The following is a 57671-nucleotide window of genomic DNA, read 5'->3' on the forward strand; positions in this document are numbered from 1 at the left end:
CTGGAGTGTTCGAAAAACCCCCTGGTTTTGAAACCGGCTCTGTGATTCCCTTCCTGCGGTTCTGACTGAGGGAATGGCGCTATGAAGCAGGCTGGTTTCTTTGATGTTGAAGAGCGGCTTGCCCGGTTGAGCGGGCTTGGCGATCAGCTCGAAGCATTTTCCCGGACTGTGGATTTTGAAGCGTTCCGTCCTGATCTGGACAAAACCTTGGCGTATTCTGATGGAAGCAAGGGCGGACGACCGCCATTTGATCCCGTGTTAATGTTCAAGATCCTGGTGATCCAGACGCTGAACAACCTGTCTGATGAGCGGACGGAATACCTGATCAACGACCGTCTCTCCTTCATGCGCTTCCTTGGCCTGGGACTGCCGGACCGTGTGCCGGACGCCAAAACAATCTGGCTGTTCCGCGAGCGCCTGACGCAGGCTGGTGCGATTGAAAGGCTGTTTGATCGTTTTGATACCACCCTGCGCAACGCCGGATATCTGCCCATGTCAGGCCAGATCCTGGACGCGACATTGGTGGCAGCTCCAAAGCAGCGCAATACAAACGCTGAGAAGGCAGATCTCCGGGCAGGACGGATCCCCGAAAACTGGCAGGACAAGCCGACAAAGCTGTCGCACAAGGATCGTCAGGCGCGATGGACGCTGAAGTTCACGAAAGCAAAGCGGCAGGATGACGGGACGATCCCCGCAACGGATCTCGCCATCCCGTTCTTTGGCTACAAATCCCACGTCTCCATTGACCGGAAATACCGGTTCATCCGGAAATGGAAGACGACGGATGCCGCCGCCAGTGATGGTGCGCGCTTGAGAGAGGGCCTGCTTGATAAAAGCAATACAGCCTCAACGGTCTGGGCAGACACAGCCTACCGCTCAAAAGCCAATGAGGACTTCATGGAAAAGGAGGGCTTTGTCTCGAAGGTTCACAGGAAAAAGCCGCATCTCAAGCCCATGCCCCGCCACATCCAGCGGTCCAACGTAGGGAAGTCGGTGATCCGGTCGCGTGTCGAGCATGTCTTTGCTGATCAGAAGTCTCAGACCGGGCTGTTCATCCGAACTGTCGGTATCACCCGGGCCACCATGCGGATCGGACTGGCTAATATCGTCTATAATATGCGCCGCTTCCTCTTCCTGGAACGGATCAACGTGAGCGCGTAGTAATCCAGCGGGTAACAGCCCCCGATCTGCTCAAAACGCAGATCAAAAGTGACTCAAAGAACCGTCAATCAAATCGACAAAACCCAGAAATCATGGGCCAAGCTTATCAATTGACGGTTCTTCGATCCCTCCAAATGTAATTTAAATCGTATTTTCGGGTGAATATTTTTTGCCTCATCACGCTGCGTATGTAACCATGCGTAAGTTGAATAACCGCCGTGGTGTATTTAGCTATGCTTCGAGACGTTTTGGTTACAATTGGGTTGCGCCTTTTTCCCATCGTGCGCCAGTTGCACGCACAACGAAATACGCTGGTTGAAGAGCGGGACAATTTATCAGATCAGCTAAAAATCTATGTTGATGAGAAAGAAACCGCGCCGAGGGAAGTAGCGCCGGTTGAAAGGACTGAAAGCAGAAGTCCGTTCTGGTTTTATAACTCTTCATTTGATCCGATAGAGCTTATGAAGAAGTATCAGTGTGATAATGCGGTTTCTCTTCCTGGGCACATAACGAATTATCTAGGCGTGCACACCAGCACCGATTTTTTTCCTGGCATTCTATCTTCAAGAGGCGGGGAGATCGAGCCGATTCCTTTTCCGGCCAATTGGCATACTGATATAGCGGAGTGGGGCGCTGCACTGCGCGCTGTCGACCTTTCGGGGGCGAGTTTTTCAGTGTTAGAGCTCGGTTGCGGATGGGGGTGTTGGATGAACAATACCGGAGCTGCGGCCCGAACTGTGGGCAAAGACGTGCATCTGATGGGGGTTGAAGGGGATCCCGATTATATAAAATTCGCGACGAGTGCGTGTATGACGAACGGGTTTTCTGTCGAAGAGTTCGAGGTGCTCCACGGCGTTGCGGCGACGGAGAGTGGCGTCGCCTTGTTCCCCAAGCAGGAAATCGCGGGAGGGTCATGGGGGTTGGAACCGATATTCGGCGCGACTTCGGATGTAAGGGAAGCGGCCGCTGTAAACGGATCGCATATCGAAATTCCGATGGTATCGTTGCGGGATATCGTTGCATCGGAACGTCGCTTTGATCTTTTGCATATGGATATCCAAGGGGGAGAGGTCGCCTTGGTTTCCGAAAATCTCGATCTTATGAGCCAATCCATCGCGTATGTTGTCATTGGGACGCATTCACGTGAGATCGAGGGGCGACTGATCGCAGAGATGTCCGCCGCAGGCTGGGTGCTGGAAATGGAACGGCCTTGTATTTTTTCTATTACTGCCGGCAGGACGTCTACGACTGTTGATGGCGTTCAGGGATGGCGCAACACGGTTTTGCTTCCCTAGTGCGGTGGCAACGATCGTTTTTCGGTTGATCTGCGTATAATTTTCTCCGGAGGCAGCCTGGCTACTTCATCGGCGCAGTCACCGTGCTCGGCGGACAATGCGACGGATTGCCGCCCGCGCGTGGTGAAGAAATCACGGCGCAGTCGGCGGCGCTTATCTCGGTCTTGGCGTTTGATTGCCTGACTGCGGAGACAAAAGACTGTCCGATATAGACCAGTACGCCGATAGTCGCGGCGATAATCACGGCGATTACGATGAGTTTCCCGATTTCTTGCTGTGTAAAGCGCGCGCTCATTGCGGGTGTTCCTAGACTATGGCTCAGGCGGCGCGCCCGAAACCGGTTACGTCACGCCTCGGGACGTTGCTTAAGATCTTTTGGCGGCCGGGCAGACTATCGTCTGATAGCCATTCGGTCCTCCACGTTAGGGCACTGTGATGGCATGTTCACTGCTCTATGCCTACTTGGGCCACGATTTCTGCGTGGCACGATAGTCAAAGATCGAGCGCCGTCTGGGCGGGATTAGCGCGCCTGTCGACTGTGGCTCCTATCTCACCGTCCGCGAAGACAAGCGTGACATGCGCGCCTGGTCTGGTTGCGTCTGCACGAGTGACCGGCGCGCCCTTGGCGTCGCGGACCAGCACGTAGCCGCGTTCGAGCACTGCCATTGGCGAAACGGCGTTCAGTTGCCCCGCCACTCCAGACAGATGGGCCTGACGCTCCCGGCACAGCGCGTTGAGCGGCGCGGCGGTGAGGCGCGTTCTGGCAAGGCGCATCTCCATGGCGTGCGTCATGGCGGTGGCCGCAGCGGTCAGGCTCGCGGCGCGCAGTTTCAGTCGCGCGCCGCGATCGGAAAGCAGCGCGGCGGGAGCGGGCATATGGCGTTCGGCGGAGATCAGGGCCGCCCGACGACGCTCCAGCAACGCGGGCAGGGCGATATCCAGTCGGTGCGAGCGGTCGTCGAGCCGCATCCGTCCGGCGTCAAGCAGGGACGGCAGATCCGGCACGCCGCGCGCGGCGCGGTCGAGCCGCAGGCGCGCGGTCTGCCCGATGCGGTTCAGCGCACTGCTCATACGGGCCGCGCGGTGGGCGAGGTCCGCCATAAGTTCGTCACGGACCGGCACGGCGAGTTCGGCGGCGGCGGTCGGCGTCGGCGCGCGGATGTCCGAGACGAAATCGACCAGCGTCGTGTCGGTTTCGTGGCCGACGGCGGAGATCACAGGGATGTCCGACGCCGCCACGGCGCGCAGCACCGATTCGTCGTTGAACGCCATCAGATCCTCCAGCGATCCGCCGCCGCGTGCGACGATCAGCACGTCCGGGCGGACGAGGTCGGACTTGACGCCGGGTTGACGGGGAGGGAGGCGGTTGAAACCGTCGACGGCGGCGGCGATCTGCGCGGCCGCGCCTTCGCCCTGAACGGCGACGGGCCAGAGCAGCACGTCGCGGGGAAAGCGGCGCGCGATGGTGGTGCGGATGTCATGCAGCACTGCGCCATGCGCGGACGTCACCACGCCGATGAGTTGGGGGAGGCGCGGGAGGGGGCGCTTTCTGGCGGCGTCGAAGAGCCCTTCCTCGGCCAGACGCTGGCGCAGACGCTCGATGCGGGCCAGCAACGCGCCTTCACCCGCATACTCCATTTTCTCGACGATAAGCTGATAGCTCGAGCGCTCGCCGTATGAAGAGATGCGGCCGCTGGCGATGATCTCCAGTCCGTTTTCGGGAACCAGCCCGAGGCGGGAGACGGAGCCGCGCCAGACGACGCCCGATATTTTCCCCCCTTCGTCCTTGAGGGAAAAATAAAGATGGCCGGATGCGTAGCGTTTGAACTCTGTGATCTCGCCACGCACGCGAACGCGCCCGAAGGCTCCTTCCAGCGTGCGTTTGATGGCCCCGGAAATCTCTGAAACCGAGTATTCGGGAACATTGCCGAATGGCGCGGGCTGGGAGGGAGGGGCATCGTCCATCCCCTGACCCTATGCTACAGACGCGACGTCGCGAACAGGGGCGGCGTGTCGCCCTGTATGTTGCCGGACGACGTCGTGGGGTCAGGGGCCCTGCGGTGGGGTGGTCGGTCATGTGAGCGGCGTAGGGAACAATCGGGATGGCGCAAGTCGTCTCGCGGCGGTGTGTCGTCGTGAAGGGTTACGAAGGGAACGGATGATGCGGGTTCTACTGATCGGTTCGGGTGGTCGAGAGCACGCATTGGCGGCTGCGCTGGCCGCATCTCCGGTCCTGACGCAGCTCTATATCGCTCCTGGCAATCCCGGCACCGCAGCGCTGGGCGAAAAAGTGGCGATTTCAGCCTCCGACGTGGCGGCTCTTGTGACGTTCGCGCAGGCGCATGCCATCGATCTTGTTGTGCCGGGGCCGGAAGCGCCGTTGGTCGTGGGGCTCGCCGACGCCTGCGCCGAAGCTGGAATCGCCTGCGCCGGGCCGACGCAGGCTGCGGCGGCGCTGGAGGGCAGCAAGACCTTCACGAAGGAGGTTTGCGACGCGGCGCGAATTCCCACGGCCCGATGGGAGCGCTTTGAGGACGCGGGGAGTGCGCTTGAGTTCGTGCGTCGCCGCGGCGCTCCGATCGTGATCAAGGCTGACGGGCTCGCCGCCGGGAAGGGCGTGGTCGTTGCGCAGACGCTGGAAGAGGCGGAGTCCGCCATTACGGACATGATGACGTCCGACAAGCTGGGGGAGGCTGGTCGCTCGGTCGTTATTGAAGAGTGCATGGTCGGAGAGGAGGTCTCCCTGTTCGCCTTTTGCGCCGGACGCGATGCGGTTTTGATCGGCGCCGCGCAAGACCACAAGCGTATCGGCGATGGCGACACCGGCCCTAATACAGGAGGCATGGGCGCAGTGTCGCCGCCGTCCGGCTTCGATCGAGACGCACAGGAGCGCGCGCTCGATTTGTTGGTTCGTCCGATGCTGGTCGAGATGGATCGGCGCGGCACGCCGTTTTGCGGCGTGATCTTCGCGGGCTTGATGCTGACGAACGAGGGACCGAAGCTGATCGAATACAATGTTCGGTTCGGCGATCCAGAAGCTCAAGCGTTGTTGATCAGACTTGAAACCGATCTGCTTCCTGCTCTCGCGGCGTTGGCGCAGGGTTCGCTCGCAGGAGTTTCTATCTCTTTTTCCAACGACGCTTCTGCCGCGATCGTGCTCGCCGCGCGCGGTTATCCGGGCGAACCCGCTCATGGCGGGGTGATCGGCGGGATCGAGCGAGCGGAGGCGGTACCGGGCGTTCGGGTGTTTCAGGCAGGCACGGCGCTCGATGCTGAAGGACGGCTGATCGCCGTCGGCGGTCGTGTTCTGACGGTATGCGCCACTGCTCCCGGCTTGCGGGAGGCGATCGACCGGGCCTATCAAGGTGTTGCGGCTATTCGCTGGGATGACGCTGTATGGCGCGGCGACATTGGCGCACGTGCGCTGTCGATGGCCGGATGAAATCGCGTCACATGGATGTGACGTTTGCAACCGGTGGATAACCGGGGGGTTTAGGGTCTGAATTGCGCGCGTCGTCGCCGGGGGCTTCTTCTCCGCCTTGCGAACGGGTCGACGGCGTGGGATCGTCAGCAGGACTTATCCGCCTGAGACGATCTTAAGGTGCCCTTGGGCAACGCCCGATAATTAGGCCAGTCATTAATAAGGAACGGTTTCTCATGCGCTCTATTCACGTCCAGCAGAACCGCGCCCCGGAAGCCGGTGGCGCCCCTGCCCGAGACATCGACCGGACCTGCATCGACACCATCCGTACGCTTTCGATGGACGCGGTCCAGAAAGCGAACTCGGGCCACCCCGGCACGGCCATGGCGCTGGCTCCGGTAGCCTATACGCTCTGGCAGAACGCCCTGAGCTATGATCCGGCCGATCCGCTGTGGCCTGCGCGCGATCGCTTCGTGCTTTCGGTCGGCCATGCGTCGATGTTGCTGTATTCGTTGATTCACCTTTCCGGAATTCGTGACGTCGTCGACGGGAAAGTCGTTGGCGCGCCGTCCCTGACGATCGACGATCTGAAGCAGTTCCGCCAGATCGGTTCCAAGACGCCCGGCCATCCGGAGTATCATCACACGGCGGGCGTTGAGACGACGACTGGCCCGCTGGGTCAGGGCTGCGCCAATTCGGTCGGTATGGCCATCGCGCAGAAGTGGCTTGCCGCCCGTTTCGATAAACCGGGTTTTCCGCTCTTCGATTATCACGTCTATACGCTGTGCGGCGATGGCGACATGATGGAAGGCGTGGCCAGCGAGGCTGCGTCCACCGCCGGTCACCTGAAGCTTGGCAACCTCACGTGGATTTACGACAGCAACCGCATTTCCATCGAAGGTTCGACCGACATCGCGTTCACTGAAGACGTGGCGAAGCGGTTCGACGCCTACGGTTGGCAGGTGCTTGTTCTCAAAGACGCCAACGACACCGCCGGTTTTTTGAAACTTCTTGAGCAGACGAAGGCGGAGACGACGCGTCCCACGTTCATTCTGGTCCACTCCGTGATTGCGTGGGGGGCCCCGAAGAAGGCGGGCACCGCAGCCGCGCATGGTGAACCTCTGGGCGCCGACGAAATCAAGGCGACCAAGGCATTTTACGGTGCCTCTGAGCAAGACTTCTTCGTTCCCGAGGGCGTGGAGAAGCACTTTCAGGACGGACTTGGCGCACGTGGGGCCGCGGCCAGCAAGAAGTGGAAAGAGCTTTTCTCTGAATACAAGAAAGCATATCCGGACGAAGCGGCCGAAATTGAGCTGATTCTCGCGCGAAAGCTGCCCGAGGGCTGGGATTCGGATATTCCGACCTACAAGACCGACGCGAAGGGTGTGGCGTCCCGGCAGAGTTCCGGCGAAGTGCTGAACGCTGTTGCAGCGAAGCTGCCGTGGCTGATCGGTGGCGCGGCGGATCTGGCTCCGTCCACCAAGACGCTGATCAAGGACGGCGGCGCTTTCCAGCCTGCGGAATGGAATGGTTCCTACGCCGGGCGTAATCTGCATTTCGGCGTGCGCGAACACGCGATGGGCGCCATCGTCAACGGCATCGCGCTTTCTGGCGTCCGGCCCTATGGCGCCGGGTTCCTGATCTTCTCGGATTACATGAAGCCGCCGATACGTTTGGCTTCGTTGATGGGGCTCCCGTCGATTTTCGTGTTTACTCACGATTCTATCGGCGTCGGCGAAGACGGCCCGACGCACCAGCCGATCGAGCAACTGGTGCAACTCCGCGCTACGCCTGGGGTGATCGTCCTTCGCCCCGGTGACGCCAACGAGGTCGCCGAAGCCTGGCGCACGTTGATCCCGCTGACCAACCGTCCTGCGGTTCTGGCTCTAAGCCGCCAGAACCTTCCGACGCTGGATCGCGAGAAATACGCGCCGGCAAGTGGCGTGCAGAAGGGCGCTTACGTGCTGGCGGATAGCGGCAAGACGCCCGCCGTCATCCTGATCGCGACCGGCAGCGAACTGCAGCTTGCTGTCGAGGCTTATGAAAAGCTGATCGCGGACGGCGTGGCTGCGCGTGTCGTGTCGATGCCGTCCTGGGAGCTGTTCGAGGAGCAACCCCAGTCCTATCGTGACGAGGTTCTTCCGCCTGCGGTGAAGGGGCGTGTCGCGATCGAGGCGGCTTCGCCGATCGGCTGGCACCGCTATGTGGGCGACGCCGGGACGTTCATCGGCATGAACGGCTTCGGCGCTTCCGCGCCTCTTCCGGAACTGTTGAAGAAGTTCGGCTTCACTGTGGATGCGGTGATCGCCGCGGCGCGCAAGCAGGCCGGTCTTTGATTGAAACATCCGGCGTCGTTGTTCGACGCCGGATGTCATTGGGTTTCAGCCTCCGGCGCCGAAGGCGGCGTCAATGAAAAGGAGCGCCTTCTTATGAACGCTGCAGCAAACGCAAACCAAAGCCCTTTGAAAGAACTCGCGAAATTTGAGCAATCGCCCTGGCTCGATTTTGTGCGGCGGGGTTTTACCAAAGACGGCTCGATGGCCGCGTTGATCGCCGACGACGGGGTTAAGGGCGTTACGTCCAATCCGGCGATTTTCCAAAAAGCGATGGGCGAAGGGACGGACTACGACGCCCAGATTCATGAAATTCTCGGAAAGGAGATTGTTTCAACCTCCGAGCTGTACGAGCGCCTCGCTATTGACGACATTCGTGAAGTAGCGAAACTTCTTTATCCTGTCTTCGAGACGTCGAAAGGCGTCGACGGCTATGTGAGTCTCGAGGTTTCGCCCTATCTGGCGCGAGACACGGCTGGCACGATTTTCGAGGCTGGACGGTTGTGGGATGCGGTCAAGGAACCGAATCTCATGATCAAGATTCCGGGCACCGACGAGGGCGCTCCGGCGATCGAGCAGAAGATCGCAGACGGAATTAACATCAACGTCACGCTCCTGTTTTCCCTCGATGCATACAAGAAAGTCGTCGAGGCGTGGTTGAGCGGACTGGAAACGCGCGTCAAGGCTGGTCAGCCCGTTGCGTCCATAGCGTCGGTTGCTTCTTTCTTCGTCAGCCGTATCGACGGGAAGATCGACGCGGAGATTGATCGCCGCGTAAAGGCTGGAGACAAGGATAGCGAGGCGCTGAAGGCGGTGCGCGGCAAGGTCGCGATAGCCAATGCGAAGCTGGCTTACCAGTATTGGCTGGAAGTCATGAAGAGCGATCGCTGGGCGAAGCTGAAGGCGGCGGGTGCGCAGACGCAGCGACTGCTGTGGGCTTCAACCGGGACGAAGGACAAGGCTTACAGCGACGTCCTGTATGTCGAGCAACTGATCGGCCCTGAGACGGTCAATACCATTCCGCCCGCGACGCTCGACGCGTTTCGCGACCACGGCACACTCCCCGGCGCCACGCTGACCGAGGATGTCGAGGGGGCGAAGCATGTTCTGGCGGAAGCGGAGCGCCTTGGGCTCGACCTCGCCGGGGTGACGAAGGTCCTTGTGGACGAGGGCGTGTCATCCTTCGAAGATGCGTTCGACAGCCTGCTTGGCTCGGTGGCGAAGAAACAGAATGACATTCTCGGGAAAAAGCTGACCGAGACGAAGTTCTCCTTGCCCGCAGATCTCGACGCCGCTGTGAAGGCTGGCCTGGACGAGTGGCGCCGGAAAGGCTCCATCCGTAAGCTGTGGGCGCGCGACGCGTCGCTCTGGACTGGCGCGGACGAAGCGAAATGGCTGAAGTGGCTCGATATTGTTGGTGAGCGGCTGGACCATGTCGCTGAGCTTGAGACGTTCCAGAAGGAAGTCAAGGAGCGTGGTTTCAAGCAGGTTCTTCTGCTCGGCATGGGCGGATCGAGCCTCGGTCCGGAAGTGTTGGCCGAGACGTTCGGCAAGCACGAAGGGTTCGGCCACCTGTACGTGTTGGACAGTACCGACCCGCAGCAGATCAAGACGTTTGAAGGCAAGATCGACCCGGCGCATACGCTGTTCATCGTTTCCTCGAAGTCAGGAGGGACGCTGGAGCCGAATATTCTTCTCGCTTACTTCTACGACGTTGCAAAAAAGGCGATCGGCGACAAAGCTGCGTCGCATTTCGTGGCGGTGACGGACCCAGGATCGCATCTTGAAGCCGTCGCGAAGCGTGAAGGCTTCTGGAAAATATTTGGCGGAGAGAAGGAAATCGGCGGCCGTTATTCGGTTTTGTCGAATTTTGGTCTCGTCCCGGCCACGGCTGCGGGCGTACCGATCAAGCTCTTCCTTGAAGACGCATTACACGGTGTGAAGGCGAGCGACGCGGGCGCGCCTCCGGCGGTCAATCCGGGCGTCCAGCTCGGCACGGTGTTCGGCATTGCTGCGACGAAGTTCGGCCGCGACAAGATCACGATCATAGCTACGAAGCAGATCGCGGATTTCGGAGCGTGGGCGGAGCAGTTGATCGCGGAGTCAACAGGAAAGATCGGTAAAGGTCTGATCCCGATCGATGACGAAACACTCGCTGGACCGACGCATTACGGCTCCGATCGTGTGTTCGTCTATCTGCGTCTGGCGAATGAGCATTCGCATGAGCAGGATGAGGCGGTCCGCACGTTGATTGAAGCGGGTCAGCCAGTCGTAACCATTGTGCTGCACGAACGCCGTCAGATTGCGCAGGAATTCTTCCGTTGGGAAATCGCGACGGCGGTTGCTGGAGCGTGGCTGGAGATCAATCCGTTCGATCAGCCGGACGTCGAGGCCAGCAAGATCGAAACGAAGAAGCTGACATCGGCGTATAACGATACAGGAGCGCTTCCGTCCGAGGAACCGTTCGCGACGGATGGAGATCTTTCGTTCTTCGCCGATGCGAAAAACACGGCGGCGTTGAAGGGCGGCTCCGCGATCGAAATTCTGAAGGCGCATTTCGATCGCGTGAAGCCCGGCGATTATGTCGGCGTTCTCGCCTACATTGAGCGTGATCGGGCGACACGTGAGTGGATTCAGCACACACGGTTGGCGATCCGCGACGCGAAGAAAGTGGCGACAGCCGCTGAGTTCGGGCCTCGCTTCCTGCACTCGACGGGACAGGCCTACAAAGGCGGCCCCAACAGCGGAGTGTTCCTGCAGATTACTGCGGATGACGCGAACGATCTTCCGGTTCCCGGCGAGCGCTTCACATTCAGCGTGGTCAAGGCGGCGCAGGCGCGCGGCGATTTCGACGTCCTCGCCGAGCGTGGCCGTCGTGCGTTGCGCGTGCACATCAAGGGCGATCTCGCCAAGGGTCTCGCGTCCATAGCGTCGGCGATCAAAGCCGCGATCTGAAGAAAAGGATCAGACAAATGCAGATCGGAGTTGTTGGTCTGGGGCGCATGGGCGGGAATATCGCAGTGCGTCTCACGCGGCATGGCCACGATGTTGTCGTGTTCGATAATTCTGCGGATACCGTAGAGAAAATCGTTTCGCGCGTGGAGAATGGGCGTGCGGTTGGCGCGTCGAGCCTTGCCGAGTTGGCGTCCAAGCTGAACGGGCCTAAGAAAGTCGTGTGGCTGATGCTGCCGGCCGGGCAGATCACGGAAGACGCCGTAAAGGCGTGCGGCGAACTGCTCGGTAATGGCGACATCGTGATTGATGGTGGCAACAGCTACTACAAGGACGATATCCGTCGCGCTGCGGAACTGAGCAAGAACGGCATTGACTACGTCGACGTCGGTACGTCGGGCGGCGTCTGGGGTCTCGATCGCGGGTATTGCATGATGTATGGCGGCACGCAGGAAGCTGCCGACCATATAGATCCGATCCTGAAGGCGTTGGCGCCGGGCAAGGGCGACATCCCGCCCACGCCGGGGCGGGACCGTGATGGTCTGGACGAGCGTGCGGAGCAGGGGTACCTGCACTGCGGTCCGGCCGGCTCGGGCCATTTTGTGAAAATGGTTCATAACGGCATCGAATATGGGATGATGCAGGCGTTCGCCGAGGGCTTCGACGTCATGAAGTCCAAGGATTCGCCGTTGTTGCCGGACGATCAACGCTTCTCGCTCAACATGGCTGACATCGCTGAAGTCTGGCGTCGGGGCAGTGTCGTTTCGTCATGGCTGCTCGATCTCACCGCGCAGGCGATGGCGAAAAACGGAGAGTTGTCTGAATTCTCCGGGCAAGTTCAGGATTCTGGTGAGGGCCGCTGGACTATTGAAGCCGCCATTGAGGAATCTGTGCCGGTTCCAGTCATGACGGCCGCCTTGTTCACACGCTTCCGTTCGCGTACGGGCAACAACTACGCCGAAAAGGTGTTGTCGGCTATGCGCTTTGGTTTCGGCGGTCACGTCGAAACCAAAAACTGACGAAGGCGGGTAAGGGCATGCGCGCGGAGCGAGAGAGTCTGTCATGAAAAGCGACGATCAAGCCCGGCGCGAGGCCAAGCCCGCGCCGACAGAGAACGTTCGACTTGTCGTCAGCGATATGGACGGCACGCTGCTGACGCCAAAAAAGCAGGTCACTCCCGCCACGCTGGCGGCGATCGGGCAGCTGCGGGAGGCTGGCGTTCCTGTCTGCCTCGTCAGTAGCCGCCCGCCTCCGGGGATCTCGATGTATTTCGAGGCGTTGGGGCTGAAAACACCTTATGCAGGGCTTAACGGCGCCATCGTCTTTGACGCTGAAGGGCGAACGGTGTCGAGTCTGGCTTTGCCGCAGGACGCCCTGCGTGACGCGCTCGATATGCTCAACGTTCATGGGGTGGACGCCTGGTTATTTTGTGGCTCTGACTGGATCGTGGGCGACGTCACCGGAGCGTATGTGCAGCACGAACAGGCTGCGATCCGGGTCGAGCCGATCGTCGCGAGCGAGGGCTTCGATCCCTGGTTGGACAAAGTAGGCAAACTGGCAGGATCGAGCAGCGATTACGACCTTCTCGCTCGGCTGGAAGGCGAGATCGGCGCGTTGCTTGAGGGGCGCGCCCATGTTGCGCGATCATCGCCGTATTATCTCGATATTACCCCGGAGCAGGCGACAAAAGGTTATGCGCTGAAGCAGCTCGCAGCCATGTTCGGCATTGAGCCGCATGAGGTCGCCTGCCTCGGCGACATGCGCAACGACATTGCGATGTTCGAGGTTGCGGGGCTGTCCATCGCGATGGGTAACGCCACGGACGAGGTCGCATCCTACGCTCACGTTCGTACTGCGAGTAACGAAGACGAAGGCTGGGCTCGCGCCATTGAAACCTACGTGTTGCCAAGAGTGGCGGGAGCGAAGGGCTCGTCGTCATGACACCCGCCGGCGGTCGTCCTGCGTCAGACATCAGGCTGGTCCTGAGCGACGTGGACGGCACGCTGGTGACGCATGAAAAGATACTGACGGACCGGGCCGTCGCCGCTGTGCAAAAACTCCACGACAGGGGAATATTTTTCGCCATTACTTCGGGCCGTCCGCCGAAGGGTATGGAGATGTTGTTTGATCCATTAAGCCTTGGGACCCCAGTTGCGGGTTTTAATGGCGGCCTGATGGTCAATCGTGATTTCTCGGTCGTTCAATCGCTGACTTTGTCACCGGATATCGTCCGGAAGACAGTTGCGCTGATGCGCGAAGGTGGGGCGGATGTCTGGATCTATCAAGGCAACGACTGGATCGTGCCTGATGCGGGTCACCCGCATGTTGCGCGAGAGCAGTGGACAGTAAAATTCGCCCCCATCGTGCGTGACGATATTCCCGACATCACAGACGGCGTCGTCAAAATTACAGGGGTCAGTGACGATCCCGATCTGATGAAGCGGCTGGAGGCGACCGTGCAGGGAGCACTCGGAGCCAACGCATCAGCGGCGTTGTCTCAACCATATTATCTGGATGTCACACATTCCGACGCGAACAAGGGCGGCGTAGTTCGCGCTCTTTCAAGGCTTCTTGATATCCCGGCGGGGATGATCGCGACGCTGGGTGATCAACCGAACGATATACCGATGTTTCAGGTCTCCGGCCTGTCCATAGCAATGGGGCAGGCGGTCAACGCCGTAAGGGGGGCCGCGACATATGTGTCGGAGTCCAGCGAGGCGGAGGGCTTCGCTGTAGGAATTGAGCGTTATATTTTAGGAGAGTCGTAATGAGCGGGCACGACGTTATGTCGGCGGATCAGATTGTCCTCGACGATGCGGAGGCGATTGCGCGCCGGGCGGCTGACTTTTTGCTCGAACAGGCATTGGCGGCCAAGGATGTTTTTCGCGTTGCGCTATCGGGCGGATCGACGCCGAAGCGGCTCTACGCCCTGATGGCGGACCCGGATTACGCGGCGCGGTTTCCCTGGGGCCGCGTACAGTTTTTCTTCGGCGACGACCGGTTTGTTCCAGCTGATTCCCCTGACAGTAATCGGGGCATGGTGCAGTCCATTCTTTTCTCTCACGTTCCCGCGCCAGTCGACGCCATCTTCCCGATGCCAGACCAGGGCGATCCGGATGCGGCGGCGTGGGCATACGAAGCAAGCCTGAAAACGGCTTACGGCGCCGAGGCGCTGGAGCCCGACCGCCCGCTTTTTGATGTCGTGTTTCTGGGCCTCGGGGAGAACGGCCACACGGCTTCCCTCTTTCCACGTCAGCCGGTGCTGGAGGAACGCACGCGGTGGGTCGCTCCCTGCGTTCCGGACGACGCCCCGCACACTCGCCTGACATTGACGTATCCTGCTATCGCCTCCAGTCGCTTTGTGCTTTTCCTCGTCACGGGCGCTTCCAAAGCGGAGGTTTACGCCCGGGTGCGGGCTGGTGATCCGGCGGAGCCTGCAAGCCATATAACGTCGGAAGGGCGGATCGAGTGGTTTGTTGACGCCGCCGCCGCCGGGGAGGTCGTATCGTGAGCATGTCTTCTGAGCAGGCTGCGGAATACAAAAGGCATGCGGCCGAACTGGCTGCGGAAATGGTCGAAGACGGAATGGTCGTCGGGCTTGGCACGGGCAGCACGGCGGCGTTCGCCGTCGCCGCGTTGGGACGGCGATATCGCGAGGGACTGCGCTTCGTCGGTGTGCCGACGTCGCTCGCCACGGAACATCAGGCGCGGGAACTTGGAATTCCGCTGTCCGGCTTTGGCGAGCATGAGCGGGTTGATCTGACGATAGACGGCGCCGACGAGGTGCAACGCGGTACTTTGAATCTGATCAAGGGACTTGGCGGCGCCCTCTTGCGCGAAAAGATCGTGGCCTCAGCATCTGATCGTCTCGTGATCGTCGCCGATGAGAGCAAACTGGTCGACGGCCTTGGCGAGCACAGTCTGTTGCCGGTGGAGGTGACGCCCTTCGGCTGGGAGGCGACGGCACGTCGGCTGGCGGAGGTCGGGGCGCATGTTTCTCCGCGACGCTCGCGCGCAGGGGACCTCTTTATAAGCGACGGCGGTAATCTGATTCTTGATTGCCACTTTGAAGGGATCGACGATCCGGCGGCGACTGAACAGGCGATCGGCTCCATCGTCGGCGTCGTCGAAAGCGGCCTGTTCATCGGTATGGCGAGCGAGGCGGTTATCGCCGGGCCGACCGGCGTCGCACGCCTTCACGTGGCAGCGCAATGACGGCGGCATCAATGAAGGCGGGCTCGTTTCCGTTCGCGGAGGGGCTGGCGCCGCGTATTGTCGTTGTGATGGGCGTTTCCGGAACCGGAAAGAGCACAGTTGCGGACGGGTTGCACAACCTTCTTGGCTGGCCGTTTCAGGAAGGCGACGCCCTGCACCCCAAGAGCAACGTCGAAAAGATGGCGGCTGGCGTTCCATTGACGGACGAAGATCGCTGGCCGTGGCTGGATATGTGTCGTGACTGGATATCCGAAAGGGCGAAGGAAGGGGGAGGCGGCGTCCTGACCTGCTCGGCCCTCAAGCGAATCTACCGCGACAGGCTGCGGTCGAGCGGTGTGGATATCACGTTTCTTTTTCTCGCTATTCCGGAAGATGTTATTTCTGCGCGTTTGCAGAAGCGTGAAGGTCACTTCATGCCGGCCAGTCTGCTGCCCAGCCAGTTCGCGACGCTGGAGGAACCTGACGCGGACGAACATGTGTTGGTCCTTCCTCTCACCCCGACACCCGCGGAGCAGATAGCAGTTGCTGTAGAGGCGCTTCGACAGGACCAGATCGTTCGGTCTCGCTAAAGCATGCGGTCGAGGGCTCGCCCCCCGACCGAATTGATCATTGGGCGGCGTAGAGCTTGACCACCTCGTAGAGAAAACGGCGCCCATCCAGCAGTGACTGCTTGCGGATATGTTCGTTCAACCCGTGGGCGTTATTTCCCTCCGGTCCGGCAAGCATCCCGGAGAGCCCGTAGGTCGGCGTGCTGGCGCTGTTGAGATACGATCCATCCGTTGCGCCGGTCGAGAGCGTCGGCAACACCACGATTCCGGGCCAAATCTCTTCTGCGATTTGATTCGCCGGGTTCAGGATACGATCAGTGATAGGCGGCAGTTTGGGGCGTGATGGAGATCCGTCCACGATCTTTATCGAAATTCCCGGATCGTCCATTACTTGCGTGAGCGTTTTTTGAATTTCGTCGTTTCCTGTTCCCGGCAGGATCCGGCAGTTAACATTCACCGTGACGCGTTGAGGCAACGCATTATCGGCGTGACCACCGGAAATCATGGTCGGCACGCAGGTCGTGCGGATCATTCCGTTCCACGAAGGGTTCGCGCGCCATAAACGTGCAGCGGCCTCATTGTCCGGCGGTGCGGCAAGGATCGCGCGCATATCTCGGGCGACGTCGGGGGCGGCGTGGAGCGCTTCTGTCTGAAAATAACGGCGGGTCGTGTCGTTTATAGAAATAGGAAATTCGTAAGCGCCAAGTTTCGCAAGAGCCTGGGACATGCGGACGATCGCTGTGCCTTCGTAGCGAGGGCGAGAGCTGTGGCCGCCGGGATCGTTTAAGGTCAGTTCGAAATCGGTGTAGACTTTCTCTCCTGCCTGAACCTCAAGGGTTTTGGGTTTCCCATTTTCGTCATACTGCCCGTGCGCGCCTTCATTCAGCGCAAATTCGGCGTCAAGCAAATCGGGGTGCGCCGAAAGAAGCCAGGCGACGCCATCAGTCTCGCGCGATGTCTCTTCGCCGCAAGTTAAAGACAGCCGGATCGTCCGTTTCGGTCTGAAACCTTCTTCCCGATATCGGATCATTGCGTCGGTGAACGACGACGCCATCGCCTTGTCGTCCGATGAACCGCGCGCATAGTACACGCCTCTATCTTCTACAAGCTTGAGCGGATCGCGTTTCCAGTCTGCCGCCTTGGCCTCTACCACGTCGATATGGGCGAGCAGGAGGATCGGCTTCAGCTTCAGGTCGGAGCCGGGAAGCGTTGCGATCAGATCTCCAGAACGCGGCAGGTTCGGCGGGACGAGTATCTGGACGTCGCCATTCGTGTATCCGGCTTGAAGCAGGCGCGCCCGCATCCTTTCAGCTGCGAGGGTGCAACTGCCAGATGAAAGTGTAGTGTTGGTTTCGACAAGTTCCTTGTAAAGCGAGAGAAATCTTGACTCGCTGGCGTCCGCGCCGCGCGCTGTCCCGAGCGGGACGGATGCAAGAACAGAGAGCGAGGTCAGTGCTGCCAAGCGACCGATCATTGTTTTCAAAAGCGGGTTCCCCTACCTGCCGTCGCCGTTCGAGAGTGCCCTGCAAAACTTTGGGAGAGAAAGATGACGAGTGCTACTGGCTCAAAAATGCGACTCGAGCCGATGACCGATGAGCAATTCTGGATAATTTGGAACCAAATAAAAGATGAGTATTCCGAAGATATTTTACATTTATACGATTTGACAAAAAATTCCTATAATCCTGATGACGATTCTGAGGAGCAAAAGAAGATACAGCGTTTTATGTTGGATAAAAAGATACAAATAGCCCGGAGGATGATTGGATTTTTTGGCGTAAGCCAAAACAGTAGCGTTCAATTTAGCAACGATCTTATATCAGATTTGTTTCGAAAGCTCAATAAATTTAATATTATTTAAGAAGGAGATACTACGGCGCGCCGTCAGTTAAGCCTTGGTGTAGCGCATGAGGGTTTTACTGTTTAGTCTCGGGATTTGATGGGTTGGATTGATGATGAATTTTTCTGGCTCTGAAGCCCAGATTTTGCAGCGATATTCGTAAGGCGTGAGCCCATTGAGGGTTTTGAACCCTCGCCCGCTGCAGGCCCTTCCTTGTAGGGAACGGTTTCGAGAGCGTTCACCATACCCTCTGCGTCCGGGTGGGCAGCGACCGCGACAGTTCTGAAGCCGCCAGCTCTCATGATCGCCGCCGTGTTCTCGGAGATCGCGACGCCAGTCAGATCGGACACCCGTATCTCCGCCAGTTCCAGAGCCCGCATGGTCGCGGCGGCGCTGCGAGCAGAATACGCCATCACGACGTCGATTTTTCCGCGGTGCAGTGCGTCCGCCACGGGGGCAGGCAGGCCTTCGACGGCAACGGCTGCATACGCCACACGCCTGCGCACCGTGTATCCAGCCGCTCTGAGAGCTCGCGCCAAAGGCAGACCCTGTGCCTGCCCTGAAAGCAGCAGGAGGGGACCCGCCTCGGGAGTTAGAGTTGCGGCGACAAGCCGGAAAAGATCGCTGGCGTTTCCGTTCGCGCTGATCGTGGTCTTGAAACCGGCTCGTTCGGCCGTTTGTGCGGTGGCGTCGCCAACGGTGAAGACCTGTGTGGAGGCTGGCAGCGCGGCAGAGAGAGCGTCCACCGCCTGTCCGCTGGTGAGAATTGCAGCGGCGACGCCCTGTTGCGGTTTCACGCAGCGGGGAGCGATGGCGAGCGCGGGCGCTGCGTATGGGCGCCAACCGCGTTCGCGGAGGAGCTCCATGGTTTCGGAGAGGCCCGGCTCCGGCCGTGTGACAAGGACGCCGCGATGATCAGCCCGCCGCGCCGTCGCCTGTTTCGGCGCGCGGTCGCGATCACGGCCATCATTCATTCGGTAAAGATGTGAGCGGGGCTGTCCGCGCGAAGGCTGCGGGCGAGTTCACGCCCGAGACGTTCCGCGTCGGCGGGAGCGCCGGAAGTCTCGCGGCGCAGCAGAAACGTGCCGTCCTCCGAGGCGACGAGTCCGGTCAGATGCAGCGTCGCCTTTCCGCCCGCAGGGGCGGGGAGCAGGCGTGCGAATCCGCCGATCGGCGTGCGGCAGGATCCGTCCAGTTCCGCAAGCAGGGCGCGCTCCGCCGTGGAGACGGCGCGCGCCTCGTAATCCTCGATGGCGGCGAGAAGCTCGCGAAGCTCGATGTCGCTCTCGCGCACCGTGACGCCAACTATGCCTTGCCCGGCGGAAGGCACCATCACGTCGGGCTCCAGCACGACCGACGCACGATCCTCCATCCCCAGCCGGCGTAGGCCGGCAAGAGCCAGAAGCGTTGCGTCGCATTGCCGCGCGGCGAGTTTGTCGAGGCGCGTCTGAACGTTGCCGCGCAGCAGTCCGAACCGCAGGTCGGGGCGGACATGAAGCATCTGCGCCTGCCTGCGGACCGAGGCGCAACCGATCAGGGCGCCGTGCGGAAGCGCGGAATACGGGTCGTTCGGATCCGCAGGCGTAAGGCCAGGACCGAGGATCAGGGCGTCGCGCGCGTCTTCGCGCCGCATGGTGCAGGCCAGAACCAGCCCACCCGGCAGGGTCGTTTCGAGGTCCTTCAGGCTGTGTACCGCGAAGTCGATGCGGCCGTCCTGCAACGCCTCATGAATCTCTTTGGCGAACAGACCCTTGCCGCCGATTTCCGCCAGCGCTCGGTTCTGAACCTGATCGCCGGTCGTGTTGATCTGGTGTTCCTGAAACGCGTTCATGTCGCGCAGGACCGGGCAGAAGCGCGTCAGGCGCGTAAGGAAGGCGCGGGTCTGCCACAGCGCGAGCGGCGATCCCCTCGTGCCGACGCGGAGCGGCAGCAACCGTCGGTGATGCGTCACCACGGTCTTCTGGCGTGCGGCGGCCTCGGCGGCTACTTTTTGCAGCGCCGGGCTAAGGGCGGTATCGGACGGCTGTGCGGGAACCATAGTGGGGTGTTTATTACCGCCGTCGCGCTAAGGAAAGGTGACGTGAGCCTGAAAAGCCTCGATTTTAACGTTCATCCTCATGATAAGCGTTCTGCGCAGACTGTGCAGCTCGTCGGGCCGCTGCTCGCTATCGAGTCGTCCTGCGACGAAACTGCCTGCGCGATCCTCGCGCCGGATGGCTCGGTGCTGGCTCAACGGCTGGTGTCGCAGGACGCCCACGCCGAATTCGGCGGGGTGGTTCCAGAGATCGCCGCCCGCGCGCATCTGGCGCTTCTGCCTGATCTGGCCAGACGGACCTTGCAGGATGCGACTCTTTCGCCTGCCGATGTGGCGGCCGTCGCGGCAAGCGTTGGGCCGGGGTTGATCGGCGGGCTGGTCGTGGGGACGAACTTCGCCAAGGGGCTCGCCATCGCATTGGACAGGCCGTTCATCGCCGTGAACCATATCGAAGCCCATGCGCTCTCGGCGCGGCTGCCCGGCGTCGTGCAGGGGGGCGCGGCGTTTCCCTTCCTGCTGCTGCTGGCGTCTGGCGGGCATTGCCAGTGCCTCGCCGTCGAAGGCGTCGGACGATACCGCAGGCTGGGCGGGACGATCGACGACGCGGCGGGGGAGGCGTTCGACAAGGTTGCGAAGATGCTTGGTCTCGGCTGGCCCGGTGGTCCGGCATTGGAGAAACTCGCCAGCGAGGGTGACCCGAAAGCGTTCGCATTGCCCCGCCCGTTAAAGGGACGGGAAGGGTGCGACTTCTCGTTTTCGGGCCTGAAAACCGCGATCGCGCGCCAGATTGCGCCTTATGGCTCGGAGCCCCTGCCGCGAACTGTCGCCGCCGATTTGGCCGCAAGCTTTCAGCAAGCGGTGTCGGATGTCGTCGCCGATCGCGTGTCCAACGCCCTAGCGATGATGGACGGGCCGACATTGCTCGTCGCGGCGGGAGGGGTGGCGGCGAACAAAACCCTGCGGGCGCGGCTGACGGATGTGGCGGAGCGGCATGGACTACGCTTCGCAGCGCCGCCGTTGTCCCTGTGCACCGACAACGCCGTGATGGTCGGTTGGGCCGCCCTGGAGACATGCGCTGAGGCCGCGCGTCTGGGTTTGCCGACGCTCGACGATATGGGGTTCAGGCCAAGGCCGCGTTGGCCTCTCACGGAGATGGCGGCGCGTTTCGAGGTCTGACAGGTCGGCGAGCCAGAAGCGTTTGTCGCCGTCCGGCGCTGTGCTATTGGCGTCCGGTCGGAGGTCTCTGAAACATTATGATGAAAAACCGAATTCTGAGTGGCGCCCGGGTCGCGATCGCGATGCTGGGCGGTTGTGGTCTGACCGTCGCCCATGCGCAGACGGCCCCAGTTCCTGCGCCAGTGCAAAGCGCCGTGCAGACGATCCCCGGCATGCCGCCGGTCATCGACCCGCATAACATTTATTCCGAGACGCGCCCGAGCAATATTGCGCCGGAGGTGGCCAAAGACCTGCCGCGCATTTACGTGCCGAACCTGCGTTCAGCCGACGTGTCGGTGATCGACCCCGCGACCATGACGGTCGTCGACCGCTTTCCTGTCGGCAAGAGCCCGCAGCACGTCGTCCCATCCTGGGATCTGCGCACGCTTTGGGTCACGAACAACGCCGAAGGCACCACCAACGGAAGCCTGACGCCCATCGACCCGCGCACCGGCAAGCCGGGGCAGGCAATCCCGGTCGACGATCCCTACAACATGTATTTCACACCGGACGGCAAGGAAGCCATCGTGGTGGCGGAGGCCCGCAAACGCCTCGACTTCCGTGATCCGCATACGATGGAATTGCACACCTCGGTCGAGACGCCGGAGTGCAAGGGCGTCAACCACGCTGAATTCTCGATCGATGGCCGCTACGCCATCTTCACCTGCGAATTCGGCGGGATGCTGGCTAAGGTGGATACGGTCAACCACAAGCTGATCGGGTATCTGAAGCTGACTGGCGGCGGGATGCCTCAGGACATTCTGGCCTCGCCGGACGCCAAGACGTTCTATGTCGCCGACATGCACGCCGACGGCGTTTTCACCGTCGACGGCGACACCTTTACGCAGACCGGCTTCATCCATACCGGCGTGGGCACGCACGGCATCTATCCCAGCCGCGACGGCAAGTTCATGTATGTGGCCAACCGCGGATCGCACAAGATTCATGGCCCGCCGCACAGCAAGGACGGCAATGTGTCGGTCATCGACTTCGCGACTAATCAGGTGGTGAAGACCTGGCCGATCCCCGGCGGCGGCAGCCCGGACATGGGCAACGTCAGCGCCGACGGAAAGTTGTTGTGGCTGTCGGGACGCTTTGACGACGTGGTTTACGCCATCGACACGGACACCGGCGCCATGAAGATCATTCCTGTGGGGGCTGAGCCGCACGGGCTGACGGTATGGCCGCAGCCGGGGCGCTACTCGATCGGGCATACTGGCATTCTTCGCTAAGAAATCGAGATAAGTATACGTCCGGTTGTCTTGCCGGGCGTATACTCAATGTGGCCCAAGCATAATTAGATGCCTTCAGTTGAATTTTGTATCTGGATTCTCTTTTTTATTGAGAAGTTAAAAATCTCATGGACGGCGATTGGCTGCTCATTTATTGATATATAGATTGTATCTAGAGATGGGTATTTGTTGTGAGCGCATTATCGTCAGGTTTTGTTGATACTGATTGGTCAAATCAAAGCAATGTCGATAGGCTTACTGAAGTTTTATCTAGGGCAAAAAAAATTGTAGGCCCTGCCGCATCTGCGCAGTTGGACGCTCTCATGTCTCGCGGGAATTTAGAGGTGATGACTGCGTTTCTAGTAGGTTACATAGGTCTGCATTTTATCGGGGTCGGTGCGTTTGCTGACGTCGTGATGGGAGTGTCTGGTTGGGTAATGATGGGTGCCGCCATCTTTACGGGGCTGGATCAACTTTATAAATTCGCTTATCTAACCTTAAGAGGGCGAACGGATCGTGATTTAAATGACGCCGCCAGATCGTTGGCGGATGCAATTGTCACGCTTGGATTGACTGCAGTTTTAAATTTTTTGGGTGGAAAAATCGCGCGCCGGGGCAAAGTATCTGATGCGTTTTCTGGTAAAACAGAAAAATACAAGTCATATAAAGAATATTTGTCACGAAAAATAGATAAAGATGGAAATAAGCCGCCAAAAACTACCTATTTATCTTCAAAGTCGGATTTGGACCGCCATAATTGGCAACCTAATGTATATGGTCAATGCGATTTTTTGGGAAATATTACAGTAACTGAAATAAAGCCACAAATAAATATGGCCACAGGTCGGTACATGATCGACAGAAGGGGGGATTTTTTGTATGAGAGAAGGCCGTATGAAGATATAAAACGTACTTATTTTCACGAAAAATTACATAGAGCGTTGACCCCTAAAACGGATTTTTTGCGAAACTACAGAGTTACCAACAAAGCTTACTACTATAACGTAAGTTCTCTTGCTAGATACATAGAAGAAGCGCTCGCTCAAGGTTACGGTCACATGAAAGTCGACGGCTTTTCATGGAATTCTATAAAAAATGGTTTGATTTTTCCTGTAAAAAACGGATACGTGTCGTGGACTCAAAAAAGTTCGGATGCAAGAGGCGAGTTGAGGGGGCTTGGTGTTGTTCCCGAAGCGGGGCACCTTCTATACCAATCATATTTTAAAGGGGTCCTGTTTGATATTTTTTTCTACCCGGCGACACCCAAAGATAGTGACGAACTGATAGTGCTCGGAAATCATTAAGTGATGTTAAAAAAAATCTTTTATCGCTTTAAAGACAAATTTTTTGGTAAAAAAATCTCGTATATAACGAAATTATCGAAGGACGATGCTTTATTGATTGCACAAAATTGGGTTGACCCAAATACTGGCGATCGAATTTTTACGAACGAAACACCGATGTTGATTGTGGAATTGGTGTACAATGAAGAAAAAAAAGCTTTCTGGTCCGCCTATCAACTTGTTTATGATGCGAACCTGCGGTTGTATATTGATGATGAAACCGGAGATGTGAGTGTATCTGGTTCCGATTATATACCAATGTCAAAACGGGAATATGTTGAGGATAATTAATTGGTAATATTCATTATTTATTGTGCAGATAAATGCAGCGAAAGATAATGAACCGACGCACTCAACCCTGGATTTTGACGCCTCCTCCGCCCCTTGGGTCTTAACACGCTCTCCCATACACTCGCGGTTTCAGTGTGTTTTGGGAGCGTGAGTGTGCTTAAAACGATGCAGTCAATTGGCGGAACGAGCATAGGTTCTTTCGCTAGGAGCCTCTTTGCCTCGACTTTCCTACTCTCTGGCACGGCCTTGGCTGCTGATGGGGATAAGTCCGTCAAGGTTGCTGCGGAAACCGTGCATCCTTCGGACGACGCCTTCTCCTTCAAACCCCAGCAGAAAGTGACCGAAGGCAGCGTCACCATTCGCGGCCAGCCCGTAGCCTATCAGGCCGTGGCGGGCACGCTGATCGTTCATCCCAAAGGCTATGACGACGCAGCGCCGGAACGGACGACGAAGCCCGAAGAGCTTCCCGTCGCGTCGATGTTCTACGTGGCTTATTTCAAGAAGGGCGTTCCTGCGGCGTCCCGTCCGATCACCTTCGTCTATAACGGCGGTCCCGGTTCTGCGACGGTCTGGCTGCATATGGGCGCGTTCGGGCCGAAACGTATCCAGACGGCGGATGACACGCATACGCCCGCAGCGCCTTACAAGTTGATCGACAACGACGACAGTCTGCTGGACGTGACGGATCTGGTGTTCATCGACGCGCCGGGTACGGGGTTCGGACGCCTCGGCGGCAAGGACAAGGAGAAGGCGTTTTACGGCACTGACCCGGATGCGCGCGCCTTCACCGATTTTATCGCGCAGTTCCTGGGGCGCTATAATCGCTACAACTCGCCGAAATTCCTGTTCGGCGAGAGCTATGGCACGACGCGTTCCGCTATCGTCGCGAACATGCTGGCTCAGGACAAGAGCATTGACCTGAACGGCGTAATGCTGCTGTCGCAGATCCTGAACTACGACAACACGATCGATCGTCCGCAGGCCAATCCGGGCATGGACCTGCCCTACATTCTCGCGCTGCCGAGTTTCGCCGCGACGGCTTGGTATCACAAGAAGCTGTCGCCGATGCCTGCGGACCTGCCGACGTTCCTGAAGGAAGTCGAGCATTTCGCGACGGGCGATTACACGTCAGCGTTGCAGCAGGGGACGGCGCTGCCGGAAGCTGCGTTCAATACGATTGCAGAGAAGCTGCATGGCTACACGGGTTTGCCGGTCGATTATATCAAGCGCGCCAACCTGCGCGTGAACGGCGGCGAGTTCGAAAAGACATTGCTTGGGGCTGACGACAGCGACACCGGACGTTTGGATAGCCGCTTCTCCGGCTACGCCATCGACCCGCTCTCGCAGACGCCGTCTTATGATCCGATGGGTTCGGCGCTGGGCTCGGCCTATCTGTCGGCGTTCAACGATTACGCGCGGACGACGCTGCATTACGGTGGGGACGATCCGACAGGTCCGTATCAGGAGTACAAGCCCAGCGCGCATTCGATATCGATCTGGTCGTTCCATCACGAGCAGCCCGACATGCCGTCTTCGAAACGCGGCGTGCCGAACGTTCTGCCGGATCTGGCGATGGCGATGAAGACCAATCCCAGCCTGAAAGTGCAGCTCAATCAGGGGTATTTCGATCTCGGCACGCCGTATTTCGAGGGTGTTTACGAGATGAGCCATCTGCCTATCCCACGTGCGCTGGCGGGTAACATTGAAATCCACCAATACATGTCGGGGCATATGGTTTACACGCACGCGCCTGCGTTAAAAGAGTTGCATGACAAAGCCGCAGCGTTTATCCGACGCAACGACAACCTGCCGCACTGAAGAAAGTCCGGACGGGAAGGGCGCTGACGCCAAAGCCAGACGGCGGCGCGCCTTTTTGGGCGTCTGTCCTGCTCTTCGCGCGGGGCGGCGTCCGGAAAATGGAGCTGGCGCAGGTGGGGGCTTGCCCGTAAAACCACCAGCCACATTCGACTGCCACCCCGGCGAAACGCGTGTCGGGCGGGGACGCGCGTTGCGTTGCCGGCCCGGTGTCATGAACGCGGTAATTTCGCCTCAACCCGGGAGAGTTCCGGTTCATGTCCGAAACGCTGACACGCCTCGCCGCCGATCTGGCCCCCTCCGGCATTGTTCCGGTCGACGGGCATGAAGGCCTCTGGCATCTGCCGGAGCCCACGAAAGAATACGCGCATCTGTACCCGGCGAAGGTGCTGACGGTTCATCACTGGACCGACCGGCTGTTCAGCTTCACGACGACCCGCGACCCGGCCTTGCGCTTCGAGAACGGGCAGTTCGCGATGATAGGCATCGAGGTGGACGGCAAGCCGTTGCTGCGCGCCTACTCCATCGCCTCCGCGAACTACGAAGACCACCTGGAGTTCCTCTCCATAGCCGTGCCTGATGGCCCGCTGACCTCGCGCCTGCGCCACGTGAAGGTGGGCGACACAGTTCTGATCGGACGCAAGCCGGTCGGCACCCTTCTGCTGGATAACCTGCGCCCGGGCCGGAATCTGTATTTCCTGTCGACGGGAACTGGCCTTGCGCCCTTCATGAGCCTGATCAAGGACCCGGAGTGCTACGAGCGTTACGAGAACGTCGTGCTTAGCCACACCGTTCGTATCTCCGGTGAATTGGCTTACGCGAACCATATCCGCCACGAACTGCCGCAGCACGAGTTTCTGGGCGAGGACGTCGCGAAGAAGCTCCGTTACTACCCGGCCGTTACGCGTGAGGCGTTCGCCGTCACCGACCGTATCACCACGCTGATCGAAAGCGGCAAGATTTTCGCGGACCTTGGCATTCCCGAAATCGACCCCGAGCATGACCGCGTGATGATCTGCGGCTCGCCGGAGATGCTTGCTGACACTGAGAAGCTGCTGGAGGCCCGTGGCTTTGACGAGGGTAACAATTCCCGTCCCGGCGCCTATGTGGTTGAGAAAGCGTTCGCCGAACGCTGATCGATCAACACCGCCTCCGGAGCCTGTCTTATGTCCGATAACGCCGCGTATGATGTCGACCTTCTGGTCATTGGCGCAGGTTCCGGCGGCGTTCGCTGCGCCCGCATAGCGGCGGGACATGGCGCGCGTGTCGCGATTATCGAGGCGCGGCACTGGGGCGGCACCTGCGTCAATCTCGGCTGCGTGCCGAAGAAGTTGATGGTGCAGGCAAGCGAATACCCCGACTATGTGGTGGACAGCCATGGGTTCGGCTGGGACACGCAGCCCGGCCATCACAACTGGAAGACGCTGATCGCCGCGAAAGATCGCGAGATCGAACGGCTCAACGGCATCTATGTATCGATGCTGGAGAAAAGCGGCGTACGGTTGATCACCGGCTTCGCCCGCTTCGAAGACGCCTATACCGTCGTTACCGAGCCGACGCCCCTTTCACCGGACGCGAAACCGGAGCGGATCACGGCAGCGAGGATCGTCGTCGCCACGGGATCGACCCCGACGAAGCTGGACATCGAAGGGGCAGATTTGGCGATCACCTCGGATGAGGTGTTTCACCTCGCCGAGATGCCGCGTCGGGTATGCATCGTGGGCAGCGGTTACATCGGCGTGGAGTTCGCTGGCATTTTTGCAGGCCTTGGCGCTGAGGTCGACCTTGTCTATCGCCAGCCGCTGCCGTTGCGTGGCTTCGACGAGGACCTGCGTTCTGCGCTGTATACGGCGATAGACCAGCGCGGCGTCCGCCAGCACGTGAAGGCCAGCCCGACCAGCATTCGACGCAAGGAAGGCGTGCTTGTCGTCACATTGGACAGTGGCGTCGAGATCGAGGCGGATTGCGTCATGCTGGCCACCGGCCGTCACCCCAAGACGAACGGGCTGGCGCTTGAAAAAGCAGGCGTGCGCCTGGATGATGGCGGGCGCGTCGCAGTGGACGCGGCGTCTCAGACCAGCACGCCGGACATATACGCCATTGGCGACGTGACCAATCGGATCAATCTGACCCCCGTCGCCATCGCGGAGGGGCATATTCTCGCCGACTACCTCTTTGCGGGTCACGAGAGGGAATGGGCCTTCGACACGACGCCCAAGGCCGTTTTCTTCACTCCGCCGCTCGCCAGTGTTGGTCTGACGGAGGATGAGGCTGCGGAACGCGGTCCTGCCGACATCTACGTCTCCAGCTTTCGCCCTATGCGCCATACGTTGAGCGGACGGGAGCGCCGCACCGTGATGAAACTGGTGGTCGATCAGGCCAGCCAGAAGGTGGTAGGCGCGCACATGCTGGGAGAAGATGCGCCGGAATTGATGCAGGGCCTTGCGATCGCCGTGACGGCCGGTCTGCGGAAGGCGGATTTCGACCGCACCATAGGCATTCATCCGACGTCCGGCGAAGAGTTCGTCACCATGCGCTCCCGGACGCGCGTAGCCGGAGCCTGACGACCTCCGGCCGTTGGGGGCTCTGCGTCGTCCGGCGTCGCCGGGGCTTGAGCATTTCGTTTCGGATAAGCTACGTAAAGAAATTGGATTTCAGCGTCCCCGGCTGTCGGCGCGTGGACGTGTCTTGCGGGTTTAGACCGAATTCGGGCGAAAGCGCCGGTATCACGGGCAGGGAGCTTGGGGAATTAATGGGCAAAGGGTTTTCCTTATTTGCGGCGCGCACGGCGCCTGCGCGGCCTGCGCTGGCGTTATTCGCCGGAGCTGTCGGTTTTCTTGCGGCCGGTTCGGCGAGCGCCGCTGACGCTCCTCAGATCGACAGTGGCGACACAGCGTGGATGCTGGTGAGTACTGCGCTCGTCCTGCTCATGACGATCCCGGGCCTCGCGTTGTTCTATGCGGGCATGGTCCGCAAGAAGAACGTTCTGGCGACTGTGATGCAGAGCTTTGCGATATGCAGCATCATCACGCTGGTATGGATGATCGCAGGCTATTCTATGACATTTTCGACCGGAACGCCTTTCATTGGCGGCCTGTCGAAGGCGTTCCTCTATACGATCGGGGATCACATCTCAAAGGGCGCGGATATTGGTTTCACGCTCGGCGCTGATTCGTCCAATGCGACGGTGATGACAATCCCGGAAAGCGTCTTCATGAGCTTCCAGATGACCTTCGCGATCATTGCTCCGGCTCTGATCGCGGGCGCTTATGCAGAGCGTATGAAGTTCTCGGCCATGTGTGTGTTCTCCGTCCTCTGGTCGCTTCTGGTCTACGCTCCGATCGCCCACTGGGTGTGGAGCCCGATCGGCTGGTTGCTCAACCTCGGCACGCTGGACTTCGCGGGCGGCACGGTCGTCCACATCAACGCAGGCGTCGCGGGCCTCGTCTGTGCGCTGGTTCTTGGACGGCGTCGCGGGCTCGGGACGGACGACATGGCGCCATACAACCTGACATATGCGGTGATCGGCGCGTCGCTCCTTTGGGTCGGCTGGTTCGGGTTCAACGCCGGTTCGGCGGTCGGCGCCAACGGCCGTGCCGGCATGGCGCTGGCGACGACGCAGATCGCAGCCGCCGCAGCGGGCGTCAGCTGGATGGTCGCCGAGTGGCTTCGTAGCGGCAAACCCACGGTGCTGGGCATCATCTCCGGCGCCGTGGGCGGGCTGGTCGCGATAACACCCGCTGCCGGATTTGTCCTGCCTGGCGGCGCGCTCATTATTGGTCTCGCCACTGGCGTGATCTGCTACTGGAGTGCGACGACGCTCAAGCACGCGTTCAATTACGACGATAGCCTCGACGCCTTCGGCGTACATGGCGTCGGCGGCATCGTCGGGGCGTTGCTGACCGGGCTTCTGGCTTACGGTCCGCTCTCCGCCACGGACGCGAACCCCGGTGGTTCCTCCGGCTCTCTGCATCAGTTGCTTGTCCAGACCGAAGCCGTCGGCGTGACGATCGTTTGGTGTGGCGTGATGACGTTCATCATTCTCAAGGTCGTCGACGTCGTGATCGGATTGCGTGTGTCCACGGAGCAGGAGCAGGAAGGTCTGGACGTCGCTCTTCACGGCGAACGTATTTCCTGATCGCCTGATCCAGTCGCTATCGGGGGCGCGCCTTTTTTGCGTCGTGCCCCTGTCGCGCGTGAGCCTGCCGCGATAGTCTTGGGAATTCGACTGACAGTGCGAGGCCAAGCCTCGGCGGCGTCGGATTCAACAAGAGTGCAGGTGTCTCATGCGTCTCAGTCGTTCAATACATGCAGCAACAGTCTCTTTTGGCCTGCTTTCAGGTAGCCTTGTAGTCTTGGCTCCGGGCGTTGCCGAGGCGCTGACGGCGAAAGAGTGTCACGCCGACTTCACGGCAGCCCGCAAGGCGGGAACGCTGAACGGACAGACATATAAGGATTATAAGGCGGGGCATTGCTCCGCCACAGACGCGGCGGCTACGAGCGCTCCGGCGTCTGCGTCGGCTGCGACCGAAGCGCCTGCGGCGGCCCCATCTCAGGCTCCTGCTTCTGCGACGCCGTCTGCCTCGACGACGGGAAGCAAGGCGGTAACCAGTTATTCAGGCAATGCGGTTTTCCCTTCCGCCGTTTCTTCCAAATATTCGTCTTTGAGTGCTGGTAAAGCGCGGATGAAAACCTGCCTTGACCAGTATCACGTGAACAAGACGAATGGTGGTAATGGCGGCCTTGTCTGGATTCAAAAAGGCGGCGGTTACTACAGCCAGTGCGTGAAGCGCCTTAAAGGCGAGTAATCGAAGGCCGAGCGAACCTGACTTCTTCGCCTCCTGAAAAGAGAGGTGAGAAACTCTCGGGTTTCAGGCGGTGAAAACAGCGCATGGTCGGCGTGGGGGCGGGCCCGTCAGATTTTCTGACGGGCCCGTTTTGTTTGTACGCGTGGGAAGGCTTCAGGAACCGCCCGTCTGTATAAGAAAAATTAGCGTTTAATCACAATAGTGAGGTTCCTGGAGATCACCGCGCGAAAGCGTTCGGTCTGATTAAGCAGCTTGGGAAATCTCATGAGCGATGTTACGCCGACCGTCATTAACTCGAACGGCTATGTAAGTTCCGGTGTCGCCACGGATGTCGTGGTGGGAAGCGGCGCGACGATCTCGTCCTTGTATGTGACGGATACAGGGGTCGCTTCAGCGACAATCGTGAGTTCCGGCGGCAACCTGTACGTCTCGTCGGGAGGTGTGGTTTCCGGAGCGGTTGTGAGTTCCGGCGGTCATCTCGGCGCCGGAACTTATGAAGGGACTGCCGCACTGGGCGCGGATGGCGTCGTCAGCGGTGCAACGGTTCTTGCAGGCGGGCAGGCGCTGATCAGCGCGGGTGGCGTCATTTATGACGCGCAAGTGGCGGGCACCTTGGAGGTAGATTCCGGTGCCGCGACTTACGATGCGGTCGTGACCGGGACGACTGCGCTGGAAATGCTGTCGAAGGGCAGTATCGATAGCGGCGCGCAGATCGGCGCTGGCGCGTCTCAGCTGATCTATGGCGCGGTGGTTAGCGGGGCGACCATCTCCGCAGCGACGCAGACGGTTTACTCAGGGGGCAGCGCGCTCGCTACGACGTTGAGCGGCGTCTCTTATACCAGCAGCGGCTCGCAGGTTATCAGCTCCGGGGGATACGCCAGCGGGACTATCATTGCGGACCACGGCTTTCAAGATATTGAATCTGGCGGCTCGGCATACGACACGACTGTCGCCTCTGGCGGGGAGCAGGATATCCACGCCGGGGGTGTTGTTTCCGGGGTCACTGTCGCAAGCGGCGGGTTGGGGCAGGTCTGGTTCGGCGCCACGGGTAGCGGCCTTGATATCCAAAGCGGTGGATCCGCAGTGGTTATTGGCGACGATATAGGTGACGGTACCGGCTCAGTCAGCGGAGTCACCGTTGAAAGTGGTGGAACCCTGGAAATTGAGGCGTCCATTGCCGGTGTTTCGGGAGTGGTCCTTCAAAGTGGGGGTACGCTGGCGCTGGACGCGTTTTCCGCCGGGGCTACGATGTCGCTGGCGGGGCAGGTGTTGACGGTTTCGGGCGGCGGTTTGACTGAGACGATCGATTTTGATTCATCGCAGTCTGATCTTGTTTTGTCCGATTTCGTTCTTGCTTCTGAAGCGGACACCGGCGGCATGATGCTTAGCTACGTTGCATGCTTCTGCCCAGGCACGATGATCGAAACGGTCGGTGGGGAGGCGCCTGTCGAAACGCTGAGCATCGGGGATATGGTCAAAAATGCAGCCGGTGGACTGCGGCGTCTGCGGTGGATTGGACGGCGCAGTTACTCTGCTGATTTTGTAGAAAATAACGCCAATATTTTGCCCGTGACGATTTGTGCGGGCGCTCTGGAGGATGGCGTTCCTCGTCGCGACCTTCGTGTTTCGCCGTTTCACGCAATGTATGTCGACGGCGTTCTGGCGCCAGCAGGCGCTCTGGTGAACGGCCAGACCATCTTGCGAAGCGCCATAAACGGAGATGTCGAATACCTGCATCTGGAGTTTGACGATCATGAACTGATCGTGGCGGATGGCGCAGTGAGCGAAAGCTACGTGGAGGACGGGTCTCGGGGAATTTTCCAAAATGCCGCAGAATATAGAGCGCTGTATCCGGACGCCCGACGCGACGCACCGCTTTACTGCGCGCCGCGCGTAGAGGAGGGGGAGAGACTTGCCGAGATCCAGAAACGGTTGGCGGCGCGCGCTCGGGCTCTGAAGGGGGGCGTCTCGACCGAGTGTGAAACAATTGAAACGAACGGTCGTCAAACGGGCAGTGGGGAGGAGTCTGCATCCCCACTTCAGGGGTGGCTCGACCATGCTGACCGGAACAGCGTCAGTGGGTGGGCCTGGGACGCGGGATGTCCTTTCGAGAGCGTAGCGGTGGATATTCTGGTCAACGACGAAATCGTCGCCACCGTTACAGCAAATGCGTCCCGTCGTGACCTCGTCCAAGCGGGCATAGGTTCAGGCTGGAACGGCCTGGCCTACAGCTTCGCTGAACCTCTTGATCGCGGGCGTCGTCACCTGATCGTTGCGCGCCACGCGGGTACGGGGGAGCAGCTGGCGGGGTCGCCGGTTGTTCTGGAGCCAGGTCATAGCTTCGATCGGGACCTAGAGATGACGATAACCCGTGCCGTCGCAGGGCTGGACGAAACGTCAGATCGCGCTGGTATTGTGAGCTTTTTATCCAGAGAAGTTGAACGTATCCGCCACGCGGCTGCTGGCGATCATGCGGATCGTCGCCGGCGCGACGACGTTTTTCAGAAACGTCGATCCAGTGGCCGGGCAGGAAGCGGGCATGTGTTGGCACCGCGGGCTCTGGTCATTGACGAAGTTCTTCCTGTGTCGGGACGGGACGCTGGATCCGACGCGATCCTGTCTCATATTCGCTCGCTCGTGCGGCTGGGTTATCAGGTGACGGTCGCCACGCCGGGAGACGAACACTCGACCGAGGCGGTTTCGAATCTGGAGCGGGAAGGCGTCTTCGTCGCCAGAGCTCCTTTCTACAACGCGGCGGAAGATGTGCTGCGCTTGCAGAATGGCGCATTTCAAATGGTGTACTTACATCGCTGCGGCGTAGCTTCAGCCTATGCCGGGCTTGTACGGCGTTATCAGCCGGCAGCGCGGCTTGTTTACGGTGTTGCGGATCTTCATCATTTGCGTCTTGATCGGCAAGCGCGCGTGGAAGAGCGTGCAGACCTGTCGCAGATGGCCAAACGCGTTCGGACTCTTGAAGTCACAGCTGCACTTCTGACGGATGCGGTTGTGACACATTCGTCGTTTGAAGCCGAAACATTGCGGAAGCTGGCACCTGCGTTGAACGTTTGCGTCGCTCCTTGGGATACGGCGTATCGTGCGGTGCGGACACAGGCGGCGGAGCGTCACGATATCGTATTCCTCGGTAACTACAGCCACGCGCCGAACGAAGATGCGGCGTTGTATCTCGTGCGGACGATCATGCCGCTGGTGTGGCGTGAACGGCCGGAAGCGCGCTGCGTGATCGCTGGCCAGGGCGCGACTCCCGCCATTTTTAAGCTATCAAAGGATTTCCAAGGCGTGCATGTCGTCGGCGGCGTCAATGACCTGACAGACGATCTGTTTGAGACAGCGCGGATGACCGTCGCGCCACTGCGTTTCGGCGCAGGCATCAAGGGCAAGGTGCTCGCCAGTTTTGGCGCCGCAATTCCATGTGTGATGAGTTCAGTCGCAGCTGAAGGGCTGCCGCTGCCTGACAGGCTTCGTGGCTTGGTCTGTGACGAAGCGCAGGATTTCGCCACACAAATCATTCGTCTTTTGGGCGCGCCAGAAACCGCAGATGAACTGGGGCGCGTCGGAGTGCGGATGATACGAGATCATTACTCGGCCCAGGCAGTTGACCGCGCTTTGGCAGTAGCTTTGGGGCAGGGACGTGCCGCGGCTTTGCCGGAACCGCAGAGTTTTCAGGAGGCTGTCTAAAGATCTGCCCCGGCAGGAGGCAATATCCAATCGAATCAGGAGAATTGTCGCTCAAAAACTGAGAATTAACGCTCGACTGGGAGCGGGCGTATGAGGCGCGGGAGTTCGCAAACAGTTTTCGCCTTTATCGCTTGCAGCGTTTCGCTGAGAAGAACAGGTGGTATAATTTTTTTAGATGCTTGGTGACGTAGCCGCGCCGGAAATGAGGCCCGAGCTTTCTCGGCAGGATCGGCGAGGTATGCATCGCTCACAAGAAAGACCTGCTCGAGATTGAGTGATATTGCGAAGCGTTCTCATATGTGCTTTTAATGCCTCGTCTGGTGAGGTGGAAGGCGCATAATGTTCATTTGCTCCTGTAACGGTTTGACTGACAAAGATGTTCAGGCGGCAGTAGTGGCTGGCGCCACCCGCCCGACTGAGATCTACGCTGCGAAAAAGTGCCGGGCTCAGTGTGGCAAATGCGTGCCGGGAGTCGTTTGCCTGCTGCGTCAGGCGCTGCAGGAACAGAGAGCGCGTCTGACGGATGCGGTCTTGCACACGCCGTCCATGGTCGGCTCCGCCCGGGAAGGGGAGTGTCTATCCTGACGCCGCGGCCGCTATTTTAATAAAAATATCGAGCGGCTTATCCGCTGGCAGGGCGGATAAACCACTCGTTCTCGTGAACAGCAGGTTGAATTCGGGGTGCAAAACGCCGCTGTCCCGGCCTGTGAAATACCGCGTGGTTATGGCTTTGCGGTTAGAGTGCGCCAAGTCAGGCCTTGCATGCCGGGCGGTAACGTCGCTTCGAACACGCCGCGGGCTACGGCGCGCGCCAGAACATCCGCTGCTGCAGCGCCGATCCGGGCCACCAGAAACTGTCTCGGCCCCGCAGGGAGAGGCCTTTTCGCGGTCGACAGGGCAAATACGACATCTCCATCGAACGGCGAATGGATCGGCCTTATGGCGCGAGCCAGCCCATCTTGCGCCATCATGGCCACTCGCTTCAGTTCGTCGGGGTCGAGCGCCACGTCGGTGGCAACACAAGCGATCGTCGTGTTGGCTCGCGCACCCGGGTTGATTTTCGCGTCGCCCCAGTCTTCGCCCGCCACTCGCGTGGATGATGCGCCAAGGCCGCCGAACTCCTGACCAAACTCGAACGGTCCGGACCAGAAATTTTTCGTGCCGGGAACAACCGGAGAGCCCAGACTGTTCACCCCGACAATAGCGCCGATGGTCATGCCGTCTCCCGTAAGCAGGGAAGCAGAACCCAGACCGCCCTTCATCGCGCCGGCGGCGGCGCCATATCCAGCACCTGCTGTGCCGAGAGAGAAGCGATCGGACATATGCTCGACCGCATCAATGGCGAGGTTGTGATAGGGGGGGGTCATGCCCCAGTTCTTGTCGCCTCCATTGGCGAGGTCGAACAGTATCGCGGTCGGGACGATCGGGGACGGCGGCACGCCGGGCTGCTTCATCAATGCGAAGCCGCGGCCGCGTGCGCCCAGCCAGGCGGCCACGCCATCTGCTGCGGCGAGGCCGTAGACCGACCCGCCGGAAAGGACGATGGCGTCAACAGATCGAACAAGGTTCCAGCCGTCGAGCGCATCCGTCTCGCGGGTTCCGGGGCCGCCGCCCCGCACATCTACTGCCGCTGAAGCACGTTCGTCAGGAAGAATGACTGTGACGCCACTTCTTGCTTTCGAATCCTGAGCCTGTCCCACGCGCAGTCCGGCCACGTCGGTAATGAGATTGAGCGGCCCGGGACGGCCGGGGCCAATAGAGTGACCTGAAACGGCTGCTCGGGCCGAAGCTCTGGCAAGCAGAGGTAGAGCGGCGGCGGAGGCGATCAGAGCGCGGCGTTTCATATGCGTAGAATCCCGATTCAGGCTGCGGCGATAAAGTGTCGACTCGTCGGTGTCAGGCGGGCGGCGAGTCGGCCTCTCCGGGCCAGCGTTCGACACGACCACACCGACTTTCAAACCACCCGGCGAGTTGCAGAGCCTGAAGATCCTTGAAGCGCGACGTCACGATCTGCAAGCCGATAGGTGTTCCCTCCTGCGAAAAGCCGCAATTCACGGATATCGCAGGCTGTTCAGACATATTCCACGGCAGCGTCCATACGCAATGATCGAAGGGGCGTGCAGGGTCGTTCAGGGGGGAGGCCCACTCAGCCAGGAACGAGACATTGGGCGTTACGGGTGAAATGATCACGTCAACGGAGTCGAACAATTCGGCGCATGTGGCCCGTAACTCAAAAGTGCGATTGAAGCCGCGTACGGCCTCCACGCCGGACACGTCTTCTCCGCCGCGCGCCCACTCCAGTATGTAAGGTAGAACCAGCGAGCGTTTGGATTCATCAAGGTCCTTGATGTCTCCCCAGAATTTTGCGCGCCAGAAAACATCGACGCCGTCGAGAATGGCCTGGTTCATGACGGGAGAAACCGGAACGATGACTGCGCCAGCATCTGCGAATATGCGCGCCGCCGCCTCGATCGCAACCGCGATCTCCGGGGCGAGCGGCATACCGCAGCCCGCGTCGAGCATTAGCCCTACCCTCAAGCCGGCGGGCGGTTCAGCAGAAGCGAACCAGTCGATCTGTTCATAGGGCAGGCTGGTGGCGTCACGCGAATCCGGCAGGCTCAACGTCGCCATCATGAGAGCTGCATCGGCCACGCCACGCGTCATGGGGCCCGCGCACCGGCCTGTATAATACGGGTCGATCGGGATGCGACCGAGCGTCGGTTTGAAACCCGTCAGGCCGCACCAGGCGGCGGGCAGGCGCACCGAGCCGCCGATGTCAGTACCTACATGCAGGGGGCCATAGCAGGCTGCTGCTGCTGCTGCTGCGCCTGCGCTGGATCCTCCGGGATTGGTGGACAAATCCCAAGGGTTTCTCGCGAGATGATGAAAACTTGAGAGACCGGACGATAGCATACCGAAATCCGGTATCGTCGTTTTGGCGAAGATGATGGCTCCGGCTTCACGCAGGCGCGCAGCGCAAGGCGCGTCCGCTGTCGCCGGCGCAGGCTCCAACGCTGCCGTGCCCAGAGGGATCGGATGTCCCTCTGTTGCGATCAGCTCCTTGACTGTCGCCGGCACGCCGTCCAGCGCACCCTGTGGTTCGCCTTTGCGCCAACGTTCGGTGGACGCAACCGCTTCCGCAAGCGCGCGTTCCGGTTCCCATGCGTAGAGAGCGCACAGGTGAGGCTCCCATTGGGTTACATGCGCGTTGAGTGATTCGATCACGTCTCGGGGGGTGAAGTCGCCCGACGCGTAGCCGACGAGCATGGCGGTGGCGTCGAGCGCGTGTAGTCTGGTCATCGGAAGACGCTCCAGCATGGGCGTGTCGCCCATGTCCTTGTGGTCAGTAGTTCACTGAAGCCTGAACGCCCCATGTCGCGGGCATTCCGGACAGGGCGACGGTGTCGCCATTTACGAAATAGTTTCTCTCCACATCGTATTGTTTGTTGAAGATATTGTTCCCGAACGCGGCGATGGTCCAGTGCTTGCTTTTGGGAGAGAACGACATCGTCGCGCCCCAAAGCGTGTAACCGGCGACGTTGTAAAGGGTGCCGAACAGGGAACGGTATGTTGAGCGCAGGCTGTAATTCATACCGGTCGTGAGCGTATAGTTCCCGAGATCCCATTTGTAGGTGGCTGATCCGTTGAGGGTCAGCTTGGGGAAAGGCAGGCTGTTGCCTTTGCGACTTGCGTATACGCCGACATAACTGCCGTTGACGCGGTCAGCACGCAGCACGGAATTGAATTTGTCGAATTGGCCGATCGTCCACCCTCCCGATTGTGTAAGAGTGAGGCCGGGGAGCGGAGACCAGTCTGCCTCGAATTCCAGACCTGCGAGGTGCGAGCGTGGCGCGTTGACAATCGAGCCGACCAGCCCGGTTGCAGGGTTCACCACCGCAGATTGAATCTGCTGATTGTGATAGTCATAATAAAAACCAGAAACGTTTAGCCTCAAATTTTCCTTTGGTAAATCGAGCTTGTTTCCGATCTCCCATGCATCGAGCGTTTCGGCTTTGAACGGTTTCGTCGACACGTTCGGCGAGTTGGTGTTGTAAGTCGTAAAGCCGCCGGATTTTATTCCGTGGCTGTAAGACACATAGAGCAAGTCGCGCGTGAACGGTTTGTATTCGACGGAAAATTTCCCTGAGGGTTTGGTGTAGCTATAACTTTGGTCAGGGCCGTAAGGATGAGAACCGGTGTCTACGCCGGTTAGCATGTAGGATTGAAAACCATAGAGCCTTCGGATCTCGTGTTCGATCCGCACGCCGCCGGTGATGGAAAGTTTATCGGTCAGTTTGTAGGTCGCTTGCCCAAACCCGCTGATGGTGTTGACGGATTGTGAATACCGGACTGCGCGGTCGTAACCATAGGACTGCATGAAGCCGGAGCGGTACAGGTCGGAGAGATACTGGTTGGAGTAATAGATGCCGCCAACCCATGTCAGGCGTGATGAGCCGCGCGATGTCAGACGAAGCTCGTTGGAAAAGACATTCGCGCGCGACTGGTAATATACATCCGCAATGGCGGCGGAAGACGCGTCGTAGTTGTCATATTCCTGACGGCTCGCGACGTCGTAGCTTGCAAGATCGGTGAGTGTTGCGAAGGAAAAATCCTGATCAATGCGGAGGCTCATGCCCCCCGTGTCTATGTGGCTGAATGGCTTTGTATTCGGACTGATGCCGATTTCGGACGCAAATTGCGAAGACGTGCCCCAATGCGTGATCCGTCGATCCGTGTCGGCGGGGAGAACGCCGTACTGCGAAGGGTTAAGGATGTTGAGGGCGGTCAGCGGCGAATAGAGGTGCATTCCGTTGGCGTCTGAACGGTCCCGGCTGCCATGAAGATTGAAGGTGACCTTCAGGTTTTCGGTAGCTTGTCCTTCGACAATCAACCGCGCCGCGCCTCTGTCGACATTCCCCAGATGCGCCCCGGAGCCGTTATATTGCCAGGCGCCACCTTGTTGCGTCTGCCCGGACAGGCGGTATTTCAGGTAACGCCCGATCGGGCCGGATATGTACCCGTCAACCTTGCCAGCATCGAAACGACCATATTGGCCGGTCAGCCCGGCATGAAACTGGTCTGTGGGGTGGTTGAGGATGTAGTTGATCGCCCCGCCGGTCGTGTTGCGGCCGTATAATGTGCCTTGAGGGCCCCGGAGAACCTCTACGCGGCTGATGTCGAACATCATGCCGTTGCTTGCGAACGGGACCGGGTTAGCCACTTCATCAAGGTATACGCCGACGGTTGGGGCGTTATTGCTGGCGTAATCGTTGAAGCCGACGCCGCGAATGGCGAACGCCGGCTGACCGCTGCCAAATTGCGGCGTCACCTGCAGCGACGGCGTCAGGTATTGAAGATCGAAGACGGTGTTGACGTTGCGCTCGACCAGCGTGTTGCCGCCGATCACGCTGATCGAACTCGCAAGACTCTGCGCCGTCTGGCGTCGCCGCTGGGCCGTGACCGTGATTTCCTCAAGGCGTGGAGCGGACGCTGCCGAAGCGGCTGCGCTCGGCTGCGTCTTCCCTGCAGGAGCGTGCGGAACTGACCGGGAGTCGGCCGTTCGAGCGTGTGACGTCGCCTGGGCTCGCACGGGTGCTTTCTTCTCGGTGGGCGTTTCGGCCCAGAGGGGATGAACGGAAAGGCACAGCGTGCTGACGGACGCCAGCCAGAGGCGCGTCCTGAAGCGGGGAAGTGTGGACGGTTGGGACAGGTTCATTGTGGACATGTCCGATTTTCCAGAGGTTGCGGGGAGTTGTCGAATAAAACGATAACGAAACGGAATGATAAAACCGAGATCGAAAAGCGGCGCACGGCGCCACGCTTTCTGCAACGCCATATTGCGATGGATTCTACTCTTTCGGGATGCCGCTGGGGAGCGCGTGATGCGCCTCAGCGCGACGCAGAAGGCTCAGGGCGAGCGTGTCGTGGAGAGTCTTCGCAGCGAATGGCAATGCGCGGTCGTGGTGGACGCACAAATCGAGTTGTGTCCGCACGAGATCCGGGCGATCGAAAGGAATGGAGGTGAGCAGCCCGGCTTCAATTTCCCGTCGGCAACACTCAGGGGGAAGCACGAGAGCGGCGGCCCCGCGGATAGCCAATTCTTTCTGCATGACAAGAGAGCCAGTGACGAAGGTGGGTTCAAGCGTGACGCCATGCCGAAGACACTCGGCGTCGAGCGTGCGCCGCAGGCTGAAGGATTCGTCGGGGATGGCGATCGCGTGGCGCGCCAGATCCTGAATCCGGACATGCGTCTGTAAAGTCAGGGGATGATCCGGGGCTACAATCAAAGCGTGGTCAAGCGGCACGCTTCGCCTGACGAACGGGCTGCCGGCCTCAGGGGTAAAAATCGCGACGCCGATATCGGCTGCGCCCTGTCGAAGTGCGTCGATCAGTTCGGAGGTTCGTCCTTCGTGAATGTGGAAGCGAAGGCCCGGGTGTTGCCGGTGTAATGCGCAGAGGGCGGGCGCCAGAAGTTCTGCTACAATCGCTCCACCCGCGTACACCGTTGTGGAGCCGGTGTTGAGGGCTTTGAGGTCCGAGACAAGTTGAAGCGTTGTCTCCATTTCCCCAACGATTAGACGTGCGCGCCCAAGCAGCACCTCTCCCGCGGCGGTCAGCTTTCCTCCGCTATGAGAGCGGTCAAAAAGCTGAGTTCTGAACTGATATTCGAGTTGGTCGAGTTTGCGACTGACGGAGGCGGGGGAGGTGTTCAGTTTTTCTGCCGTCTGACGAAGGGAGCCGGTTCGGGCAAGTTCCAGAAACACCTTGAGCGCCTTCATATCCACGAACGATCTCCTGACGTTGCGGCGCGCACGCGGCGTCAGGGGAGTTTGGCTGGCGTCTGGTGCGAATTATGGATTGACGCCGAGCATAGGGCGTTTCGCGTAGCCGCGTCAGCGTACATTTTTATCGGACGGAGATGTGACTGAAAATATTAGTAAAATCCCTTTTCCGCGTGAGATTTCAAATTATTACTTAATTATTATGGATTTATATTTTAAAAAATCGAACATACGATAATATCGCAAATTACTGCAGTTTATTATTTCTAATTCAATACATCTAATTTTCATATTTTTATAAGAACCGTATTATGCGGACGATCGGTATGTTGGCTTGAAGCTGAGCTCGTCGCTATATCGAAGATATGCATCGCCCGTTGATCAACGCGATAGAAAACCTCCTTCCACGTGTATACTTAATGTTTCCGTGCGATCGCAAAAAAGGCGGGCTCAAATGAGCCCGCCTCTATGCAAACCAGCCAGATCTGGAGAGATCAGTGGTGGCCGGGATACTGAGATTCGATCGTTTTTTTCACGCTCTCTGGAAGCGTGACATAGTCGAGGCCCTTGGCGGCTGAGTCGCCATTTTTGAAGGAGTAGTCGAAGAACTTATGAACGGATGCTGCGCGAGCGGCATCTTTCGGGTTCGTGGGGACAAGAACGAATGTCGCCGATACGATCGGCCATACGCCCTTGCCGTCGACATCGAGCATATCTACCGCAAAATTCGTGGAATGCGCCCAATCCGCCGAAGCCGCCGCCGCCGAGAAGCTCTCGAGGTTCGGGGTGACAAATTCGCCAGCCTTGTCCTGCAGTTCTGCCGTCGAGATGGAGTTGCGGCGAGCGTAGGCGTATTCGACGTACCCGATACCGCCTTCAGTCGCGCGGACGGACGATCCGACCCCGTCATTTCCGCGAGCGCCAGCTCCGCCCGGCCACTGGACTGACGTCGCCGCGCCGACCTTGTCCTTCCAGTCCGGAGAAACCTTCGCGAGGTAGGACGTGAACACGAAGGTCGTGCCTGACCCGTCGGCGCGGTGGACAGGAGCGATGGCGGTGTCGGGAAGCGTCAGGCCCGGGTTAAGGGCGACAATCTTCGGATCGTTCCAACTGGTGATGTCGCCGAGGTAAATGCCGGCGAGCACGGCTCCCGTCAGTTTCAACTTATTGGCGGCGACACCGGGAATGTTGACGATCGGCACGATGCCGCCGACGACCGTCGGAAACTGGTATAACGAACCAGAGGATAGTTTATCAGCGCTCATCGGCGCGTCGGACGCGCCAAAGTCGACTGTGCGGGCGAGAACGAGGTTCTGTCCGGCGCTGGAGCCGACGCTTTGATAATTGACGGACACGCCTGCGCCGGTTTTGGCGCCGTCCCCCCAAGCCTGATAAATTGGAGCGGCGAAGCTCGAGCCTGCGCCGGTGATTTCTTCAGCGCAGGCTAGCGGCGCGATAACAGGCGCGGCGCTTAGAAGAAGAGCGGCAAGAAGGCGATTGCGGATCGGCATGTCTTAACTCCCAGCGAAAAGGCGGCGTCATGCCGGTCCAGTTCTGAGCTTCGCCATACCGTATTTCGTGCAGGCCGAAAAATGACGTCTCAATGACAGTGATTTGCCGGTCTATTATTACCAGTGACGTTGCCTGAATTCGTGTCGAGCACAGCGAGTAACGTCGTCAGGCGAAGTCCAGCACGAATATTTATGGAGGAAAACAACCCCCCTCATACTCCGTGTAGCCAAGTCTCATGATGGTCGTGGTCACGTTTGCTGCGGAGAGCCCCGAGGTAATACAGCTAACACGGCAAGACCGACGTCAGTTGACGTAGGTCTTAAGCCGCACACGCTTAAAAGATGGCTCTAAGCCAAGCCTGCTATGATCAGGTCATAGCAGGCTTGTTTCTACGCGACGCGGCGCGCCCGTGGCCCGGACGAGCGTCCGCCGCCGCCGTTCGAAGACGAACGTCCTCCACGTCCGCGTCCGCCGCCGCCGAGCACCGGAGGTGGGAGGGTCGACTTTTCGGCAGCGTCGGAGTGATATGGATGATCCCGCACCACCGGCACAGGTTTGCCGATGGTGCGCTCTATGTCGCGAAGCCAGGCGCGCTGTTCCGGGTCGCAGAACGATACGGCCCATCCTTCGCGGCCCGCGCGGGCTGTGCGACCGATGCGATGGACGTAGCTTTCGGGGATATTCGGCAGATCGTAGTTGAAGACGTGTGTGACGTCGTCCACGTCGATGCCTCGCGCAGCAATGTCCGTCGCCACCAACACCTTGAGGTCGCCTGCCCGGAAGCCCGACATCGCACGCTCGCGCGCGCCCTGTGACTTGTTGCCGTGAATCGCTTCGGCGGGTACGCCGCTACGGTTGAGAAATTCGGACACTTTATTGGCTTCGTGCTTCATCAATGTGAACACGACGGCTCTGGAGACTTTCGGGGAGTTCACCAGAAGGAGGAGGGCGTCTTTTTTCTTGTCCGGCTCGACAAACATGACGGCCTGACGAATGCGATCGACGGTGCTGGACGGCGGCGTGACCTCGACCTTGGCGGGGTCGCGCAGCAAGGTGTGGGCGAGATCGGATATGCTGCGCGGCATCGTCGCCGAGAACAGCAGGGTCTGGCGCTCGCGCGGCAAGCTGGCGACAATCCGTTTGATGTCGCGAATGAAGCCCATGTCGAGCATCCGGTCGGCTTCGTCCAGAACCAGAACTTCGAGGTCAGAAAGGTCAATATACCCTTGGCCCATCAGGTCCAGCAGTCGTCCGGGGGCGGCGACGAGAACGTCCACGCCACGACGCATGGCCTCGACCTGCCGCCCTTGTCCCACACCGCCGAACACAACTGCCTGACGCAGCCTCATATGCCGGGCGTAGGCCTTGAAGTTGGCGTCAATCTGCGACGCCAGTTCACGGGTCGGAGCCAGCACCAGCACTCTGGCGCCTTTTGGCGACGGCGCTTTCTGGTGGGTCAGCAGATGCTGTAGAATTGGCAGGGCGAACGCGGCGGTTTTGCCGGTTCCAGTCTGCGCCAGACCGAGCAGATCCCGTCCGTGCAGCAGATGCGGAATCGATTGGGCCTGAATGGGGGTGGGGGTGGTGTAACCCTCCTCGGCCAATGCGCGCAGCAAGGGATCGGCGAGTTTAAGGTCCGCAAACGTCGTCATTTAACTAAAACGCCTCCTGGCGCCCCGGGAACGATGGGGTCCATAATGCAGGCCCCCGCCATGGTGACAGATTGTGTGCCGCGCGGCGCAATTCAGCGCGCATTCGATCCGGGCCAATCTGGCTTCGAATTGATGATCGCAAGCGACGGGAGACATGTCGAAGAGGTGAACAGCTTCTCCGAAGCGACCGCGTTATTTCAACGCAGACACAAAGATATATAACCGCATTAACCTACCTCGCCGCGCAATCTATTCGAAACTGCGCGAATTTTCAAGACGCTTGGATTTAAGCCCCTTATCGTGATCTCCGTGCCGCATTTTCGTCGTTTTTAATCGTTTTGCAAGCCTCGTGCGGGGGATCTACGCGCAAGATTCTCTACAACGTCACGATTTTTTTTCAAGTCCTTACTAAATTGCAACGAATTCGTTGGCGGTGCGATCTCAAGCGTATTTGTTTTTCCAAGCAAATAAGTTTTCAGGGCCCTTGGAAAAGCTCTTCCTGTTTCATCCAGGCTTTGCGGGCCAATGATGCCGCTCCGTCGAGGGCGTCGCCTTTGGGTGCGACTATCAGTTTTTTTGTCGTTTCTGGCAGGTAGGGAAGCAAAATTGGAGCCAATCCTCCAAGGATGCTGAGCGGTAAATGAAGAAAAGGTTTATTTTTCAGCAATGTGCTGGAGATATTTGCGATTTCTTTAGCTGCGTCGTGTAAAATTTTAGACGCCACCTGATCGCGGTCGTGTGAGGCGGAAATGACGATCGGCGTGAGTGTCGCGAAACGCGACGCAGAAGCGCCTATCGCCCAGCCGAGGGGGTCGCCGGTTCCATCTTGGTCGAGTTTTGCCCAGATGCGCTGGAATAAATCGGTTTTTGGTTCTCGTCCGTCATGGCAATGAAGCACATGGCGGACTGCCTGTAGCCCAATCCAGGCTCCGCCTCCCTCATCACCTTGTGGAAAGCCCCATCCTCCTACGCGATGCGATTGGTCGCCGGAAATTGCATAACCGACGCTGCCGGTACCTATTGCGACTACCGCGCCGTCTTTCCCACCGTGTGCGCCAAGGCAGGACGTGTAAGCGTCTGTGCGTGTGACAAGTGCGGCAAAATCGGGGAACGCATCACGAATAACCGCGGCGCGCCCGGCGACTTCCGCTCCTGCCACCCCAGCCCCCGCGTAGACGCGAAGCCCCTCTCGCCCGATGTCATGGCGTTGAAGCTGTGCGGCGATGAGCGCATCACGCAACGCTGCTTCGATCGAAGCGCATGCCTGATCCGGATCGGTGGCCACGTTCGCTGGCCCAGAGCGGCCTTCTCCCAGAACCACGCCATCAGGGGTGAGCAGACGCAGAATGGTCTTGCTCGCACCACCGTCGATAGCCGCCAGAACTGCCGTGGATTTCTGGAGTGCCGCGGTCATTTCAGGCGTTCATCGCGACTGGCAGGCTCATTGCGCCCGAGCAAGAAAAGAGCCTGCTCACCGAATAGATTGGCCAGCCGAATCGAACGACGCCATGGCGCACGCTCGCCTTCTTCGTCGATGGCCATCCACTCTATGACCCGATAGCTCTCGCCACTGCACAAAGCCAAAAAATCTCGAATCGTGCATGGGTGGATATTCGGCGTTGCGAACCACGGCGTGCTCCACACAGCCGTATTGGGCATGCGCCCAGTGGTCAGGAGCTTCAGTCGCAACTCCCAGTGGCCGAAATTGGGAAAGGACACGATGGCGTGTCGCCCGATGCGCAGCATCTGGCGCAGCACCTCTCGTGGGCGTTCGACTGCCTGAAGCGTGCGTTGCAGCACGACATAATCAAAACTCTCGTCCGGGTAATGCGCCAGATCGTGATCCGCGTCACCGTGAACCACGGGAAGGCCATGCGCAACGGAGCGTGTGACCTCCTGCATGTCTATTTCTATGCCGCGCGCATCACAGCCGCGTTCGCGAAAGAGATGATCGATCAGGCTACCGTCACCGCTGCCGATATCGAGCACGCGGGATCCGGGGGCGATCATCTGTGCGATCAATTTTTGGTCGAGGCGCATTTTAACGATATTTCACGGGAGCCAATAACGATAGCTCGACAACTGTCACTTTCGGTCCAGAGGATTGCGAGCCTGACGTCATAGCTTTGGACCGACATGGAGACCCGCATGTTCCGCCGCGCCGCTTATAAAGCCTCGAATGGTGCGGTCGAAGTCTGGTTCATCCAGTAGAAACGCATCGTGGCCTTTGTCACTGTCGATTTCGACGAACGAAACGTTGGCCGCAGCCCTGTTGAGCGCGCGAACGAGCACGCGTGATTGCGACGTAGGGAACAGCCAGTCGGACGTAAAGGAAACGACGCAGAACCGGGTGCGTGTGCCGACAAACGGGGCGGCGTAGTCGCCGTCATGTTCGGCTCCAATATCCATCCAGTCCATGGCGCGGGTAATGGTCAGGTAGGAGTTGGCGTCGAAGCGCAGCACGAAGCTCGACCCTTGATGTCGAAGGTAGGATTCGACTTCGAAGATTTCGCCGAAGAAGGAAAGTGGATGTTCCAGATCTCCCGACGCCTCAGGAGAGGCGTTCTGTCGGCGGGTGCGTCGGCCGAATTTCCGTGTCAGAGCTTCCTCTGAAAGGTAAGTGATGTGCGCCATCATGCGCGCCACGGCAAGTCCGCGCGCAGGGATCGATCCGCTTTCCCAATAGCGACCGCCGCGCCAGTCGGGATCGGCAAAGATAGCCTGACGGCTGACTTCGTTGAATGCGATATTCTGAGCTGAATGGAACGGTGCGGTGGCGATCGGGATAGCGGCGAAGACCATTTCGGGATAGGTCGCGGCCCATTCCAGAGTCTGCATCCCGCCCATGGATCCGCCTATGACGGCGAACAATCGCTCGATGCCCAGTTGGCGCACCAGCGCATGCTGGGCTCGGACCATGTCGCGAATAGTGATTGGCGGAAACTCTGTACCCCAGGGTTCGTGAACAGCGTCTCCGTCTTCCCGCGCATCGAATGCAAGGCGAGAAAGGTTGGAGGAGCTGGGACCTGTTGACCCCATGCATCCGCCCAGCACGTTCGAGCAGATGACGAAAAACCGATCAGTGTCGATGGGCTTGCCCGGTCCGACCATTCGCTCCCACCAGCCCGGCCGGCCTGTCACGGGATGGGTTTCGGCGACGTACTGATCTCCCGTCAGGGCATGACAGATCAGGATAGCGTTGTCGCGAGCAGCCGACAGTATCCCATAGGTTCGGTAGGCGATCTCAACCGGCGCCAGCACGGCACCGCAATCGAGAGAGAGCCCCTCGGGGAAGACGGCTCTCTGGTGATCGACTTCGAGCGGCGTCTCGGGCTGGTCTGTCAGGATTCGGGCTTCCATTGGAGCTCGGGGACATAGGGCTGATTGCGCCTCATAGCAAGAAGGCAAAAATAAGACGATTGCGCGCGCAGCGTCTAAAATTTGTTGACGGCCGGTTAATATTAACGGACGTTTGACGAAGTGCAACAAAATTTGAGTGAAGCGGCTTGCCACGTGGACTTTAGGGAAGCTCAAATCCGCTCGGACTCAGGTCAGGACCTTGCCGACCGAGCCGACGTCTCGCCTCTGCGACTCATCGGGCATTCCGGCCTGTTCGACGCTCAATATTATCTCTCGTCTCACGCTGACCTGGCTGGCGTGGGAGCCGGGGCCCTGGCGCATTACCACCAATATGGCTGGCGTGAGGGACGTAAGCCGAACCCCTGCTTCGATCCGCTGGACTATCTGGCGCGATACCCGGATATCGAATGCGAGCCGCTGTTGCATTACGTGACCGTGGGGGAAGCGGAGGGACGAAGGCCGGTCGTCTGGTTCGATCCCGCTTGGTATGGCCGCACCTACCCCGTGCCCGAGGGCATGTTGCTGCTTCGGCACTATCTGCTGAACCGTCATCGCAACGACATCAGTCCGATGCCCGAATTTGACAGGGGCTTTTATCTCAAAGCCTACCCGGACGTAGCGGACGCCGGTCTGGATCCACTTGAACATTATATGATGCAGGGATTTCGCGAGGCGCGGCGACCGTTCCCCGAATTTGATCCGGCATTCTATCGGGCGAGGTATTTGGCGAATGATCCGGATGCAAACCCGTTGCTGCATTATCTTGAGCATCGCGGGGAAGAAGGCGTGCACCCGAGCATGCCGAAGGAAGAGCCGAGCATTCCCAGAGAAGTACGGCGCCTGACGCGCCCGGGGCCCCTGTTCGAGACGCGTCGCCCGCTTCCGAATTCGGCAGTCCGGCGTGCGCGCGTGCTGGCTTATTATCTTCCGCAATTTCATCATGTGGCGCGGAATGATGAATGGTGGGGAGAGGGATTTACGGAGTGGACCAACGTGGCGCGCGGATTGCCGCGCTTCGTCGGTCATTATCAACCTCGAGTGCCTCGCGATCTGGGTCATTATACGCTCGATCATCCTGACATACTTCGTCGACAGGCGGAGATGGCCCGCGGCGCAGGGGTCGAGGGGTTCGTTTTCTATTTTTATTGGTTCAATGGCGAAAGACTTCTTGAATCGCCGCTTGAGATGTTATTGGCCAATCCGGATATCGATCTTCCATTCTGCTTGATGTGGGCGAACGAAAACTGGAGCCGGAGATGGGATGGGTCGGATGACGACATCCTTATTGCGCAGGATTTCCGCGCCGAGGACGAAGCAGATCTCATTGCGTGCTTTGTTCGGCATTTCAACGATCCTCGCTATATCCATATAGGAGGCCGCCCGCTTTTGATGCTTTACCGGCCGGGCGTCGTGCCTGACTGTGTGGCAACCATAGCACGCTGGCGTCGGCTGTTCGTGGAGGCGTGTGGCGCTGATCCCATATTTGTCATGAGTCAGTCGTTCGGCGACAGTGACCCGCGCAAATTTGGAATGGATGGCGCCATAGAGTTTCCCCCGCACAAGGTCGTTGGCGGAATTTCAACGATCAACTCAGAAATTCGCTTTCTTGACACAGACTTTACGGGACAGATTTACGATTACGAGCAGGTCGTGGATAACGCGCTGTCTATGCCGCGCCCTGACTTCCCGCTCATCCGCACGGCGGCTCCGTCATGGGACAACGACGCGCGACGACAGGGAGCCGGTCTCGTATTGCATGGTTCGACTCCAGCGCTTTTTGAACGTTGGCTATCCGGCCTCATCGAACAAGCACGTCAGACGCCGTTCCACGGGGAGGCGCTGGTCTGCGTCAACGCGTGGAACGAATGGGCCGAAGGCGCCTATCTCGAACCTGACCAGCATTTCGGGTCGGCGTTTCTCAACGCGACAGGCCGCGCGGTGACTGGAGCGTTCGGAGTTGCATCAGGCGCACGGATTCTTCTCGTTGGACACGACGCTTTTCCGTCAGGCGCGCAAATGCTGCTTCTCGCCATCGGTTGGTCTCTTAAGAAAAACCACGGCGTCCAGGTGCAGTTTCTACTGCTTGGGGCTGGAGCGATGCTTCCGCAATATAGGGAGTTGGGGGAGGTCGAGCTGGTCGCAGCTGACCATCCTGATCTCGCTGAACGCGTCTCCGCGATCTGTGCGAAAGGGTATGACAACGCCATAATCAATACCTGCGCGGCTTCCGTAATGGGGAAGGCATTGGCGACCGCGGGGATCTGCTTCATCCAGCTTGTTCATGAAATGCCTGCGCTCCTGAACAACCGACGCCTGATCGGGGCTCTGTCGGAGGCGGCAAGTCTTGCGCGGCAAACAGTATTTCCCGCGGAGAGTGTTGCGCAGCAGGTGACGGCGACGTTGCAGCAAGCCCCGAAAGCAACGAAGATTCTGCCTCAGGGATTATACAACTCTGTCGCTTTTCGTCGACTGGCGCGGGATACCGTTCGGACGCGTCTGGGAATCGGTCCGGAGGATCGATTGATTGTCGCTGCGGGGTACGCCGATCTGCGCAAAGGTTTCGATCTGTTTCTGCAACTCTGGCGTAACACCGAAGGCTCGCGGAGAGATCAAACTCGGACTCATCTGATGTGGCTGGGCGCGATTGACGCGCAGTGCCGCGACTGGATGGCGGCGGAGATTGATTGCGCCCGGGAGAGCGGTCGGTTCCATCTGCCGGGCCACGTCTCTGACGTGCAAGACTATCTGTCTGCAGCTGACGTCTTTGCTTTGACGTCGCGCGAAGATCCGTTGCCGTCAGTTGTGATGGAGGCTTTGGTCTGCGGTTTGCGTTGCGTTGCGTTTGAAGATTCAGGCGGCGCGCCGGAACTTATGAAACAGGTGGCGACGCGCCTGGGGATGCCGGATATCGTCGCCACGGCGCCGATGGGCGACGTCGTGCGGATGGCGCGGCACGCCACCAGGCTGGCCGACTCTGCTCTGGCGGATGGCCTGCGCGCGCGCGGCAGGATGTGCAAAAAGGTAGAAAAATTCTTCCCCTTTGATCGTTATGTAGAACGTCTGCTTCATCTCGTCGCTCCAACGCGTCGCCGGATTTCGGTTGTCGTGCTTTCGTATAATTACGCCCGCTATCTGGCTGGTCGTCTGGCGACGATTTTCGCTCAGCATTATCCCGTCTTGGAAATCATTGTTCTTGACGACGCCTCGACCGACGACAGCGTCACCGTGGCGCAAGAGACTGCGGAGGAGTGGGACAGGAATATTCGTGTCGTCGCCAACAGGAGTGGATCGGGCTCGGTGTTCGCCCAGTGGCGCCGCGCGGCGGCGGAAGCGCGCGGAGACTGGGTATGGATCGCTGAAGCGGATGATCTGGCTGAGCCGGATTTCCTGGGACGCTTGTGCGCCGCGCTCGACGCGGCGCCCGAAGCTGTGATGGCGTTTTCTGACAGCCGCGCAATCGACTCTGATGGCGTGCAGATTTTCGAATCCTACAAGCCGTACTGCGCTTCGGTCGCTGGCGATGTTCTAGATCGCGACGGCGTGCATATGGGGGCGACGTTCGTTGCTGAGTATCTGAGCGAACGCAACCTTATTCTCAATGCGTCGTCCGTGCTCTTTCGCCGTGACGCGTTGCATGACGCCTTGTCGCGATGCCGGGAACTTGAAACATTCGAAGCGGCAGGAGACTGGCGCCTTTACATCGAACTTCTGAATGCGCCGGGCGTACAGGTCGCGTATGTCGCCGAGCCGCTTAACGCCCACAGGCGCCACGAAAAATCGGTCACAGGAAAAATGGCCTGCGATAAACAGTTAGATGAAATTACACGCATTCATCATCTGGTCGGTCGAATGGCGACGGATGTTGAGGGCGTTGGTGAAAGGCAAAGAGTATACAGAGAAGAGTTGATGGAGCGCTTCGGATTGACCGAGACGCGCGCCGTGTCGTCGAGACGGAAGAATCCCAGAAGCGGGACCGGTCGCGTCAAGGCGTGATTCTCTGGAGACGTCGAGCGCTGCGCTTACGGGGTCTACGCTTCTGACGGGTAGGCAGGGATTTTGAGTCACGCGGATCGTGATGTTCCCGGCTAGGCTACTGTTCAAGCGGGTAGGTTTGGTTGAAAACTCCAAAAAAATGGCGGCTACTAAAAATTGCAATTGATTCAGCCGAGAGTTTTTTCTTCCGCCTACGCGTTCGTGACGCGATATTTGATAATAGGCTGTGCCCGCAGAAATTGATTCGCGGCTGATGTTTTCTGCCTAAATTTCGGCGAACGCCGTTGCTCGATCAACAGGTTCTATCTGATTGAAAAAGCGTGTTCAGTCGCTTTTTTTCTTTGGAAGCCATCGATCCCCATACCGGTTCTGCGCAAGGACGAAACCAAGAATCGCTCCGACGGCGAGCGCCACGCCGCCAATCAGGAGATCCCCGCGCACAGCAATCACAAGAAGCCCCCCGACGCCCAAACCTGCGCCGGTTCCGATCAGAGCCTCCTTCGGCGTCGCACCGAAATGCTTCTGGGCGCCGCAATGCGGGCAAACTTCCGCCGTGCGCCGCATCTTTCCGCGACACACCGGACAGAGCTGCAGACCGCTCATCTCCGGCTCGCGCATTGGCAAAGGAACGTTCACGGTTGTTCCTGATCGTGCTCGCCTTGGGCGATACGTTGTTCGATGGATTCGCGCCAGGGCGCGTCCTTTGGGGCGGCGTCCAGCGCGCGGCGGTAAAGAGCAAGGCTGTCGGCGCTGATGTGACCGTCCGCCATGGTCTGCTCTTCGGCGACTTCCGCAGCCAGTTCAGGCGCAAACCCGAGTTCGAGCGCATGGCGCCATGCTTCTGCGGCGGCGGCGCTGCGTCCACGCGCAGCTTCGGCTTGTCCGAGCAGGAGATAGCCCTGACGAAGCGTGGGGTCAGTCGGAGACATCTTGGTCAAAGCCACGCGCAGTTGATCGATCGCTGCGTCGCCTTTGGCGTCGCGCGTCTTGATCTCTGCGAGACGGGGCTTCAACGGCTGGCCCGGCATCGTTGGATGTCCACCCGTCAGATACAAGCCGATTGCGACGAATGGAATCAGCGCAAGGGCCACGATAGCGCGCGCCCGCGCAGACTTTTCCGAAATGTCCGACCGGGCGCGATCGGCCGCAAGGATGCGCCGCTGGATTTCGAGTTTCGCAATCGTGTGCTCAGCCGGAGCGATCATCCCGATCGACAGGTCACGCTCAAGCTCGGCCAACTGAGCTTCATGCAGGGCCAAAGCCGCGCTGCGTTCATCCTGAGCACGTCCCCGGAGCCAAAAAGCGGTCGCCGCCGGAAGCAGGGCGAAAAGACTGAGGCAGCCGATGCCGATCCAGATCATGCCGCGTTTCCGCCATTTGTATTGCTGGCGGCAGTCAATGCCGATCCATCGAATTTAGGAGTCATCTCAACGCTCACGGGACAATTCTTCGAGACGCGCGCGTTCTTCGTCCGTCAACGGCGCGGCCTGTGGCTTTTTACGAAAAATCACGACGGCGCCGACAATCCCGGCGAGTAACGCCAGCGCGGGCATCCCCCAGAGAAGAAGCGTAGCCACGGTGACAGGCGGGCTGAGGCGGATGAAATCGCCATAGCGTGAGACCATCCAGGCGATGACCTGCTGCTGATTTTCGCCCTTCGCGACATGCTCGCGCACGACCTTCCGCAGATCGCGCGCAAGACCGGCGCTGCTGTCTTCGATCGACTCATTCTGACAAACGAGGCAGCGAAGCTGCGATCCGATGGCCTCCGCCCTCGCTTCCTGTTTTGGATCGGGGAGCATTTCCGACGGATCGTCCACCGCTGACGCCAAAACCGGCGCGAGGAACAGCATCGCCGCGAGGGCGACGGATGCATGTCGGCCTCTCTGGAACATGAGGCGCCTCATCGTTTCGTCTGCCCAAGCGCTGCGTCGAGGGCGTTCTGCACCTCATCATTGTTCAGGCCAGCCGCGCCATGCCAGACGATCTTCCCGTCCGGAGCGATCAGGAAACTTTCCGGCACGCCGGAAACGCCCCAGTCGATGGCCACGCGGCCCTCGAAATCACTGCCGATCCGTGCATAAGGATTTCCGGCGTGGCGGAGGAAACCGGCGGCGTTGTCTGGCTTGTCCTTGTAGGCGATGCCCCAGATCGGAAGCCTGTCACGCAACTTCAGCAACTGTGGCATTTCCGCGATGCACGGAATGCACCATGAGGCGAAGAAGTTGATCAAGACCGGAGCCGTGATCGCCTGAAGGTCGTGGCTCGAGAAACCGACGCCCGGCGTCTGGTCCATCACCGCGAAGTCGGGGACGGGACGGCCTGCCGATGGCGCGTTGATGTCATGCGGGTTGAACGACCCCTTCTGCATGCCCGACAGCATGCCCCAGAATGCCGCGCCCACGACGCCAGCGCCCGCCAGAGGCAGCGCCATCATCACCCGGCGTCGGCCGAGGGAAGGACCGTCGGCGCTCATTCCGCGGCCACCGTGTTGGGCGCGGGCGCGCGTCGCGGCGCCCCGACGCGCATGCGCCGATCCGAAAGAGAGAGCGCGCCGCCGAACGCCATGATCAATGCGCCAAGCCACATCCATGGCGCCAGCGGGTTGTAATGCAGACGCAGCACATAAGTTGGATGCGCGTCGTCGCCATGTTTGTCGCCGATCACGCCATAGAGGTCCGAGAAGCCGTTGGTGTGGATAGACACCTCGGTCGTGGTCTGGTTCTGCGCGTTGAAGCTGCGCTTGGACGGATGCATGACGGTCACCAGATGTCCGTTGTGGCGGACTTCGATCGTACCAACCAGCGCCGTGTAGTTCGGGCCGGGTTCGGTCTTCACGCCGGCCAACGTCCAGTCATATCCGGCCAGACTTTCGGTCTGGCCGACAGGCACCTCGACGATCTTGTGCTGCGCCTGAGACATCGCGGCGAGGCCAAGAGCGCTGACGCCCACGCCGGCATGGGCCAGCGCAGCGCCAAAAGCGGCGCGCGGCAGAAAGCGGGCGCGGTTGAAGCTCTGTCCCAGCGGAATGCGGAACAGCGCGACACGGTTAGCGATATCGGTCGCGCTGGTGGCGATGACCCACACTGCGCCAGTGGCGCACAGAATCGGCAGCACGCCCGACAGGCTCCACGTGGCGACGGCGAACGCCAGAAGCGTAGCCAGAGCGGCGATCCACAGACGGCGCAGGACCGGCCACATCTGCGCGCGCTTCCACGGAAGCATCGGTCCGAAACCCATGAACGCAAAAAGCGGAATGGCGAGGGGAATGGTCGCAGCGTCGAAAAACGGCTTGCCGACCGAAATCGTTTTGCCGAACAGCAGGGACATGAAGGGCGGATACATCGTGCCCGTCAGCACTACCGCGCAGATCGAACAGAGCAGGATGTTATTCAGCACCAGCAGCCCTTCTCGCGACACCGGCGAAAATAGGCCGCCAGCCGTCAGGGACGGTGCGCGCCAGGCGAAAAGCGCCAGCGATCCACCAATGACCAGTCCGAGCAGCCCGAGAATGAAGATGCCGCGTGCAGGATCGTTGGCGAAGGCGTGAACCGAATTCAGGATTCCGGAACGCACGAGGAACGTCCCGGAAAGCGAGAACGAAAACGTCGCGATGGCCAGCAGGACGGTCCAGATTTTCAGCGCCTCGCGCTTTTCCACAACGATCGCCGAATGCATCAGCGCCGTGCCTGACAGCCACGGGATGAGGGACGCGTTTTCCACCGGATCCCAGAACCAGTAGCCGCCCCAGCCAAGCACGTAATAGGACCACCATGACCCCAGAGCGATGCCGCAGGTCAGGAACGCCCAGGCGGCGACTGCCCATGGTCGGACCCAACGCCCCCAGGCGGCGTCGACGCGTCCCTCGATCAGTGCTGCGATGGCGAAGGCGAAAGGCACCGCGAAGCCCACATAGCCCGTGTAGAGAATGGGCGGGTGGAACGCGAGGCCGGGATCCTGAAGCAGGGGGTTCATGCCCTGCCCGTCGAGAGGGGCGGGCCAGACGCGATCGAAAGGATCAGAGGTCGTCAGGCAGAACAGCTCGAACCCCGCCGCGACGCCGCCAAGGACGGCGAGCACCCGCGCGCGCAGGGCGGCTGGAAGATTGCGGCCGAAAGCAGCGACCGCTGCGCCGCACAGTCCAAGAATCAGCGCCCACAGAAGGATCGAACCTTCATGGTTTCCCCAGACGCCGGTGATTTTATAGAGCAGCGGCTTCGTGACGGCGCTGTTCTCCAGAATGTTGGCGACGGAGAAATCGTCGCTGATCGCGGCGTCGATCAGGCAAAGGAACGAAGCGCCGAGCGCAATGACCTGACCGAGCGCGAGACCGGGAGCCATCGTCATCAGCCTCCGGTCGCGGCGCTGCGCGCCTATCAGCGGCAGGATGGTTTGTGCGAAGGCGAAAGCGCAGGCGAGCGCAAGGGCGAAATGGCCGAGTTCGGGGCTCACGCAACGTTCCTATTATCTTGAATCGGTGCGCTTCGGGGAGCGCGCGGCGCATGGCCGTAGAAGAAAGCCGCCACGATCAACTGCCGCGAGAAGACGTCTTCGCGTCTTTGGCTGTCATGGCGTTCCAGCTCGCAGCATTTGGCGGCGGGCCGAATTTAGGGTCCCATTTGCCGGACTTCTGCAGCTCTTCAGCCACTTCCTTGGGCATATAGGTTTCGTCATGCTTGGCGAGAACCTCCGAGGCGGCGAAACCGCCGTCAGTCGTCATCGACCCGACAGCCACGACGCTCTGCCCCTCCCGGAACAGGTCGGGGAGGATGCCTTCGAACTGCACCGTCACGGCGGCCTGTCCGTCGGTCACTTCGAAGCTGTTTACCGGCGTTTCGCCATGCCGTTCCCGATGCACCGATCCGGCGACAACCATCCCGCCGAGGCGAATGGTGCGGTCGGCGGGGGGCGCCTTCGCGGCGACCTGCGACGGCGTCATGAAGAACACGATGTTAGAGGAGAACGCCGAGAGCGTTAGTCCGGCGGCGGCTCCAAGCCCGGCAACGCAGGCGATGACCAGCCAGAGTCTGCGTGTCTTGCGTTTCATGCGCTGACTCCGGCGCGACCCGCCCCTGTCTGACCGTCCACGGGCTGCCGTCCGAGTGCGGCTTCAAGCGTGGCAAGGCGCGCACGGTCGCGACGCAGGCGCAGCGCAGCGCCGATTGACAGATAAAGCGCCAGCGCTGCAGCCAGCCCATAAGCCGCCAGAATGTAGGGAAGATGCGTCATACGGCCAACTCCTGCGCGCCAGATTCAGCGAGAGTGGCGTTAGCCGACGTTCCGCGGCGCGGACTGGTGAGCAGACTACGGATGCGATGCTCCATTACGCCAGCGCGCAGGCGGGCGACGACGATTGCGGCGAATCCGAACGTGAACCCGAGCGTCGAGACGAGCAGGGGCCAGAGCATGGCGTGCGACATCGTAGGGGCGCCGGTCAGGGTGATGCTGTCGGGCTGATGCAGGGTGTTCCACCATTGTACGCTGAATTTGATGATCGGCAGATCCACCGCGCCGGCGAGCGCCAGAATCGCCGCAGCGCGATAACCCCGTTGCGGATCGTCGAAAGCGCGAATCAGCGCGATATGGCCGAGATAGAGAAAGAACAACACCAGCACGGAAGTCAGGCGCGCGTCCCAAACCCACCATGTGCCCCACATGGGTTTGCCCCAGAGCGAACCTGTGGCGAGGCATGTCGCCGTTACGCACGCCCCGACCGGACCAATCTCCACCGCGGCCAGATCGGCCAGAGGATGCCGCCATACCAGCGAAAGCACCGCGCAGACTGCAAGCGCGGCGTATCCCGAAGACGCCAGCCAAGCGCACGGCACATGCACGTACATGATACGTACCGAATCGCCCTGCTGCCAGTCGGCGGGAGAAAAGAACAGGCCCCAGCCGAGACCGCACAGGGTCAGCATGATCGCGGGCCATGTGAGCCATGGCTGCAGCGAGGCCCCAAGTTTCAGAAAACGGCCGGGATTGGCGTAGCGGTGAAACAGGGCGCCGGCGCGATCCATGAATGTCGGGGAAGCGTTCAAGATCTGTCTGTGTCCTGATCGAAGAGACGGCGTCCGGTTACGTCGTCGCGTCTACATGGGATGGCGCCAGAGCGCGGAAAAGGCTCCACCGCAAATGGCGGGGCGCACGTTCCTACACTATCATGGCGGCGTTG

The 57671-nt window shown here is 59.7% G+C and carries 45 protein-coding genes and 2 pseudogenes; 24 read left to right on the forward strand and 23 right to left on the reverse strand.

Features of this window, described 5'->3' with window-relative positions:
* Nucleotides 1–81: 81 nt before the first annotated feature.
* Entirely contained in the window at nucleotides 82–1161 is a 1080-nt protein-coding gene (locus tag HK28_RS06085; protein ID WP_086643721.1) for an IS5 family transposase, read from the forward strand.
* Nucleotides 1162–1394: 233 nt separating this feature from the next.
* Complete coding sequence (locus tag HK28_RS06090; RefSeq protein WP_086643722.1) at nucleotides 1395–2456, forward strand: class I SAM-dependent methyltransferase; 1062 nt, start codon at nucleotides 1395–1397, stop codon at nucleotides 2454–2456.
* 61 nt (nucleotides 2457–2517) lie between these two features.
* On the opposite strand, the gene HK28_RS06095 is transcribed toward HK28_RS06090, so the two are convergent.
* Entirely contained in the window at nucleotides 2518–2751 is a 234-nt protein-coding gene (locus HK28_RS06095; RefSeq protein WP_086643723.1) for a hypothetical protein, read from the reverse strand.
* A 197-nt stretch (nucleotides 2752–2948) separates the two neighbouring features.
* A complete protein-coding gene (gene xseA / locus HK28_RS06100; protein ID WP_086643724.1) occupies nucleotides 2949–4421 on the reverse strand; it encodes an exodeoxyribonuclease VII large subunit in 1473 nt (490 codons plus the stop codon).
* A 196-nt stretch (nucleotides 4422–4617) separates the two neighbouring features.
* On the opposite strand from xseA, the gene purD reads away from it, so the two are divergent.
* The 9 genes from purD (at nucleotide 4618) to HK28_RS06145 (ending at nucleotide 15946) form a co-directional block, all read left to right on the forward strand.
* Complete coding sequence (purD, locus tag HK28_RS06105; RefSeq protein WP_086643766.1) at nucleotides 4618–5898, forward strand: phosphoribosylamine--glycine ligase; 1281 nt, start codon at nucleotides 4618–4620, stop codon at nucleotides 5896–5898.
* Between the two features lie 215 nt (nucleotides 5899–6113).
* Nucleotides 6114–8213, forward strand: a complete 2100-nt coding sequence (gene tkt, locus HK28_RS06110) for a transketolase (protein ID WP_086643725.1) — start codon at nucleotides 6114–6116, stop codon at nucleotides 8211–8213.
* A 93-nt stretch (nucleotides 8214–8306) separates the two neighbouring features.
* A complete protein-coding gene (locus HK28_RS06115) occupies nucleotides 8307–11165 on the forward strand; it encodes a bifunctional transaldolase/phosoglucose isomerase (protein WP_086643767.1) in 2859 nt (952 codons plus the stop codon).
* Between the two features lie 17 nt (nucleotides 11166–11182).
* Nucleotides 11183–12181: a phosphogluconate dehydrogenase (NAD(+)-dependent, decarboxylating) gene (gnd, locus tag HK28_RS06120; protein WP_086643726.1), complete on the forward strand. Its 999-nt coding sequence runs from the start codon at nucleotides 11183–11185 to the stop codon at nucleotides 12179–12181.
* A 43-nt stretch (nucleotides 12182–12224) separates the two neighbouring features.
* Nucleotides 12225–13103: a Cof-type HAD-IIB family hydrolase gene (locus HK28_RS06125; RefSeq protein WP_086643727.1), complete on the forward strand. Its 879-nt coding sequence runs from the start codon at nucleotides 12225–12227 to the stop codon at nucleotides 13101–13103.
* Complete coding sequence (locus tag HK28_RS06130) at nucleotides 13100–13930, forward strand: Cof-type HAD-IIB family hydrolase (protein ID WP_086643728.1); 831 nt, start codon at nucleotides 13100–13102, stop codon at nucleotides 13928–13930. The genes HK28_RS06125 and HK28_RS06130 overlap by 4 nt, the downstream gene beginning before the upstream one ends.
* Nucleotides 13930–14673: a 6-phosphogluconolactonase gene (gene pgl / locus HK28_RS06135; RefSeq protein ID WP_086643729.1), complete on the forward strand. Its 744-nt coding sequence runs from the start codon at nucleotides 13930–13932 to the stop codon at nucleotides 14671–14673. Before HK28_RS06130 ends, pgl begins: the two co-directional genes overlap by 1 nt.
* Nucleotides 14667–15377, forward strand: a complete 711-nt coding sequence (gene rpiA, locus HK28_RS06140; protein ID WP_369823608.1) for a ribose-5-phosphate isomerase RpiA — start codon at nucleotides 14667–14669, stop codon at nucleotides 15375–15377. Before pgl ends, rpiA begins: the two co-directional genes overlap by 7 nt.
* Nucleotides 15378–15388: 11 nt before the next feature.
* Nucleotides 15389–15946: a gluconokinase gene (locus HK28_RS06145; RefSeq protein ID WP_086643768.1), complete on the forward strand. Its 558-nt coding sequence runs from the start codon at nucleotides 15389–15391 to the stop codon at nucleotides 15944–15946.
* 37 nt (nucleotides 15947–15983) lie between these two features.
* On the opposite strand, the gene HK28_RS06150 is transcribed toward HK28_RS06145, so the two are convergent.
* Nucleotides 15984–17387, reverse strand: coding sequence for a M20/M25/M40 family metallo-hydrolase (locus tag HK28_RS06150; RefSeq protein WP_233140391.1), 1404 nt, complete (start codon nucleotides 17385–17387; stop codon nucleotides 15984–15986).
* Between the two features lie 84 nt (nucleotides 17388–17471).
* On the opposite strand from HK28_RS06150, the gene HK28_RS06155 reads away from it, so the two are divergent.
* Nucleotides 17472–17786 (forward strand): hypothetical protein, encoded by a 315-nt coding sequence (locus HK28_RS06155; RefSeq protein WP_086643732.1) that lies wholly within the window; start codon nucleotides 17472–17474, stop codon nucleotides 17784–17786.
* A 27-nt stretch (nucleotides 17787–17813) separates the two neighbouring features.
* Here the strand turns inward: HK28_RS06155 and HK28_RS14130 are convergent.
* The 3 genes and pseudogenes from HK28_RS14130 to hemC form a co-directional block, all read right to left on the reverse strand.
* Nucleotides 17814–17960 (reverse strand): annotated as a pseudogene (locus HK28_RS14130) (IS481 family transposase); the annotation flags it as partial.
* Nucleotides 17961–18016: 56 nt separating this feature from the next.
* Nucleotides 18017–18739 (reverse strand): annotated as a pseudogene (locus tag HK28_RS14255) (uroporphyrinogen-III synthase); the annotation flags it as partial.
* Nucleotides 18736–19803 (reverse strand): hydroxymethylbilane synthase, encoded by a 1068-nt coding sequence (hemC, locus tag HK28_RS06165; RefSeq protein WP_086643734.1) that lies wholly within the window; start codon nucleotides 19801–19803, stop codon nucleotides 18736–18738. The gene hemC and the pseudogene HK28_RS14255, both read right to left, overlap by 4 nt.
* 102 nt (nucleotides 19804–19905) lie before the next feature.
* On the opposite strand from hemC, the gene tsaD reads away from it, so the two are divergent.
* The 11 genes from tsaD (at nucleotide 19906) to HK28_RS06215 (ending at nucleotide 34785) form a co-directional block, all read left to right on the forward strand.
* Nucleotides 19906–20976, forward strand: a complete 1071-nt coding sequence (gene tsaD / locus HK28_RS06170; protein ID WP_233140397.1) for a tRNA (adenosine(37)-N6)-threonylcarbamoyltransferase complex transferase subunit TsaD — start codon at nucleotides 19906–19908, stop codon at nucleotides 20974–20976.
* A gap of 122 nt (nucleotides 20977–21098) precedes the next feature.
* Nucleotides 21099–22247 (forward strand): hypothetical protein, encoded by a 1149-nt coding sequence (locus HK28_RS06175; RefSeq protein ID WP_369823609.1) that lies wholly within the window; start codon nucleotides 21099–21101, stop codon nucleotides 22245–22247.
* A 191-nt stretch (nucleotides 22248–22438) separates the two neighbouring features.
* Nucleotides 22439–23551 (forward strand): hypothetical protein, encoded by a 1113-nt coding sequence (locus HK28_RS13725; protein WP_143217333.1) that lies wholly within the window; start codon nucleotides 22439–22441, stop codon nucleotides 23549–23551.
* The gene (locus HK28_RS06180; protein WP_143217334.1) at nucleotides 23552–23881 is read left to right on the forward strand and encodes a hypothetical protein; all 330 of its coding nucleotides are present in this window, start codon (nucleotides 23552–23554) and stop codon (nucleotides 23879–23881) included.
* A 165-nt stretch (nucleotides 23882–24046) separates the two neighbouring features.
* Complete coding sequence (locus HK28_RS06185) at nucleotides 24047–25699, forward strand: S10 family peptidase (RefSeq protein WP_086643738.1); 1653 nt, start codon at nucleotides 24047–24049, stop codon at nucleotides 25697–25699.
* Between the two features lie 254 nt (nucleotides 25700–25953).
* Nucleotides 25954–26832 carry a ferredoxin--NADP reductase gene (locus HK28_RS06190; RefSeq protein ID WP_026398646.1) on the forward strand — a complete coding sequence of 293 codons (879 nt, stop codon included), beginning with the start codon at nucleotides 25954–25956 and terminating at the stop codon, nucleotides 26830–26832.
* A gap of 30 nt (nucleotides 26833–26862) precedes the next feature.
* Nucleotides 26863–28260, forward strand: a complete 1398-nt coding sequence (gene gorA, locus HK28_RS06195; RefSeq protein ID WP_086643739.1) for a glutathione-disulfide reductase — start codon at nucleotides 26863–26865, stop codon at nucleotides 28258–28260.
* Between the two features lie 188 nt (nucleotides 28261–28448).
* Nucleotides 28449–29834 (forward strand): ammonium transporter, encoded by a 1386-nt coding sequence (locus HK28_RS06200; RefSeq protein WP_086643740.1) that lies wholly within the window; start codon nucleotides 28449–28451, stop codon nucleotides 29832–29834.
* Nucleotides 29835–29982: 148 nt separating this feature from the next.
* On the forward strand, nucleotides 29983–30504 hold the full coding sequence (locus HK28_RS06205; RefSeq protein WP_086643741.1) for a hypothetical protein: 522 nt from the start codon (nucleotides 29983–29985) through the stop codon (nucleotides 30502–30504).
* Between the two features lie 264 nt (nucleotides 30505–30768).
* Nucleotides 30769–34200, forward strand: coding sequence for a Hint domain-containing protein (locus HK28_RS06210; RefSeq protein ID WP_086643742.1), 3432 nt, complete (start codon nucleotides 30769–30771; stop codon nucleotides 34198–34200).
* 339 nt (nucleotides 34201–34539) lie between these two features.
* The gene (locus tag HK28_RS06215; RefSeq protein WP_086643743.1) at nucleotides 34540–34785 is read left to right on the forward strand and encodes a bacterioferritin-associated ferredoxin; all 246 of its coding nucleotides are present in this window, start codon (nucleotides 34540–34542) and stop codon (nucleotides 34783–34785) included.
* A gap of 137 nt (nucleotides 34786–34922) precedes the next feature.
* Here HK28_RS06215 and HK28_RS06220 read toward each other — a convergent pair whose 3' ends face one another.
* The 9 genes from HK28_RS06220 to HK28_RS06260 form a co-directional block, all read right to left on the reverse strand.
* Complete coding sequence (locus HK28_RS06220) at nucleotides 34923–36044, reverse strand: P1 family peptidase (protein ID WP_086643769.1); 1122 nt, start codon at nucleotides 36042–36044, stop codon at nucleotides 34923–34925.
* Nucleotides 36045–36096: 52 nt separating this feature from the next.
* The gene (locus HK28_RS06225) at nucleotides 36097–37533 is read right to left on the reverse strand and encodes an amidase (RefSeq protein WP_233140392.1); all 1437 of its coding nucleotides are present in this window, start codon (nucleotides 37531–37533) and stop codon (nucleotides 36097–36099) included.
* A gap of 10 nt (nucleotides 37534–37543) precedes the next feature.
* Nucleotides 37544–39925, reverse strand: a complete 2382-nt coding sequence (locus HK28_RS06230; RefSeq protein ID WP_233140393.1) for a TonB-dependent receptor — start codon at nucleotides 39923–39925, stop codon at nucleotides 37544–37546.
* Between the two features lie 124 nt (nucleotides 39926–40049).
* Nucleotides 40050–40979 carry a LysR family transcriptional regulator gene (locus HK28_RS06235; RefSeq protein ID WP_086643744.1) on the reverse strand — a complete coding sequence of 310 codons (930 nt, stop codon included), beginning with the start codon at nucleotides 40977–40979 and terminating at the stop codon, nucleotides 40050–40052.
* Between the two features lie 497 nt (nucleotides 40980–41476).
* Nucleotides 41477–42493, reverse strand: coding sequence for a phosphate ABC transporter substrate-binding protein PstS (gene pstS / locus HK28_RS06240; RefSeq protein ID WP_086643745.1), 1017 nt, complete (start codon nucleotides 42491–42493; stop codon nucleotides 41477–41479).
* 390 nt (nucleotides 42494–42883) lie between these two features.
* Nucleotides 42884–44146, reverse strand: coding sequence for a DEAD/DEAH box helicase (locus HK28_RS06245; protein ID WP_086643746.1), 1263 nt, complete (start codon nucleotides 44144–44146; stop codon nucleotides 42884–42886).
* A gap of 475 nt (nucleotides 44147–44621) precedes the next feature.
* Nucleotides 44622–45560 carry a BadF/BadG/BcrA/BcrD ATPase family protein gene (locus HK28_RS06250; protein ID WP_086643747.1) on the reverse strand — a complete coding sequence of 313 codons (939 nt, stop codon included), beginning with the start codon at nucleotides 45558–45560 and terminating at the stop codon, nucleotides 44622–44624.
* A complete protein-coding gene (gene metW, locus HK28_RS06255; RefSeq protein WP_086643748.1) occupies nucleotides 45557–46186 on the reverse strand; it encodes a methionine biosynthesis protein MetW in 630 nt (209 codons plus the stop codon). The genes HK28_RS06250 and metW overlap by 4 nt, the downstream gene beginning before the upstream one ends.
* 78 nt (nucleotides 46187–46264) lie before the next feature.
* The gene (locus tag HK28_RS06260; RefSeq protein WP_086643749.1) at nucleotides 46265–47506 is read right to left on the reverse strand and encodes a homoserine O-acetyltransferase; all 1242 of its coding nucleotides are present in this window, start codon (nucleotides 47504–47506) and stop codon (nucleotides 46265–46267) included.
* Nucleotides 47507–47659: 153 nt separating this feature from the next.
* Between HK28_RS06260 and HK28_RS06265 the strand changes: the two genes are divergently transcribed.
* The gene (locus tag HK28_RS06265) at nucleotides 47660–51499 is read left to right on the forward strand and encodes a glycoside hydrolase family 99-like domain-containing protein (RefSeq protein WP_233140394.1); all 3840 of its coding nucleotides are present in this window, start codon (nucleotides 47660–47662) and stop codon (nucleotides 51497–51499) included.
* Nucleotides 51500–51823: 324 nt separating this feature from the next.
* Here the strand turns inward: HK28_RS06265 and HK28_RS06270 are convergent, their stop codons facing one another.
* The 8 genes from HK28_RS06270 to HK28_RS06305 all read right to left on the reverse strand — a co-directional run bounded on the left by HK28_RS06270 (nucleotide 51824) and on the right by HK28_RS06305 (nucleotide 57537).
* Complete coding sequence (locus HK28_RS06270) at nucleotides 51824–52135, reverse strand: hypothetical protein (protein WP_143217336.1); 312 nt, start codon at nucleotides 52133–52135, stop codon at nucleotides 51824–51826.
* Nucleotides 52132–52860: a c-type cytochrome biogenesis protein CcmI gene (gene ccmI, locus HK28_RS06275; protein WP_086643751.1), complete on the reverse strand. Its 729-nt coding sequence runs from the start codon at nucleotides 52858–52860 to the stop codon at nucleotides 52132–52134. Before ccmI ends, HK28_RS06270 begins: the two co-directional genes overlap by 4 nt.
* A gap of 66 nt (nucleotides 52861–52926) precedes the next feature.
* Entirely contained in the window at nucleotides 52927–53394 is a 468-nt protein-coding gene (locus HK28_RS06280) for a cytochrome c-type biogenesis protein (protein WP_086643773.1), read from the reverse strand.
* An 8-nt stretch (nucleotides 53395–53402) separates the two neighbouring features.
* A complete protein-coding gene (locus HK28_RS06285; RefSeq protein WP_086643752.1) occupies nucleotides 53403–53975 on the reverse strand; it encodes a redoxin domain-containing protein in 573 nt (190 codons plus the stop codon).
* Nucleotides 53972–55951 carry a heme lyase CcmF/NrfE family subunit gene (locus tag HK28_RS06290; RefSeq protein ID WP_086643753.1) on the reverse strand — a complete coding sequence of 660 codons (1980 nt, stop codon included), beginning with the start codon at nucleotides 55949–55951 and terminating at the stop codon, nucleotides 53972–53974. The genes HK28_RS06285 and HK28_RS06290 overlap by 4 nt, the downstream gene beginning before the upstream one ends.
* 76 nt (nucleotides 55952–56027) lie before the next feature.
* Entirely contained in the window at nucleotides 56028–56546 is a 519-nt protein-coding gene (gene ccmE / locus HK28_RS06295) for a cytochrome c maturation protein CcmE (RefSeq protein ID WP_086643754.1), read from the reverse strand.
* Nucleotides 56543–56728 carry a hypothetical protein gene (locus tag HK28_RS06300; RefSeq protein ID WP_086643755.1) on the reverse strand — a complete coding sequence of 62 codons (186 nt, stop codon included), beginning with the start codon at nucleotides 56726–56728 and terminating at the stop codon, nucleotides 56543–56545. The genes ccmE and HK28_RS06300 overlap by 4 nt, the downstream gene beginning before the upstream one ends.
* Entirely contained in the window at nucleotides 56725–57537 is an 813-nt protein-coding gene (locus HK28_RS06305; protein WP_198945816.1) for a heme ABC transporter permease, read from the reverse strand. Before HK28_RS06305 ends, HK28_RS06300 begins: the two co-directional genes overlap by 4 nt.
* Nucleotides 57538–57671: the final 134 nt, after the last annotated feature.

Source organism: Acetobacter sp. DsW_063 (assembly GCF_002153745.1).
Lineage (GTDB): Bacteria > Pseudomonadota > Alphaproteobacteria > Acetobacterales > Acetobacteraceae > Acetobacter.

Bases quoted from the DNA above. Each gene is read 5' to 3' on its own strand.
- HK28_RS06085 (WP_086643721.1), top strand. From the start codon at position 82: ATGAAGCAGGCTGGTTTCTTTGATGTTGAAGAGCGGCTTGCCCGGTTG.
- HK28_RS06090 (WP_086643722.1), top strand. From the start codon at position 1,395: ATGCTTCGAGACGTTTTGGTTACAATTGGGTTGCGCCTTTTTCCCATC.
- HK28_RS06095 (WP_086643723.1), bottom strand. From the start codon at position 2,751: ATGAGCGCGCGCTTTACACAGCAAGAAATCGGGAAACTCATCGTAATC.
- xseA (WP_086643724.1), bottom strand. From the start codon at position 4,421: ATGGACGATGCCCCTCCCTCCCAGCCCGCGCCATTCGGCAATGTTCCC.
- purD (WP_086643766.1), top strand. From the start codon at position 4,618: ATGCGGGTTCTACTGATCGGTTCGGGTGGTCGAGAGCACGCATTGGCG.
- tkt (WP_086643725.1), top strand. From the start codon at position 6,114: ATGCGCTCTATTCACGTCCAGCAGAACCGCGCCCCGGAAGCCGGTGGC.
- HK28_RS06115 (WP_086643767.1), top strand. From the start codon at position 8,307: ATGAACGCTGCAGCAAACGCAAACCAAAGCCCTTTGAAAGAACTCGCG.
- gnd (WP_086643726.1), top strand. From the start codon at position 11,183: ATGCAGATCGGAGTTGTTGGTCTGGGGCGCATGGGCGGGAATATCGCA.
- HK28_RS06125 (WP_086643727.1), top strand. From the start codon at position 12,225: ATGAAAAGCGACGATCAAGCCCGGCGCGAGGCCAAGCCCGCGCCGACA.
- HK28_RS06130 (WP_086643728.1), top strand. From the start codon at position 13,100: ATGACACCCGCCGGCGGTCGTCCTGCGTCAGACATCAGGCTGGTCCTG.
- pgl (WP_086643729.1), top strand. From the start codon at position 13,930: ATGAGCGGGCACGACGTTATGTCGGCGGATCAGATTGTCCTCGACGAT.
- HK28_RS06145 (WP_086643768.1), top strand. From the start codon at position 15,389: ATGAAGGCGGGCTCGTTTCCGTTCGCGGAGGGGCTGGCGCCGCGTATT.
- HK28_RS06155 (WP_086643732.1), top strand. From the start codon at position 17,472: ATGACGAGTGCTACTGGCTCAAAAATGCGACTCGAGCCGATGACCGAT.
- hemC (WP_086643734.1), bottom strand. From the start codon at position 19,803: ATGGTTCCCGCACAGCCGTCCGATACCGCCCTTAGCCCGGCGCTGCAA.
- HK28_RS06175 (WP_369823609.1), top strand. From the start codon at position 21,099: ATGCTGGGCGGTTGTGGTCTGACCGTCGCCCATGCGCAGACGGCCCCA.
- HK28_RS06185 (WP_086643738.1), top strand. From the start codon at position 24,047: ATGCAGTCAATTGGCGGAACGAGCATAGGTTCTTTCGCTAGGAGCCTC.
- HK28_RS06190 (WP_026398646.1), top strand. From the start codon at position 25,954: ATGTCCGAAACGCTGACACGCCTCGCCGCCGATCTGGCCCCCTCCGGC.
- gorA (WP_086643739.1), top strand. From the start codon at position 26,863: ATGTCCGATAACGCCGCGTATGATGTCGACCTTCTGGTCATTGGCGCA.
- HK28_RS06200 (WP_086643740.1), top strand. From the start codon at position 28,449: ATGGGCAAAGGGTTTTCCTTATTTGCGGCGCGCACGGCGCCTGCGCGG.
- HK28_RS06205 (WP_086643741.1), top strand. From the start codon at position 29,983: ATGCGTCTCAGTCGTTCAATACATGCAGCAACAGTCTCTTTTGGCCTG.
- HK28_RS06210 (WP_086643742.1), top strand. From the start codon at position 30,769: ATGAGCGATGTTACGCCGACCGTCATTAACTCGAACGGCTATGTAAGT.
- HK28_RS06215 (WP_086643743.1), top strand. From the start codon at position 34,540: ATGTTCATTTGCTCCTGTAACGGTTTGACTGACAAAGATGTTCAGGCG.
- HK28_RS06220 (WP_086643769.1), bottom strand. From the start codon at position 36,044: ATGAAACGCCGCGCTCTGATCGCCTCCGCCGCCGCTCTACCTCTGCTT.
- HK28_RS06225 (WP_233140392.1), bottom strand. From the start codon at position 37,533: ATGGGCGACACGCCCATGCTGGAGCGTCTTCCGATGACCAGACTACAC.
- HK28_RS06230 (WP_233140393.1), bottom strand. From the start codon at position 39,925: ATGTCCACAATGAACCTGTCCCAACCGTCCACACTTCCCCGCTTCAGG.
- HK28_RS06235 (WP_086643744.1), bottom strand. From the start codon at position 40,979: ATGAAGGCGCTCAAGGTGTTTCTGGAACTTGCCCGAACCGGCTCCCTT.
- pstS (WP_086643745.1), bottom strand. From the start codon at position 42,493: ATGCCGATCCGCAATCGCCTTCTTGCCGCTCTTCTTCTAAGCGCCGCG.
- HK28_RS06245 (WP_086643746.1), bottom strand. From the start codon at position 44,146: ATGACGACGTTTGCGGACCTTAAACTCGCCGATCCCTTGCTGCGCGCA.
- HK28_RS06250 (WP_086643747.1), bottom strand. From the start codon at position 45,560: ATGACCGCGGCACTCCAGAAATCCACGGCAGTTCTGGCGGCTATCGAC.
- metW (WP_086643748.1), bottom strand. From the start codon at position 46,186: ATGCGCCTCGACCAAAAATTGATCGCACAGATGATCGCCCCCGGATCC.
- HK28_RS06260 (WP_086643749.1), bottom strand. From the start codon at position 47,506: ATGGAAGCCCGAATCCTGACAGACCAGCCCGAGACGCCGCTCGAAGTC.
- ccmI (WP_086643751.1), bottom strand. From the start codon at position 52,860: ATGATCTGGATCGGCATCGGCTGCCTCAGTCTTTTCGCCCTGCTTCCG.
- HK28_RS06280 (WP_086643773.1), bottom strand. From the start codon at position 53,394: ATGTTCCAGAGAGGCCGACATGCATCCGTCGCCCTCGCGGCGATGCTG.
- HK28_RS06285 (WP_086643752.1), bottom strand. From the start codon at position 53,975: ATGAGCGCCGACGGTCCTTCCCTCGGCCGACGCCGGGTGATGATGGCG.
- ccmE (WP_086643754.1), bottom strand. From the start codon at position 56,546: ATGAAACGCAAGACACGCAGACTCTGGCTGGTCATCGCCTGCGTTGCC.
- HK28_RS06300 (WP_086643755.1), bottom strand. From the start codon at position 56,728: ATGACGCATCTTCCCTACATTCTGGCGGCTTATGGGCTGGCTGCAGCG.